47 protein-coding genes, 4 pseudogenes and 1 CRISPR repeat array (2 of these 52 only partly in view) are annotated in these 57,345 nt (G+C 73.4%); of the genes and pseudogenes, 31 read left to right on the top strand and 20 right to left on the bottom strand.

Annotation, left to right across the window (positions count from 1 at the left end):
- The 3 genes in view from cas6e to cas2e are tightly spaced (each overlapping or abutting the next) and all read left to right on the top strand, a layout consistent with a single transcriptional unit that may run on beyond the window.
- On the top strand, positions 1 to 76 hold the 3' end of the coding sequence (gene cas6e, locus O7606_RS24525; RefSeq protein WP_281596355.1) for a type I-E CRISPR-associated protein Cas6/Cse3/CasE. 602 nt of this gene lie to the left of the window's left edge; the window shows 76 of its 678 coding nt (coding positions 603-678); its start codon lies beyond the left edge, outside the window; it ends in the stop codon at positions 74 to 76.
- The gene (gene cas1e, locus O7606_RS24530) at positions 73 to 1,044 is read left to right on the top strand and encodes a type I-E CRISPR-associated endonuclease Cas1e (RefSeq protein ID WP_281596356.1); all 972 of its coding nucleotides are present in this window, start codon (positions 73 to 75) and stop codon (positions 1,042 to 1,044) included. Before cas6e ends, cas1e begins: the two co-directional genes overlap by 4 nt.
- Positions 1,044 to 1,454 (top strand): type I-E CRISPR-associated endoribonuclease Cas2e, encoded by a 411-nt coding sequence (cas2e, locus tag O7606_RS24535; RefSeq protein ID WP_281596357.1) that lies wholly within the window; start codon positions 1,044 to 1,046, stop codon positions 1,452 to 1,454. The genes cas1e and cas2e overlap by 1 nt, the downstream gene beginning before the upstream one ends.
- Positions 1,455 to 1,479: 25 nt before the next feature.
- Positions 1,480 to 2,723: direct repeats of the CRISPR family, unit length 28 nt; unit sequence CTGCTCCCCGCGCACGCGGGGATGATCC.
- Positions 2,724 to 2,810: 87 nt separating this feature from the next.
- Here cas2e and O7606_RS24540 read toward each other — a convergent pair.
- The 4 genes from O7606_RS24540 to O7606_RS24555 form a co-directional block, all read right to left on the bottom strand.
- Positions 2,811 to 3,290: a hypothetical protein gene (locus O7606_RS24540; protein ID WP_281596358.1), complete on the bottom strand. Its 480-nt coding sequence runs from the start codon at positions 3,288 to 3,290 to the stop codon at positions 2,811 to 2,813.
- Positions 3,291 to 3,614: 324 nt separating this feature from the next.
- On the bottom strand, positions 3,615 to 4,061 hold the full coding sequence (locus O7606_RS24545) for a hypothetical protein (protein WP_281596359.1): 447 nt from the start codon (positions 4,059 to 4,061) through the stop codon (positions 3,615 to 3,617).
- 306 nt (positions 4,062 to 4,367) lie between these two features.
- Positions 4,368 to 4,631, bottom strand: coding sequence for a DUF6244 family protein (locus tag O7606_RS24550; protein ID WP_281596360.1), 264 nt, complete (start codon positions 4,629 to 4,631; stop codon positions 4,368 to 4,370).
- A 106-nt stretch (positions 4,632 to 4,737) separates the two neighbouring features.
- Entirely contained in the window at positions 4,738 to 5,154 is a 417-nt protein-coding gene (locus O7606_RS24555) for a GntR family transcriptional regulator (protein ID WP_281596361.1), read from the bottom strand.
- Between the two features lie 435 nt (positions 5,155 to 5,589).
- Between O7606_RS24555 and O7606_RS24560 the strand changes: the two genes are divergently transcribed.
- The 3 genes from O7606_RS24560 to O7606_RS24570 are packed head-to-tail and all read left to right on the top strand — an operon-like array spanning position 5,590 to position 7,237.
- Positions 5,590 to 5,913: a DivIVA domain-containing protein gene (locus O7606_RS24560; protein ID WP_281596362.1), complete on the top strand. Its 324-nt coding sequence runs from the start codon at positions 5,590 to 5,592 to the stop codon at positions 5,911 to 5,913.
- Positions 5,913 to 6,164: a hypothetical protein gene (locus O7606_RS24565; protein ID WP_281596363.1), complete on the top strand. Its 252-nt coding sequence runs from the start codon at positions 5,913 to 5,915 to the stop codon at positions 6,162 to 6,164. The genes O7606_RS24560 and O7606_RS24565 overlap by 1 nt, the downstream gene beginning before the upstream one ends.
- Complete coding sequence (locus tag O7606_RS24570; protein ID WP_281596364.1) at positions 6,161 to 7,237, top strand: hypothetical protein; 1,077 nt, start codon at positions 6,161 to 6,163, stop codon at positions 7,235 to 7,237. Before O7606_RS24565 ends, O7606_RS24570 begins: the two co-directional genes overlap by 4 nt.
- A gap of 37 nt (positions 7,238 to 7,274) precedes the next feature.
- Here the strand turns inward: O7606_RS24570 and O7606_RS24575 are convergent, their stop codons facing one another.
- From O7606_RS24575 to O7606_RS24585, 3 genes are all read right to left on the bottom strand, one after another.
- Positions 7,275 to 7,979, bottom strand: a complete 705-nt coding sequence (locus O7606_RS24575) for an ElyC/SanA/YdcF family protein (RefSeq protein WP_281596365.1) — start codon at positions 7,977 to 7,979, stop codon at positions 7,275 to 7,277.
- 210 nt (positions 7,980 to 8,189) lie between these two features.
- Positions 8,190 to 8,978 carry a class I SAM-dependent methyltransferase gene (locus O7606_RS24580; protein WP_281596366.1) on the bottom strand — a complete coding sequence of 263 codons (789 nt, stop codon included), beginning with the start codon at positions 8,976 to 8,978 and terminating at the stop codon, positions 8,190 to 8,192.
- Positions 8,979 to 9,181: 203 nt separating this feature from the next.
- Positions 9,182 to 9,544 (bottom strand): PH domain-containing protein, encoded by a 363-nt coding sequence (locus O7606_RS24585; protein ID WP_281596367.1) that lies wholly within the window; start codon positions 9,542 to 9,544, stop codon positions 9,182 to 9,184.
- A gap of 478 nt (positions 9,545 to 10,022) precedes the next feature.
- Between O7606_RS24585 and O7606_RS24590 the strand changes: the two genes are divergently transcribed.
- Positions 10,023 to 10,313 carry a hypothetical protein gene (locus O7606_RS24590; RefSeq protein WP_281596368.1) on the top strand — a complete coding sequence of 97 codons (291 nt, stop codon included), beginning with the start codon at positions 10,023 to 10,025 and terminating at the stop codon, positions 10,311 to 10,313.
- Between the two features lie 131 nt (positions 10,314 to 10,444).
- Here O7606_RS24590 and O7606_RS24595 read toward each other — a convergent pair whose 3' ends face one another.
- Complete coding sequence (locus O7606_RS24595; protein WP_281596369.1) at positions 10,445 to 10,759, bottom strand: 4a-hydroxytetrahydrobiopterin dehydratase; 315 nt, start codon at positions 10,757 to 10,759, stop codon at positions 10,445 to 10,447.
- 185 nt (positions 10,760 to 10,944) lie between these two features.
- Between O7606_RS24595 and O7606_RS24600 the strand changes: the two genes are divergently transcribed.
- Positions 10,945 to 11,385 (top strand): (deoxy)nucleoside triphosphate pyrophosphohydrolase, encoded by a 441-nt coding sequence (locus O7606_RS24600; protein WP_281596370.1) that lies wholly within the window; start codon positions 10,945 to 10,947, stop codon positions 11,383 to 11,385.
- A 180-nt stretch (positions 11,386 to 11,565) separates the two neighbouring features.
- Here O7606_RS24600 and O7606_RS24605 read toward each other — a convergent pair whose 3' ends face one another.
- From O7606_RS24605 to O7606_RS24630, 6 genes and pseudogenes are all read right to left on the bottom strand, one after another.
- Positions 11,566 to 12,618, bottom strand: a complete 1,053-nt coding sequence (locus tag O7606_RS24605) for a succinate dehydrogenase/fumarate reductase iron-sulfur subunit (RefSeq protein WP_281596371.1) — start codon at positions 12,616 to 12,618, stop codon at positions 11,566 to 11,568.
- Entirely contained in the window at positions 12,618 to 14,543 is a 1,926-nt protein-coding gene (locus tag O7606_RS24610) for a fumarate reductase/succinate dehydrogenase flavoprotein subunit (protein WP_281596372.1), read from the bottom strand. The genes O7606_RS24605 and O7606_RS24610 overlap by 1 nt, the downstream gene beginning before the upstream one ends.
- Positions 14,544 to 14,556: 13 nt before the next feature.
- Positions 14,557 to 15,363 carry a hypothetical protein gene (locus tag O7606_RS24615; protein ID WP_281596373.1) on the bottom strand — a complete coding sequence of 269 codons (807 nt, stop codon included), beginning with the start codon at positions 15,361 to 15,363 and terminating at the stop codon, positions 14,557 to 14,559.
- Between the two features lie 258 nt (positions 15,364 to 15,621).
- Entirely contained in the window at positions 15,622 to 17,022 is a 1,401-nt protein-coding gene (locus O7606_RS24620; protein ID WP_281596374.1) for a metallopeptidase TldD-related protein, read from the bottom strand.
- Positions 17,023 to 17,260: 238 nt separating this feature from the next.
- A complete protein-coding gene (locus O7606_RS24625; RefSeq protein ID WP_281596375.1) occupies positions 17,261 to 18,697 on the bottom strand; it encodes a TldD/PmbA family protein in 1,437 nt (478 codons plus the stop codon).
- Positions 18,698 to 18,730: 33 nt separating this feature from the next.
- Positions 18,731 to 19,276 (bottom strand): annotated as a pseudogene (locus O7606_RS24630) (Uma2 family endonuclease).
- A 217-nt stretch (positions 19,277 to 19,493) separates the two neighbouring features.
- Between O7606_RS24630 and O7606_RS24635 the strand changes: the two are divergent.
- The 5 genes from O7606_RS24635 (at position 19,494) to O7606_RS24655 (ending at position 25,621) form a co-directional block, all read left to right on the top strand.
- Positions 19,494 to 20,591, top strand: a complete 1,098-nt coding sequence (locus O7606_RS24635) for an ABC transporter ATP-binding protein (RefSeq protein WP_281596376.1) — start codon at positions 19,494 to 19,496, stop codon at positions 20,589 to 20,591.
- A gap of 50 nt (positions 20,592 to 20,641) precedes the next feature.
- Positions 20,642 to 21,670: a dipeptide ABC transporter ATP-binding protein gene (locus O7606_RS24640; RefSeq protein WP_281599861.1), complete on the top strand. Its 1,029-nt coding sequence runs from the start codon at positions 20,642 to 20,644 to the stop codon at positions 21,668 to 21,670.
- Positions 21,670 to 22,677 carry an ABC transporter permease gene (locus O7606_RS24645; RefSeq protein ID WP_281596377.1) on the top strand — a complete coding sequence of 336 codons (1,008 nt, stop codon included), beginning with the start codon at positions 21,670 to 21,672 and terminating at the stop codon, positions 22,675 to 22,677. The genes O7606_RS24640 and O7606_RS24645 overlap by 1 nt, the downstream gene beginning before the upstream one ends.
- A 129-nt stretch (positions 22,678 to 22,806) precedes the next feature.
- The gene (locus tag O7606_RS24650) at positions 22,807 to 23,793 is read left to right on the top strand and encodes an ABC transporter permease (RefSeq protein ID WP_281596378.1); all 987 of its coding nucleotides are present in this window, start codon (positions 22,807 to 22,809) and stop codon (positions 23,791 to 23,793) included.
- A 64-nt stretch (positions 23,794 to 23,857) separates the two neighbouring features.
- Positions 23,858 to 25,621: an ABC transporter substrate-binding protein gene (locus tag O7606_RS24655; RefSeq protein WP_281596379.1), complete on the top strand. Its 1,764-nt coding sequence runs from the start codon at positions 23,858 to 23,860 to the stop codon at positions 25,619 to 25,621.
- Positions 25,622 to 25,679: 58 nt separating this feature from the next.
- Here O7606_RS24655 and O7606_RS24660 read toward each other — a convergent pair whose 3' ends face one another.
- Positions 25,680 to 27,824, bottom strand: a complete 2,145-nt coding sequence (locus O7606_RS24660) for a prolyl oligopeptidase family serine peptidase (RefSeq protein WP_281596380.1) — start codon at positions 27,822 to 27,824, stop codon at positions 25,680 to 25,682.
- 87 nt (positions 27,825 to 27,911) lie between these two features.
- On the opposite strand from O7606_RS24660, the gene mshB reads away from it, so the two are divergent.
- The 3 genes and pseudogenes from mshB to O7606_RS24675 all read left to right on the top strand — a co-directional run bounded on the left by mshB (position 27,912) and on the right by O7606_RS24675 (position 29,977).
- A complete protein-coding gene (gene mshB, locus O7606_RS24665) occupies positions 27,912 to 28,880 on the top strand; it encodes an N-acetyl-1-D-myo-inositol-2-amino-2-deoxy-alpha-D-glucopyranoside deacetylase (protein ID WP_281596381.1) in 969 nt (322 codons plus the stop codon).
- Between the two features lie 17 nt (positions 28,881 to 28,897).
- Positions 28,898 to 29,329: pseudogene (locus tag O7606_RS24670) on the top strand (hypothetical protein); the annotation flags it as partial.
- A gap of 183 nt (positions 29,330 to 29,512) precedes the next feature.
- Positions 29,513 to 29,977, top strand: coding sequence for a hypothetical protein (locus tag O7606_RS24675; RefSeq protein ID WP_281596382.1), 465 nt, complete (start codon positions 29,513 to 29,515; stop codon positions 29,975 to 29,977).
- A gap of 257 nt (positions 29,978 to 30,234) precedes the next feature.
- Here O7606_RS24675 and O7606_RS24680 read toward each other — a convergent pair whose 3' ends face one another.
- Positions 30,235 to 31,488 (bottom strand): GNAT family N-acetyltransferase, encoded by a 1,254-nt coding sequence (locus O7606_RS24680; protein ID WP_281596383.1) that lies wholly within the window; start codon positions 31,486 to 31,488, stop codon positions 30,235 to 30,237.
- Positions 31,489 to 31,567: 79 nt separating this feature from the next.
- Between O7606_RS24680 and fdxA the strand changes: the two genes are divergently transcribed.
- The 5 genes from fdxA (at position 31,568) to O7606_RS24705 (ending at position 35,531) form a co-directional block, all read left to right on the top strand.
- On the top strand, positions 31,568 to 31,894 hold the full coding sequence (gene fdxA / locus O7606_RS24685; protein WP_030490464.1) for a ferredoxin: 327 nt from the start codon (positions 31,568 to 31,570) through the stop codon (positions 31,892 to 31,894).
- Positions 31,891 to 33,027, top strand: coding sequence for a succinyldiaminopimelate transaminase (dapC, locus tag O7606_RS24690; protein WP_281599862.1), 1,137 nt, complete (start codon positions 31,891 to 31,893; stop codon positions 33,025 to 33,027). The genes fdxA and dapC overlap by 4 nt, the downstream gene beginning before the upstream one ends.
- 78 nt (positions 33,028 to 33,105) lie before the next feature.
- Positions 33,106 to 34,134, top strand: a complete 1,029-nt coding sequence (locus tag O7606_RS24695; RefSeq protein WP_281596384.1) for a prephenate dehydrogenase/arogenate dehydrogenase family protein — start codon at positions 33,106 to 33,108, stop codon at positions 34,132 to 34,134.
- Positions 34,135 to 34,143: 9 nt separating this feature from the next.
- Entirely contained in the window at positions 34,144 to 34,782 is a 639-nt protein-coding gene (locus O7606_RS24700) for an SIMPL domain-containing protein (protein ID WP_281596385.1), read from the top strand.
- 116 nt (positions 34,783 to 34,898) lie between these two features.
- Entirely contained in the window at positions 34,899 to 35,531 is a 633-nt protein-coding gene (locus O7606_RS24705) for a nucleoside/nucleotide kinase family protein (protein WP_281596386.1), read from the top strand.
- Positions 35,532 to 35,586: 55 nt separating this feature from the next.
- Here the strand turns inward: O7606_RS24705 and O7606_RS24710 are convergent, their stop codons facing one another.
- Together O7606_RS24710 and O7606_RS24715 are read right to left on the bottom strand one after the other, a co-directional pair.
- Positions 35,587 to 38,250 carry a hypothetical protein gene (locus O7606_RS24710; RefSeq protein ID WP_281596387.1) on the bottom strand — a complete coding sequence of 888 codons (2,664 nt, stop codon included), beginning with the start codon at positions 38,248 to 38,250 and terminating at the stop codon, positions 35,587 to 35,589.
- 105 nt (positions 38,251 to 38,355) lie between these two features.
- Positions 38,356 to 38,913, bottom strand: a complete 558-nt coding sequence (locus tag O7606_RS24715) for a sugar O-acetyltransferase (RefSeq protein ID WP_281596388.1) — start codon at positions 38,911 to 38,913, stop codon at positions 38,356 to 38,358.
- A 165-nt stretch (positions 38,914 to 39,078) separates the two neighbouring features.
- Between O7606_RS24715 and O7606_RS24720 the strand changes: the two genes are divergently transcribed.
- Positions 39,079 to 42,420 (top strand): S8 family serine peptidase, encoded by a 3,342-nt coding sequence (locus tag O7606_RS24720; RefSeq protein WP_281596389.1) that lies wholly within the window; start codon positions 39,079 to 39,081, stop codon positions 42,418 to 42,420.
- A gap of 58 nt (positions 42,421 to 42,478) precedes the next feature.
- Here the strand turns inward: O7606_RS24720 and dapD are convergent, their stop codons facing one another.
- A complete protein-coding gene (gene dapD / locus O7606_RS24725) occupies positions 42,479 to 43,438 on the bottom strand; it encodes a 2,3,4,5-tetrahydropyridine-2,6-dicarboxylate N-succinyltransferase (RefSeq protein WP_281596390.1) in 960 nt (319 codons plus the stop codon).
- Positions 43,439 to 43,517: 79 nt separating this feature from the next.
- Between dapD and dapE the strand changes: the two genes are divergently transcribed.
- Complete coding sequence (dapE, locus tag O7606_RS24730) at positions 43,518 to 44,591, top strand: succinyl-diaminopimelate desuccinylase (protein WP_281596391.1); 1,074 nt, start codon at positions 43,518 to 43,520, stop codon at positions 44,589 to 44,591.
- 54 nt (positions 44,592 to 44,645) lie between these two features.
- Here dapE and O7606_RS24735 read toward each other — a convergent pair whose 3' ends face one another.
- A complete protein-coding gene (locus O7606_RS24735; RefSeq protein WP_281596392.1) occupies positions 44,646 to 44,810 on the bottom strand; it encodes a hypothetical protein in 165 nt (54 codons plus the stop codon).
- 223 nt (positions 44,811 to 45,033) lie between these two features.
- On the opposite strand from O7606_RS24735, the pseudogene O7606_RS24740 reads away from it, so the two are divergent.
- The 8 genes and pseudogenes from O7606_RS24740 to O7606_RS24775 all read left to right on the top strand — a co-directional run.
- Positions 45,034 to 45,864 (top strand): annotated as a pseudogene (locus tag O7606_RS24740) (TIGR00730 family Rossman fold protein); the annotation flags it as partial.
- Between the two features lie 103 nt (positions 45,865 to 45,967).
- Positions 45,968 to 46,528, top strand: coding sequence for a TIGR00730 family Rossman fold protein (locus tag O7606_RS24745; protein ID WP_281596393.1), 561 nt, complete (start codon positions 45,968 to 45,970; stop codon positions 46,526 to 46,528).
- 136 nt (positions 46,529 to 46,664) lie between these two features.
- Positions 46,665 to 50,222, top strand: coding sequence for an ATP-dependent DNA helicase (locus O7606_RS24750; RefSeq protein WP_281596394.1), 3,558 nt, complete (start codon positions 46,665 to 46,667; stop codon positions 50,220 to 50,222).
- Positions 50,219 to 53,689, top strand: coding sequence for a UvrD-helicase domain-containing protein (locus O7606_RS24755; RefSeq protein WP_281596395.1), 3,471 nt, complete (start codon positions 50,219 to 50,221; stop codon positions 53,687 to 53,689). Before O7606_RS24750 ends, O7606_RS24755 begins: the two co-directional genes overlap by 4 nt.
- A 229-nt stretch (positions 53,690 to 53,918) precedes the next feature.
- Positions 53,919 to 54,122: a cold-shock protein gene (locus tag O7606_RS24760; protein ID WP_067374184.1), complete on the top strand. Its 204-nt coding sequence runs from the start codon at positions 53,919 to 53,921 to the stop codon at positions 54,120 to 54,122.
- A gap of 208 nt (positions 54,123 to 54,330) precedes the next feature.
- Positions 54,331 to 55,737: a DEAD/DEAH box helicase gene (locus O7606_RS24765; RefSeq protein ID WP_281596396.1), complete on the top strand. Its 1,407-nt coding sequence runs from the start codon at positions 54,331 to 54,333 to the stop codon at positions 55,735 to 55,737.
- Positions 55,738 to 56,521: 784 nt separating this feature from the next.
- Positions 56,522 to 56,704, top strand: a pseudogene (locus O7606_RS24770) (DUF664 domain-containing protein); the annotation flags it as partial.
- A 474-nt stretch (positions 56,705 to 57,178) separates the two neighbouring features.
- Positions 57,179 to 57,345 carry the 5' portion of a hypothetical protein gene (locus tag O7606_RS24775; protein WP_281596397.1) on the top strand. 28 nt of this gene lie beyond the right edge of the window, so the window shows 167 of its 195 coding nt (coding positions 1-167); the start codon lies at positions 57,179 to 57,181; its stop codon lies beyond the right edge, outside the window.

Genomic DNA, 57,345 nt, shown 5'->3' on the forward strand with positions numbered 1-57,345 from the left:
GACCGGCGGCATCGGCCACGCCAAGGCGTACGGCTGCGGTCTGCTCACGCTGGCTCCCGCGCAGACGGCGACGTGAGGATCCCCGGTGTTCCGCCGGCCGAGCTGGCGGAGCTCAACCGCGCGCAGGACCGGCTCAGCTTCGTCTACCTGGAACGCTGCGTCATCCACCGGGACGCCAACGCGATCACCGCCACCGACGAGAAGGGCGTCGTCCACATCCCGGCGGCGACCCTCGGGGTGCTCATGCTCGGGCCGGGCACCAGCGTCACCCAGCAGGCGATGATGCTGCTCGCCGACAACGGGGCCACCGCCGTCTGGGTCGGTGAGCAGGGCGTCCGGTACTACGCGCACGGCCGTACGCTCGCCCGGTCGAGCCGGCTGATCGTCGCCCAGGCCGCCGCCGTGTCGCACCGGGACCGCCGGCTCGACGTGGCACGGGCGATGTACCGGATGCGCTTCCCCGACGAGGCGGACACCCGCGCCCTGACCATGCAACAGTTGCGTGGCCGGGAGGGGGCGCGGGTGCGCCGCTGCTACCGCGAGCACGCCGAACGCACCGGCATCGGCTGGCAGAACCGGACGTACGACCCGGAGGACTTCGACAGCGGCGACCCGGTGAACCAGGCGTTGTCCGCCGCGCACGCCTGTTTGTACGGCATCGTGCACGCGGTCATCGTCGCCCTCGGCGCGTCACCCGCGCTGGGCTTCGTGCACACCGGGAACGAGAGATCCTTCGTGTACGACATAGCCGACCTCTACAAGGCCGAGGTCACCATTCCGGTCGCGTTCGACGTGGCCGCCAGCGGGTCGACCGACATCGGTTCCGACACCCGCCGGGCGGTACGCGACCGGGCGCACGACGGCGCGATCCTGCACCGCTGCGTACGCGACATCCGGGCCCTGCTGCTCCAGCCCGGCGCGGCCGGGCCGATCGACGAGGCGTGGCTCGACGAGGACGCCGGCGACGACACCCTACGGCTCTGGGACGACGACGGCGCCGAGCTGGCCAGCGGCCGGAACTACGCCGGCGAGGTCGACTTCTGATGACGGTCATCATCCTCACCGCCTGCCCCGAAGGGCTGCGCGGGCACCTGACCCAGTGGCTGCTGGAGATCTCCGCCGGGGTGTACGTCGGACACGTCAACAGCCGGATCCGGAAACGGCTCTGGCTCAAGGTCGTGGAGATGGCCGGACCGGGCCGGGCGCTGCTGGTCCACCAGCAGCCGGGGGAGCAGCGACTCTCCTTCGAGGTGCACGACCACCACTGGAAACCGGTCGACCTCGACGGCGTCACCCTGATCCGCCGCCCCACGGACCGGCGGGTCTTCAACCCCGCGCTGCCCAAGGGATGGAGCAAGGCCGCCAAGCGTCGCCGCTTCGGGCGGCGGCCCTCAACACCGCCCGGCCAGCCGCCCGAACTTCCGAATCAAAGTGAAGGAAAAACCATGAGTTGATCTTCAACCCCGCAGGTCAAGAAGTCTGCTCCCCGCGCACGCGGGGATGATCCTTCGGCGTACCGGGTACCGGAATGCCGAACCCGCTGCTCCCCGCGCACGCGGGGATGATCCTGGGCGTCTCTGGTGACAGCTACCGTCGCTTCACTGCTCCCCGCGCACGCGGGGATTATCCCAGTCGGGTGCGTCTCAAGAAACCCTCCGGAGGCTGCTCCCCGCGCACGCGGGGATGATCCCGCGCACCGGGTCGCCATCATCGAGCAGGGCAACTGCTCCCCGCGCACGCGGGGATGATCCCTGATCAACACGGTCAGGGCGACCCGGGTCGGCCTGCTCCCCGCGCACGCGGGGATGATCCGCTAATCCCGTGGGAGCGCTATTTCGCGCCGCACTGCTCCCCGCGCACGCGGGGATGATCCTTGGTGGAATTCGAGTCGAAGGGGCAGAAGCGCCTGCTCCCCGCGCACGCGGGGATGATCCTGACCGCGTGCGTCGGTGACAGCTTCGCCGGCGCTGCTCCCCGCGCACGCGGGGATGATCCCGCCACCCCACCGGCGGGGAGCCCGACGCCGCCCTGCTCCCCGCGCACGCGGGGATGATCCCGGCTTCGGGAGCATCCCGAGGACGGACGTCACCTGCTCCCCGCGCACGCGGGGATGATCCGGCCGCGCGCGCTATGACCGGCATCCCCGCGGCCTGCTCCCCGCGCACGCGGGGATGATCCGTGTCAGCACCCGCCACAACCCACCATTCGACTGCTCCCCGCGCACGCGGGGATGATCCGGTGCAGGGCGACCTGTACCACGGCCGAATCCCCTGCTCCCCGCGCACGCGGGGATGATCCGCCTCACGACCGCCACCGCGCCGCCCACGCCCGCTGCTCCCCGCGCACGCGGGGATGATCCGTGTCAGCACCCGCCACAACCCACCATTCGACTGCTCCCCGCGCACGCGGGGATGATCCGGTGCAGGGCGACCTGTACCACGGCCGAATCCCCTGCTCCCCGCGCACGCGGGGATGATCCGCCTCACGACCGCCACCGCGCCGCCCACGCCCGCTGCTCCCCGCGCACGCGGGGATGATCCCGTGGCGTTCGTCGAGGACTTGTCCGCGCCCTCCTGCTCCCCGCGCACGCGGGGATTATCCGTGGCTCCGCCCGGCCGAGCCGGCACCGAAGCCCTGCTCCCCGCGCGGGCGGGGATGATCCCGCCAGCCGGGGCATGCCGGGCGGCACGGTGATCTGCTCCCCGCGCACGCGGGGATGATCCCTCACCGGGCCGGTAAGGCCGGAGCGCTCCCGCTGCTCCTCGCGTACGTCTGCTCTCTGGGTTGATCTGTATTGGATTCGAGGTGGACTATCTGGGGCCTTCGGCGGATTGCCGCTCGACGTCGGGTGCCTGTTCGATGGCTTCCTCGATTTTGTCGAGATAGTCGAACCACCACTCTCCCTCGGGTTTCTGTCGTGAGGAGAGCAAGCTGCCCGCGACCACGAACGCGAGGATGACCGACACGTTCGGCGGAAGCGCCGACTCCAGTGGTACGCCGTCGAGGATCGCCAGGAGGAAAGCGCGGTACTCATCCTCGGTGAAGGGTAGCGAGTCTTCCATGTGGGCGAGTTCTTCAGCCAGATCGTCAAGATCGCTGTTGGCTGGTCTGCCCTCGAAGGCTTCGAGAAGGACGAACAGGGAGACGGCTACGAGGAGCTCCAGGGAAGCGGTTCTTGTCTGCTCGTCAGGGAAGTCGCGTAATGCCTTCTCGAATTCGCCCTTCCGGCGTTTCACCACGAGGTGTAGCGTCTCTCGCACTCGTTGTTCGACTCTGTCGTCAATCCTCACTGTCGCCCCCTTGGCTTCTTCTTTTCTCCCGTATCGCCTCGGTGGCGCCCCAAGTCGCGATTGCGCCCAGTGCTACGCCGCCGATTGTCTTCGGTATGATCGGTAAGAATTCGGTGAACGAGGCCCAAATGGTTGCGAGTGCCGAGCGGCCCGCCCTCGCCGTCCGAACAAGCGTTGGGTGCGGTTCTGGACTGGCTGCCCGGGTGGCCGACGAGATGTGCTGCCGCCGCCCGTGCTCAGTTTCCCAGGTTCTGGACCTGGGTGATCGTCTCCTTGATGCCCTGTTGGGCGGGGGCGAGCGCGTCGCTCCGCTGGGCCGCGTTGTCATCTTTTGGCCTCGATTGCGGCCTCGATGCTGTCCAGGTAGTCGAACCACCATTTGCCTTCTAATTGCGGCTTGGAGGACAGGAGATTCCCGGCAACGAGGAATGCCAGGATGAGGGCGTTGCTGAGGTGAGCCTGCTCCGCTGGCTGCCCGCGAGAGAGTGCAAGTCGCAGTAGAGATGCGATCTCTGTCTGCTCTGCCCGGGACCACTGCTCAGTTCTGGCAATCTTGTCGGCAAGTACTGCCACTTCGTTGGCGTCCGGCTTGTGTCCGAAAACGTCGACTGCGGCAATGGCGCAGACCTGAAGCAGTAGTTCGAGTGCGGCCAGGCGTGATTGCTGGTCTTGGAAGGATTGCAGAGCGGTGCCGAATTCGCCGGGATCCTGCTTCACGACCCAGTGCAAGGTGTCGCGGACTTGGTTCTCGATGTTGTCGTCAATTCTCATCGTTGCTTGCCCTCTTCTTGCTGTCTCTCCAGGTCATGAAGGAGCTGGAACTCGCTACCAAGCCCAGCAGCGTGGCGACGATTGCCTTCGGCAGTGGGGGTAGGTACTCGGCGATCGCTGCCCACGCCGTGCCGGCGGCAGATCCGCCGAACGCAAGCACCTCCGGGCTGGCGGGCCGGATTCTCCGTCTCGGCGGCGGTGCCTGCCTTCTGCCCTGCGAGCGCGTGTCGTCGCGGTTCGCCTCGTTTGGTATGGCCGGTCGAAGAACAGCGGGTGGCCGGCTTGGTGTGCTGCCGCCACCCGTGCTCAATTTCCCAGAGCACGGACCTTGGCAATCGTTTCCTGGATGCCCTGCTGGGCTGGCCCGACGGAGCCGATCGCTTGGCCTATTTGCTCGCGGGCGGCGTCGATGGTGGCGATGAGCTTGTCGCTGGCTGCGCCGTCGAGGGCTCCCGCGACCAGGATCCGCGCATTCTCGGCGTTCTGCACGGCTGCGGTGACCTGGGCTTGGGCTTGCTGGAGAGACTGGCCTGCCTCGGACAGTCGAGCGATGATCTCGGCCGCGCTCACGTCACCTCCTGATCCGGAAGATCTACGCCCCGAAGCGGCGGACCGCGTTCGACAGAGCGTTGACGCTACCGGATAAGGCACGCAGTGTCACCGAGCGATTACGTCGTCAATCGGATTCCGGATAGTGGAGCACCACTCGATCGGCTGCGTGCATCTGCACCTTGCCGTCCGGGCCTTCAACGATCAGGACTGGAACGCCCTCATCAAGATCCATCTGGTGTCGCTCGCGACTGGATGGCATCCGGGCGGACACCTTGCTTCCCGGCAGCAGCTTGATCTGCTCGCGCGGCAGGTCTTCCCGCACCCAAGAGCCGAGGCCCCTGCTCGTGCTGACGACCCCCTCGGCCCGAAGTAGTGAGATCGCCATGCGGACGGCGTCGCGGCCGATCCCGTACTCCTGGCTCAGTCGTGACTCGCTGGGTACGGCGGAGCCGGCCGGCAGGTCACCTGACTCGATCCGGTCGCGGAGCAGTTGGGCGAGCTGCACGTACACCGGCGTGTGCGACCGAGGGTTGATGGCCATAGGGCAAGCCTCATCCCCCCGTGCCCAAAGCCAGATGTGGCCTTGTTGGAAACTGCCCCCTTGCAGGCTTGTGGCAACAAGTCTAGAGTCGGTCGTGATAGGCGACGGGGTGAACGCGAGAAGTCGTTCGTGTGCCTCTCACCTGCGCTGATGAGCCAGCCCTGGTGTCGTACCGCTGATGAGCTGCGACGGCAGGGCGGGGTGGTCCGCCCGTGCGCGGCGGGCGGGTGGACCACCCCTTCCAGATCCCCCCAGGAAGGCGGAAGCGGCATGCGGCTCCTCTCCCGGCTGACCAGGCTCGCCCGGTCGACCCGGCCCATCCAACAGCGGGTGCCCGGTCACCGGCCGTCGGGCCAGCCGACCACCGGCCATCGGCCGCCGGGCCAGCCGACACCCGGTCACCGGCCGTCAGGCCACCCGGCTGCCAGCCGGCCGGTGACCGGCGGCGGCGTGTACCGGTCGGCGGCGTACCCGCCGTTGCGGCCCTGGCAGGTGCGGCGGCGACGGTTCCGCAGCGTCGGCCTGCTGCGGCGCGGCCTGGACCCGAACGACGTGCAGGACTTCCTGCGCCAGGTCGCCGACGACCTGAACAGCCTCTACGCGGAGCTGCACCAGAGCCGGGAGGAGACCGGCCGGGTCAAGGACGCGCTGCGCCGCTGGCAGTCCGAGTTCGCGCCGCGCGTCGACGACCACGCGTACCGGCCGTGCGCCGACGGGGAAGCGCGCCGCCCGCGCGCCAACCAGCGGGCGTACCGCTGATGGCCGGGCGGTTCGTGATCCACCTGCCGGTGGCGGCCCGCGACCTGGCCGGCGCGGTCCGGTTGGCCCGGGTGGTGGCCCGCTGGGCGAGCGTGCTGTCGCAGCTCGACCCGGGCGAGACCACCGTGTCGTACGAGGACGAGCAGGACGTACGGCATCGGGTGTTCTGTGACGCCCGACTGGCCGGCGGCCGGCGTTGCGTGCTGCGGGCCGGTCACGACGGGCCGTGCGCGCGGCGGCTGCCGCGATGAGCGGGCTGTCCGGCGGCTGGTCCACCGTCGTCGACTGCCCGACCTGCGCCGGGTTGACCTGCCTGGACGGTGTCCGCTGTCGAGACGTCGCCGGCAGTTCCGCCCAGGCGTGCGCCGGCTGCGGCGGGTACGGGAAGCGGCGGGCGCAGCTCGTGCTGACCGTGGCGAACCTCGACACCGGGGCGGTCGCCTCGCTGAACGTGGTGCCGGGCAGTGTGCCGCCCACCCCCACCCCGGACGGCGTCGGCTGGGAGCTGGCGCTCGCCCCGCTGGTCGCCGAGCTGGCCGACGCGGTCGGGGTGCCACCGCCACCGGCGCCGCCGACCGGCTCGACGGTGCCGCTGCCGTCCGACTTCACCCCGTACGTGACGCCCGAGCTGTCGCGGGCCCGGGTGGCGACGGCGATCGTCGGCCGGGCGTACCCGGGTTGGTGGGTCCATCTGGGACGCGGCGTCCCCAGCCGCCCGGCGTCCGAGCCGGCGAACCGGTCCGTGCGCCGGACGGCGGCCGGGCGGCCCGGCGCACGGCTGGTGGGCGCGGCGGTGGCCCCGGAGACGCCGGCACTGGCCACGGTGATCCGCCTCGCGGTCGGTCTCGGCCTGGAGCTGGCGGTCGGCGTGCTCGACCAGCGGTACGACCCGGAGCACCCGTCGACCGCGCCGGGGCGGTGGTGGACAACGCGGATCGTGCCGCCGGGCACACCCGACGATCGGATCGGCCCGCCCGGCTGGCCGTCGGCCGAGGCGGCGCTCGCGTTCCAGTTGCGGTACCTGGACGACGCGGTAACCGCCGCCGTGCCGGCCGACCCGACGACGCCGGTCGGGGTGCCGCAGACCGCGCCACCGCTGCCGGACCTGACCGGGGGCGTCGACCCGGTCGCGGCGTGCGTGCGGCTCGCCGGGCGCTACCCGCAGCGGCCGGTGCTGGTCCGCTTCGATGCCGACGGCTGCCGCGTCCACCTGCGGAAACGGGACGGTTACCAGCCGCTCGCCCGGGGTGGCACGCTCGCCGCCGCGCTGGCCGCCCTCGGCCTACGCCCGCCCGGCACGGCCAACCGCGACCGGGAGGCGTGACGCTCGGAAGCTCTTGATCAACAAGGTGGGGAGGAGGTCAGCGGCGGAGGGCGTCCTCGATGCCGGGTTCGCGGGGGCCGAGGTGGGCGGGGTCGCGGCCGGAGAGGACGTCCAGGGCGGCCTTCACGGCGGCCAGGTGCTCGCGGGTGGCGCTGATCCGCCAGGTACGGTCGTACGCCCTCGCCGTCTCGTCGCCGACGCCGTACGTCTCGACGCCGAGCTGCCGGCACACGGTCACCGCGCGGGGCACGTGGAACGCCTGGGTGACCACTGTCGCCCGGTCCACGCCGAAGATCCGCTTCGCGCGGGCGCACGAGTCGTACGTGTCGAAGCCGGCGTGGTCGAGGACGACCTTGTCGGCCGGCACACCCCGGTCGACAAGCCAGCGGCGCATCGCCTCCGGCTCGTTGTAGTCGTGGTTCATGTTGTCGCCGGAGACCAGGATCGCGCCGACCTTGCCGGTTGTGAGCAGGGTACGGGCGATCTCCAGCCGGCCGGCGAGGAACGGCGACGGGGTGCCGTCCGGGTACACCTTCGTGCCGAGCACCAGGGCCACCGGCGCCTCGGGCACCGTCGCCGCGGTGAAGACGCGGCCCTGCGCGCCGTCCCGGATCCACGCCACGCTGGCGACGGTGCCGGTCGTCAGCAGCGCCACCCCGACGAGGCCCGCCGCGACGGTCCACCGTAGCCAGCGCGGCACCGCCAGCACGGCCCGCCGCAGCCAGCCTGCCACCACCACCACCGCCCGAAGCCCTGCCGCCGCCCGAAGTCCTGCCCTCGCCCGAAGTCCTGCCGCCGCCCCACCGAGCCGTCCCCGCATGTCACCCAGTATTCCAGCGCCGGCGACGGCCCTGATCATGGCCGGACGAGGGCCCGGCCGGCGGACGGGAACGCGATGAACGCTCCCACCCGCCGGCCGGACCGACCACGCCTGCGGCCTGCGGCTACCCGTCTACGGCTTGCGGTAGACGGAGATGTGCGAGCGGCTGTCGGCGTCGAACGGCGACCGGTCCCAGTCGGCGTACCGCTCGGTGAGCCGGAGACCGGCCCGCTCGGCGAGCGCGTCGATCTGCTCCGGCCACAGGTAACGCATCGCGAACGGATGCAGGTGTACCCCGTCGGCGTCGAACCGGATCGTCTGCCGGACGAACGTCTGCGCCGCCCGGTCGTACCGGTGCAGCCGGATGGTGGCCGAATCCTCGGTCACCTCCCGCATCTGCACCTGCTCGTCCCGGTCGAAGTCGGCCGGGTCCGGCACGAACGTCTCGATGACGAACGCCCCGCCCGGCGCGAGCACCCGGGCGACGTTGCGGAAGCAGTCCGCCTGCCGTTCCTCGCGTACCAGGTTGAACAGGGTGTTGAACACCAGGTACGCCAGCCGGTACGGGCCGGTCACCGGCACGTCCGCCATGTCGCCGATGGCGACCGGGATGCCATCGCCGCCCGGCTTGGCGTGCAGCTTCGCCACCATCTCCGGGGACGCCTCGACGCCCTCGACCGGGATGCCCCGCTCGGCGAGCGGCAGGGCCACCCGCCCGGTGCCGATGGCGAGCTCAAGAACTCCGCCGCCACCGGCCGGACCGTTGTCGCCGGCCGGGCTGGTTCCGCCCACCGGGTCGGGGCCGTCGACCAGGTCGGCGAGGAAGGCGACGGCCGGGGCCGGGTCAGGGTTACCGCCGGGGCCGTCGTAGGTGTCGGCCCAGAGCCGGCCGAACAGCCCGGGATCGTCGAAGATCGACATCAGCGACCTCCCGGGGTGGTGCGGTCAGTGGCGCGTGGCCGCGCCGGAACTACGGGAGCGTACGTACTCACGAAGCCTCGATTCCGTGGGTTGGCTGGTTCCTGCCGCTACGGACCTCGGCGTACGCCTCATGATCGGCTCCCTTCGCTCGACGACGCCCACCAGCCAACCGGCAGCCGCCCCGCCCGCGCAACCCATTTGTGTCAACTGATGTAGTGCAGGATCACGTTGTGCACGTGGTGGGTCTTGTCCGAGCCCCGGAACTCCACCTCGTACGTGTGGGTGCCGACGTGGATCGCGATCGACCCGGTGGAGAAGAACTGCCCGCCCCACGACTTGTTGCTGACCACACTCACGCTCGTGATCTTCGAGTACGGGATGCTGGTGATCGCGTACCGCTTGCCGACGAAGGAGCGGTCCTGGATGATCACACGCCGGTCGGTGAGGCCGATGAATCCGGTGCCGGCGCCGATGGCGTCGTAGACGGCGATGATCTCCTCACCCTGGAGCAGGCCGCTCTGGATCTGGTTGTACTGCTCTTTCCGGTCGTACGTCGCGTTCGCCATGAATCCCACGATAGGTATGCCCTGCCACCCGTCGATGCCCCGAGGGCGCAGGGTGGGGGCGCGGCGTCCGGAGCGCCAACGGAAGCGCGTCGCTTCCGAGGCGCGCTGCTCAGGGGCGGTTCTCGGGGGCGGTTCTCGGGCGCGCCGTTTCCGGGACGCGTTGCTCAGGGGCGGTTCACGGGCGCGCCGCTTCCGGGACGCCTGCCCCGCCTGTTCCGGGACGCCTGCCCGCCCGCTGCCCCATATCTGGGGCAGCTCCAAAGGGAACGGAGCGGAGTGCCCTGCCGGCTGGCCGCGCATCAGGACCGGGGATGGCGGGGCGGCGTTACGGCAGGCTGGGCCAGGCGCCCCCAGGGGCCGGGACGGTGGCGCGGCCCGAAATCCCTTTTCGCTGTTGCCGAGGTCGGGACGACTCAAGGGGCCGCGCGCGGCCTAGGCTGTGGGACGGTCGGGCTACGGCGGCAGGAGGCACCGGCGGATGGACATGCTCTGGACCGTCGCGGTGTGGGTGATCGCCGCGTTCGCCGCGCTGTGGACGTTGGCCGGTGGCGCCCTGCTGGTGGCGGGGGTGCTCCGGCGGGATCGGGCCGACCGGCGTCGGGGGTGGCTCTACCTGGGGGCCGGGCTGGGGCTGCTGCCGTTCGCCCTGATCATGTTGGCGGACGAGGTGGCCCTGCTCGTCCTGCCCGGGTTGGCGGTCTCGGCCGGCTGCAACTGGCTGCTCGGCCGGGACGCCAAGCGGCGGCGGGCGGCCGGGGCGGGCAGTTGATCGACTCCATGTCCCTGATAAGGGGCTGACCTGGTGAGGCGATGCCCCCGTATCGGCGAAACGGAGTCGATCAAGGAGTGGCGTCGATCAGAGAGCGGAGTCGATCAAGGAGTGGCGTCGATCGGGACGGGTCAGGAGTCGGTGACGGCGCGGTAGGCGTCCTCGATGCGGGCGGCCAGCAGGACCTCGCCCTCACCGAGCGGCTCGTCGTCGCCCCGGTGCCCCAGCCGGATCTGGGTCCGGTCGGCGGAGCGGCTGATCTCGGGGCGCAGGCGCAGGGCATCCGCCACGACCTTGACCCGCTCGGTCAGGGCGGCGTGCTGCGAGTCGTCGATGACGAGCGTCCGCCGGATCTGCTCCCCCTCCCGCGTCCACTCGGAGAGCAGCGCGAGCGCGTCGCTCAGGTAGTCACGCTTGGTGGCTCGGCTGCGGAACAGCGCGCGCATCACCGCACCTCCCAGGCGTCGTTGCCGGCTTGTGGCCAAATCGTCGCCATCCCGTGTCCCTGTTGGTGTTCCCTAGTTTGTCCCCGGGCGGAGGGGAGTGTCCACGCCCACATTTACCTCTCTTCCTGGCCTAGCGGTCGACCGAGGTACCCAAACCGCCGACTGATCTGGCAGGCTGGTCAGCCGTGCGGACCGAACGTATTAGTGGCAGCGGGCAGACCGAGCGCCCAGCGCTGAAGGTCGTCGTGGGCGCGGCGATCATCGCCGGGGGCCGGGTGCTGGCCTGCGCCCGGTCCGCCCCGCCCGAAGTCGCCGGCCGGTGGGAGTTCCCCGGCGGCAAGGTCGAGCCGGGGGAGACCGAGACCGCAGCCCTGGTCCGCGAGTGCGCCGAGGAGCTCGCCGTACGTGTGGAGATCGGCGCGCGGGTCGGCCGGGACGTCCGGATGGCCCACGGCCGGTCGGTGCTGAAGGTGTACGCGGCCCGGCTGCTCGGCGGCGACCAGCCGCAGGCGCTGGAGCACGCCGACCTGCGCTGGTTGACCGCGGACGAGCTCGACAGCGTCCCCTGGCTCCCCGCCGACGTCCCCATCGTCGCTGCCCTCCGCCCCCTCCTCGGCCAGCCCTGAGCCTCGGGCCGGCAAGCCCTCTCCTCGACCGGACCTGACCCGCCGCAGGCCCGGTGCGCCCGTCCCCGGATCAGGATCGCGTGCCGACGGGCGGCTGCGCTGCCCGATCAGCGACAGAACGGGGGCCGCGCGGCTGGCGCCGCACGACCCCCGTCGTCACTCCGTCCGCCCTGCCCGTCGCTAGTGCTTCGGCTCGTCCTGCTCCGGGTGCGCGTAGTTCAGGTGCTCGGCCGGCAGCGGGAACGTCACGTCGTCACCGAACGGCGACGGCGCGGCGGCCCGGTCGAAGGTCAGCTCGCTCAGCGGCAGCCGGCCCCGCTCGTCGACCGCCGGGGCGGTCGGGTGCGGCACCTCACGGTTCCAGTTGAGGCCGCGCTGGGCCTGCGCCTCGGCGCCCTGGTCGTGCGAGCCACCGGCGTGCGAGTGCAGGCCGTGGTGCACGCCGACCTGCGGCTGCGCCACGTTCCGGGTGGACTCGTCCTGCCCCCGGCGGAAGATCTTGCTGCCAAGCCACACCAGGGGATCATACTTCCGGTCGACGACCCGTTCCTTCATCGGGATGATCCCGTTGTCGGTGATCTTGATGTGTTCGGGGCAGACCTCGGTGCAGCACTTGGTGATGTTGCAGAACCCGAGACCCTGCTCGGCCTGCGCGTACTCCTTGCGGTCGCTCTTGGTGTCGAGCGGGTGCATGTCCAGCTCGGCGGCCCGGATGAAGTAGCGCGGGCCGGCGAAGGCCTGCTTGTTCTCGTCGTGGTCCCGGATCACGTGGCAGACCGTCTGGCACAGGAAGCACTCGATGCACTTGCGGAACTCCTGCGAGCGTTCCACGTCGACCTGCTTCATCCGGTACTCGCCCGGGGCCAGGTCCTCCGGCGGCGCGAACGCCGGGGTCTCCCGCGCCTTCTCGTAGTTGAACGAGACGTCGGTGACCAGGTCCCGGATCACCGGGAAGGTCCGCAGCGGGGTGACCGTGACGGTCTCCGCCTCCTCGAAGGTCGACATCCGGGTCATGCAGCCCAGCCGCGGCTTGCCGTTGATCTCCATCGAGCAGGACCCGCACTTGCCGGCCTTGCAGTTCCACCGGCAGGCCAGGTCCGGGGCCTCGGTGGCCTGGAGCCGGTGGATGACGTCGAGGACGACCTCGCCCTCGTTCACCTCGACGGTGTAGTCCTGCAGGTCGCCGCCGTTCTCGTCGCCCCGCCAGATCCGGAATTGGCGCTTGCTGCCCATTACTTGCCCGCCTCCTCGGCTTCGGCGTCGGCGACGAGGGCGTCGAAGTCGGCCAGCTCCTCGTCGGTCAGGTACTTCGCCAGCTCCGCCCGGTCGAACAGGCCGATCAGCTCGGCGCGCATCTTCGGCAGCGGCTTGTGCTCCAGCCGTACCGTGTCGCCGTCGAGCGAGCAGACCAGGTTCACCCGACGCCACTTCGGGTCCATCGTCGGGAAGTCCTCCCGGGTGTGGCCGCCGCGCGACTCCTGCCGCTCCAGCGCCGCCATCGCGGTGCACTCCGACACGACGAGCATGTTGCGTAGGTCCAGCGCCAGGTGCCAGCCCGGGTTGTAGCGCCGGCCGCCGGACGCGCTGACCTTCGCCACCCGCTCCCGCAGCTCGGCCAGCCGGACCAGCGCGTCGGCCAGCTCACCCTCGCGCCGGATGATGCCGACCAGGTCGCCCATCACCGCCTGGAGGTCCTGCTGGAGCGCGTACGGGTTCTCGCCGGTGTCCCGCTGCAACGGGGCCAGGGCGGCGTCCACGGCGGCCTCGACCGCGCCCACCGGCACCTTCGGGCGCGCGGTGAGCTGATCGGCGTACGTGGCCGCGTGGCCGCCCGCCCGCTTGCCGAAGACCAGCAGGTCGGACAGCGAGTTGCCGCCGAGCCGGTTCGAGCCGTGCATGCCGCCGGACACCTCACCGGCGGCGAACAGCCCACGCACGTTGCCGTACGCGGCCCCGGAGTCCGGGTCCACCTCGACGCCGCCCATCACGTAGTGGCAGGTCGGGCCGACCTCCATCGGCTCCTTGGTGATGTCGACGTCGGCCAGCTCCTTGAACTGGTGGTACATCGACGGCAGGCGACGCCTGATCTCCTCCGCCGACTTCCGGGAGGCGATGTCCAGGTAGACGCCGCCGGCCGGGGTGCCCCGGCCCGCCTTCACCTCGCTGTTGATCGCGCGGGCCACCTCGTCGCGGGGCAGCAGCTCCGGGGGACGCCGGTTGTTGTCCGGGTCGGAGTACCAGCGGTCCGCCTCCTCCTCGGTCTCCGCGTACTGCTTGCGGAACACGTCCGGCACGTAGTCGAACATGAACCGCTTGCCCTCGGAGTTCTTGAGGACGCCGCCGTCGCCCCGGACCGACTCGGTGACCAGGATGCCCTTCACCGAGGGCGGCCAGACCATGCCGGTCGGGTGGAACTGGAGGAACTCCATGTTGATCAGCGTCGCCCCGGCGCGCAGCGCCAACGCGTGCCCGTCGCCGGTGTACTCCCACGAGTTCGAGGTGACCTTGTACGAGCGACCGACGCCGCCGGTGGCCAGCACCACGGCCGGCGCCTCGAACATGACGAACTCGCCGGACTCCCGGTAGTAGCCGAACGCCCCGGCGACCCGGTCCCCGTCCAGGACCAGCTCGGTGATCGTGGTCTCGGAGAACACCCGGATCCGGGCGTCGTAGCTGCCGAACTCCCGCTTGTCCTCCTGCTGGAGGGAGACGATCTTCTGCTGGAGGGTGCGGATCAGCTCCAGGCCGGTCCGGTCACCGACGTGCGCCAGCCGCGGGTACTCGTGGCCGCCGAAGTTCCGCTGCGAGATCTTGCCGTCCTTCGTCCGGTCGAAGAGCGCGCCGTACGTCTCCAGCTCCCAGATCCGCTGCGGCGACTCCTTCGCGTGCAGCTCGGCCATCCGGAAGTTGTTCAGGAACTTGCCGCCGCGCATCGTGTCGCGGAAGTGCACCTGCCAGTTGTCCCGGCTGTTCACGTTCCCCATCGCGGCGGCGGCCCCGCCCTCGGCCATGACCGTGTGCGCCTTGCCGAACAGCGACTTGGAGATGATGGCGGTCTTCTTGCCGGCCAGCCGGGCCTCGATCGCCGCCCGCAGACCGGCGCCACCGGCCCCGATCACGACGACGTCGTAGTGGTGTCGTTCGATTCGCGTAGTCATCTGTGTGGGCCCTTTAGTTGATGAACCGCAGGTCGCTGAACCAGCCGGCGGCCAGCGCCATCACGTAGAAGTCGGTGAACGCCAGCGTGCCGAGGGTGATCCAGGCGAGCTGCATGTGCCGCACGTTCAGCCACGAGACGCCCGTCCAGGCGCGGTAGCGGACCGGGTGCTTCGAGAAGTGCTTCAACCGGCCGCCGATGATGTGCCGGCAGGAGTGGCAGGAGATCGTGTACGCCCACAGCATGACCACGTTCACCAGCAGGATGATGTTGCCCAGCCCGAAGCCGAAGCCCTCCGGGGAGTGGAAGGCGAGGATCGCGTCCCAGGTGTTGATCAGCGAGATGATCGCGGCGGCGTAGAAGAAGTAACGGTGCAGGTTCTGCCCGAGCAGCGGGAAGCGGGTCTCACCCGAGTACGTCTGGTGCCCGTCCGGGACGGCGCAGGCCGGCGGCGACAGCCAGAACGACCGGTAGTACGCCTTGCGGTAGTAGTAGCAGGTCAACCGGAACAGCAGCAGGAACGGCAGGGTCAGGGCCGCGTCCGGGATGATCCACCAGCCGGGCAGGAACTGCCCGAAGTGGGAAGCCTCCGGCAGACAGCGGTCCGTCACGCACGGCGAGTAGAACGGGGTCAGGTAGTGGTACTCGTCGACCCAGTACCACTTGTGCATGAAGACCCGCACCGTCGCGTAGGCGACCCACGCGCCGAGACCGACGACCGTGATCAGCGGTGCCAACCACCAGCGGTCCGTACGCAACGTCTTCGCCGCGATGGCGGCGCGCGCTCGCGCGCCCCGCGGCCTCGTTGCCGTTGAAGTCATTCCAGTTGTCTCCCTGACGGGGCCCTCGCGGGCACGGATCCTGTTCCGGCCGGGCACGCGGGTCGGCGCACCGCCCCCGCAGCCACGTCCCCTGCGCACTCCCACGGCCACGCCGGGGCGTACCGACGCAGCTAAGTGACACACGTTACGCCGCTCGCTGTGAGCCGTTCGCGCAGGGAGTGTCGCGTGTGAGCTGCCCGATGGAAAGCCGGACCGCACCAATCGACAACGGATGTTAAGAACCTCACCCCGCCCGGGTCAGCCGGAGGCGTTACCCGTGAAGTTCCACTCCGCCAGGCGCAGCGGGGGCGCGCTCCACCAGACGCCGTCGGCCCGGCCCGGCTGACGGACGGCCGCCCGCCCCACGCCGAGCACCCCGCCCGGCGCGAGCGCCCGCGGGTACGCCTGGGTGAAACGGAGGTTCCGAACCGCGCCGACCGGCGCCCCGTCCTCGATCAACCACACGCCGTTACGGGTCAGGCCGGTCACCGTCAGCGCCCTCGGATCGAGCACCCGGGTGTACCAGAGATCACTGACCAGCAGCCCACGGCGTACCCCGGCCACCAGCGCGGCGGTGTCCGCGTCGACCACCGGCCCGACCGGCGTCCCCACCGGGGACGTCGCGTCGACCGGGGACGCCGGCGGCCCGCCCGGCAGCAGCCGGACCGTGGTCGGCAGCGGACCCACGGTGGCCGACGCCGGGCCGGCGTGCCCGGTCGACGTGCCGCCCACCGCGGCGGCCGTCCGCCGGTCGTGCGTCACCGAGCTGGTCACCCCGGCCGACACCAGCGGCAACGCGCCGCGCGGGGTGCCCTCCACGTCGAACGGCAGCCCGGTGGCGGCCAACGGGTCGTCCACCAGGGTCACCGACGGGTCGAACTGCGGCACGCCCGGCCGCGCGAAGGACTTCCGTTCCGCGTACGCCTTTCCGTTGAAGCCGTAGTAGGAGAAATTCGTGAGCAGGTCGGACACGGCGGCCGGCTCGAAGACCACCTCGTAACGCCCCGGCGGCAGCTCGACCGGGGCCGCGCCGGCCCGCGCCCTGGCCGCCGCCCGCGCCCCCAGGGCCGCGCCGTCCAGGTCGGCGAGCCGGTCCGCGGCGATCCGGGCCACCCCGTCCGCCCCACCGGTACGAGCGATGCCGTCCATGGCCGCGTCGACCGACCGCCCCCGGGCGGTGTGCCCGGCCGTGTTGACGAACGCCGCGACGTGGTGCGACGTGCGGCAGTAGCCGGCCGTCTCCAGCCCACCGGCGGCGTCCACGAACGCGCGCACCCGGGCGGCCCGGTCGGCCGGCTCGGCGTACGCGGTCGACTCGTCGACGTCACCGACGGCGGGCGTCGCGGTCGGCAGGGTCAGCCCCGGCCAGCCCGGGTCGGGCGGGCCGAGCCGGGCCGCCAGCAACGTCCGCTCGACCAGCTCACGCAGGCCGTCCGGGCTGGTCAGGCTGCCGCTGCCGGTGGCCGTCCGGCCGTCGACGTGCACCCGCAGCCGGACCGTGACCTGCGACCCGGCGACGTTCTGGTGGATGAACGAGTTGGCGAACCGGGTCAACGACAGCTCCGCCCGGGTCACCGTCACCTCGGCCTGCGCCCCCGGCCCGGTCGACCTGCGGACCAGCTCCACCACCCGCCCGGCCAACTCCAACTCGTCGCTCACTCTCACGGTGTCGGCCTTTCGTTCGCGGCTGCGGGACTCCGCTGCGCTGCGTTCCTCGCTCTCACGCCGTCGGCCTTTCGTTCGCGGCTGCGGGACTCCGCTGCGCTGCGTTCCTCGCTCTCACGCCGTCGGCCTTTCGTTCGCGGCTGCGGGACTCCGCTGCGCTGCGTTCCTCGCTCTCACGCCGTCGGCCTTTCGTTCGCGGCTGCGGGACTCCGCTGCGCTGCGTTCCTCGCTCTCACGCCGTCACCCCCACCCGGACGTTGCGGAAGCGGGCCGGGGCGGCCGGGTGACCGGTGTGCCCGATCTGGCCCGGCTGGCCCTTGCCGCAGTTCGGGGTGCCCCATGGCACGACCTCGGAGGAGAGCATGTCCATCGAGCGCCAGAACAGCGGCCCGATCCCGGTGTAGGTGGGGTTGCGCAGCATCCGGCCCCGCCGGCCGTTCCTGATCTCCCAGCCGATCTCGCAGCCGAACTGGAAGTTGAGCCGTCTGTCGTCGATCGACCAGGACCGGTTGATGTCCATCAGCACCCCGTCGTCGGTGGCGGCGATGATCTCGTCCAGGGTGTGCGGGCCCGGCTCCAGGCCGACGTTCGTCATCCGCACCATCGGCAGCCGGGCCCAGCCGTCGGCCCGTACGCTGCCGCCGTGGTCGAGGCCGGCGACGGCGGCGGAGTCCCGCCCGGCGAGCACCCCCACCCAGCGCCCCTCGCGGACCGCGTCCCGGGCGACCGCGGGGGAGCCCTCGTCGTCGAAGCCGAAACTGCCGAGCGCGCCCGGGATGGTCGGGTCGATGGTGACGTTCATCAGCTCGGAGCCGTACCGCAGCGACCCGAGCTGGGCCAGGTCGAGCCAGGAGGTGCCGGCGAAGGCGGCCTCCCAGCCGAGGATGCGGTCCAGCTCGATGGCGTGCCCGACGGACTCGTGGATCTGCAACGCGAGCTGCTCGCCGCCGAGGATCAGGTCGGTCTCGCCGGCCGGGCAGAGCGGCGCGGTGAGCAGGGCCCGGGACTCCTCGGCCAGCCGGGCGGCGTGCGCGGTCAGGTCGAGCGAGTCGACCAGCTCCCACCCGGTGGTGCCGTACTGCCCCCGGTAGCTGGGCCAGGACCGGCGCTGCGTCTCGCCGTCACCGATCGAGGTGGCCGAGATGCCCGCGCCGCACTCGCGGATGTGCTGGTCGATCCGGTGGCCCTCGCTGGAGACGAACCACTTCGTGGTGTCCCACACCTGGTAGAGCCCCTCGGCCTGGTCGGCCCCGTGCGCCCGCATCGTCTCGGTGGCCGCCACCAGCAGGTCACCCTTGGCGCTCAACGGCACGCCGAGCGGGTCCACCGCGCACGGGGAGGACCAGGAGGCGGTGACCGGCGGGGCGGCGACCAGATCCAACGGGGGGCCGGGCACCCGCGCGCTCGCGGCGGCGATCCGCGCGGCGCGGCGGCCGGCGTCGCGGACCACGGCGTCCGACAGATCGGGTACGGCGTAGAAGCCCCAGCTCGACCCGACCAGCGCCCGCACCCCCAGCCCGAGGTCGGAATCCTGGGCCAGCTCCTCGATCTGCCCGTTGCGGGCCGACATCGACTCGTAGCGGCGGTGCATCACCCGTACGTCGGCGTACCGGGCTCCGGCGTCCAGGGCGGCCTGCACGGCGGCCGTCGCCGCGTCGAACTCGGTCATGGCCCCGACCCTAGGCGACCCCCCTGACAGTTGTCAGGGCAGGAGATCCCGGGGACGGATCGTGGCGCGCACCGGCTCGGTGAGTTCCAACAGGTCGTCGAGGCCGGCCACGGTCTCCGCGAGGTGGCGGCCGTCCTTTTCCCGGTAGAGGCGCAGCGTGCCGTTCTCCTCGACCAGGAGGTACCAGGGGATACCCGCCTCGGCGTAGTAGTGCATCTTCAGCACCCGGTCGGTGGCGGCGTTGCTCGGAGAGACGATCTAGCAGCTCAGCCGGACGGCACCGGCCTCGATGATCGGATCGTCGAAGTCGATCAGGTCGGTGAGGACCAGATCGGGGATCGGGATCCGTCCGGGTCGGAGTCGGACGTTCACCGCGTCGAGAAGCTCCAGCCCGGCTGTCAGGGCGGCCGGTTCGAGGGCGTTGCCGAGCCTGCGGGCGATGCGCTGGTGGCGCGGGGTCGGTGCTGGGGTCACGTGGAGGCTCCCGTCGAAGAGTTCGACGCGTTGGCGCGTCTCGCCGAGGGCGAGGTACTCCTCCTCCGTCCACGGTCCGTCGTGGCCGAACACGGCTGCGGTCACCTCCACCTCCACCTCGACACCGGCCGGAATCCTCTCGTGGTCGCCAGGGCCATCGTCGCACCTCGGGTGCGGTGGGCGGGGCTTCCCGGCCGGGTCGTCGCGGCCTGATGCCGACTCGTTACGAGATCGACGGCTGACAGGACGGTGGCTTGTAGCTTATTTTCACCATCTGAGACGTACTGCAACTTCTCTTCGCCAGCCGGGAGGTGGTCGGGCCATGAGCGGGCCAGTGTCGACGTCGGCCCACGGGCCCGACACGTTCGGTGATGCTACCGCAGACGGGCCGTATCTGCGGGTGTCGGAGCTGCGGGTGCGGTTCGGTACGGAGGATGGGGTGGTGCGGGCGGTGGACGGGGTGTCGTTCGCTGTCGGGCGGGGTCGGACGTTGGGGATCGTGGGGGAGTCGGGGTCGGGTAAGAGCGTGACCTCGTTGGCGGTGTTGGGGTTGCATGACCCGCGGCGGGCGGTGGTGTCGGGGGAGATCTGGGTGGGTGGTCGGCAGGTGGTGGGGTTGCCGGAGGAGCGGGTGCGGCGGTTGCGGGGTCGGGAGGTGGCGATGATCTTCCAGGATCCGTTGTCGGCGTTGCATCCGTACTTTTCGGTGGGGCGGCAGGTCGCGGAGGCGTATCGGGTGCATCATCCGGGGGTGTCGCGGCGTCAGGCGCGGGCTCGTGCGGTGGAGATGCTGGGTCGGGTGGGGATCCCGCAGCCGGGGCGGCGGTTTGCGCAGTTTCCGCATGAGTTCTCCGGTGGGATGCGGCAGCGGGTGATGATCGCGATGGCGTTGGTGAACGACCCGCGGTTGTTGATCGCGGATGAGCCGACGACGGCGTTGGACGTGACGGTGCAGGCGCAGATTCTGGACCTGCTGGCGGATCTGCAGGGGGAGTTCGGGTCGGCGATCGTGCTGATCACCCATGATCTGGGGGTGGTGGCGCAGGTGGCCGACGAGGTGCTGGTGATGTACGCCGGTCGGGTGGTGGAGCACGGCCCGGTGGGTGAGGTGCTGCGGTCGCCGGAGCACCCGTACACCTGGGGGTTGTTGGGGAGTGTGCCGTCGTTGCGGGGTGACGCGGAGGCGGATCTGACGCCGATCGCGGGCAACCCGCCGAGCCTGATCGATTTGCCGTCGGGGTGCGCGTTCCACCCGCGCTGCCGGTGGGCCGACCGCACCGACGGCCGGTCCCGCAGTGTGGTGCCGGAGTTGTTGCCGGTGGCCGGGGAGCCGGGGCATCGGGTGGCGTGTCACCTGCCGGCCGGGGACCGGGCCCGGATCCGGTCCGAGGAGGCCATCGGCGTCGGGGCGGCCCGGTGACCGCCGGGGCCGGGTCGGGCGCGGGAGCTGCCGGGGCCGGGTCGGGCGCGGTGGCTGCCGGGGTCGAGCCGTTGTTGTCCGTCGCCGGGTTGACGAAGCATTTTCCGGTGCGGGAGGGGTGGCGGCGGTCGGGTGTGGTGCGGGCGGTCGACGGGGTGGACTTCACCGTGTCGGCGGGGCAGACGTTGGGTCTGGTGGGGGAGTCCGGCTGCGGTAAGAGCACCACCGGGCGGATGCTGGTGCGGTTGATGGATCCGACGGCGGGGACGGTGACGTTCGCGGGGCGGGACATCGGTCGGGCCCGGGGGCGGGAGTTGCGTCGGTTGCGGCAGGACGTGCAGATCGTTTTTCAGGATCCGTACGCGTCGTTGAATCCCCGGCACACGGTGGGGCGGATCGTGGGGATGCCGTTGGAGGTCAACGGGATCGTTCCGCCGGGTGGGGTGCGTAACCGGGTGCGGGAGTTGTTGGAGCTGGTGGGGTTGAGCCCGGAGCACTACAACCGGTATCCGCACGAGTTTTCGGGTGGTCAGCGGCAGCGGGTGGGGATCGCCCGTGCTCTGGCGTTGTCGCCGAGGTTGATCGTGGCGGATGAGCCGGTGTCGGCGTTGGATGTGTCGATCCAGGCGCAGGTGATCAATCTGTTGCGGGGGTTGCAGCGGGATCTGGGGTTGGCGTTCGTGTTCATCGCGCATGATCTGGCGGTGGTGCGGCATGTGTCGCAGCGGGTGGCGGTGATGTATCTGGGGCGGATCGTGGAGATCGGTGATCGGGCGGATATCTACCGGCGTCCGCAGCATCCGTACACGCGGGCGTTGTTGTCGGCGGTGCCGGACGTGTCCGGGGTGGGGGCGGCGGGGCGGATCCGGTTGGTCGGGGACGTGCCGACGCCGTTGGATCCGCCGTCGGGGTGCCGGTTCCGGACCCGTTGTGGGAAGGCCACCGACCTGTGTGCCGTCGAGGTTCCCGCGCTGGTGCCGAGGGCGGGCGGCAGTCAGGCCACCGCCTGCCACCACCCCGAGACCGAGCCGCTGGCGTCGGCCGGGGACGCGGTGGTCGTACCGAACGGGGTGTCGTGATGAGCCTGTCCCCGGTGGATGGTGAGGTCCGGGCGGAGCTGGACCCGGCGGCGGAGGCCGGCGGCGCGGCGGCGCGCGAGGTCGCCGGCCGGTCGCCCGGCCAACTGGCCTGGGCCCGGCTGCGCCGCGACCGGACGGCGCTGGTCAGCGGCGCGGTGCTGCTGGTCCTGCTGGCCGTCGCGCTCGCCGCCCCGCTGATCGCCAAGCTGTACGGGGTCGGCCCCAACGAGCAGTTCCAGGAGCTGCTGGACGGCAACGGCATGCCGCTCGGCTACGTCGGCGGGGTCAGCGGCGAGCACTGGTTCGGGCTGGAGCCCCGGCTCGGCCGGGACATCTTCATCCGGATGGTGTACGGGCTGCGCACCTCGCTGTTCATCGCGTTCGCCGCCGCCGTGGTGACCACCACGATCGGGGTGGTCACCGGCATCCTCGCCGGCTACCTGGGCGGCGCCGTCGACACGGTGCTCAGTTGGATCACCGACGTGGCGCTGGCCCTGCCGTTCCTGATCTTCGCGTTGGCGGTGGTGCCGACCGTGGCGCTGCGCTTCTACGGCCCGCGCGAGGAGGTGCCGGCCTGGTTCCAGGTGGCCGTGCTGATCGGCGTCTTCGCCGCGTTCGGTTGGACCAGCACCGCCCGGCTGGTCCGGGGGCAGGTGGTCTCGCTGCGCGAACGGGAGTTCGTGGAGGCGGCCCGGGCCAGCGGGGCCGGACTGGGGCACATGGTGTTCCGGCAGCTCCTGCCGAACCTGTGGGCGCCGATCCTGGTGGCGTTCTCCCTCGCCGTGCCGCAGTACGTCACCGGCGAGGCGGCGCTGTCGTTCCTCGGCATCGGCATCCTCGAACCCACCGCCGACTTCGGCCGGATGATCTTCCAGAGCATCCCGTACCTGCAGACCGACCCGGCGTACGTGTTCTTCCCGGGCGTCACGATCTTCGCGCTGGTGCTGGCGTTCAACCTGTTCGGCGACGCGCTGCGCGACGCGCTCGACCCGAAGTCGTCCCGGTGAGGAGGGCTCCGGTGAGCGCGAGGAGCGCAGCGGAGCGGAGCCCCGCAGTCGCGAACGAAGGAAGGCTCCGGTGAGCGCGAGGAGCGCAGCGGAGCGGAGCCCCGCAGTCGCGAACGAAGGAAGGCTCTGATGACACGGTTTCTGGTCCGGCGGCTGCTCAGCGCGGCGCTGACGCTGTTCGCGGTGAGCGTGCTCAGCTTCCTGATGTTCTTCGCCCTGCCCAAGGACCCGGTCAGCGGCATGTGCCCGAAGAACTGCAACGCCGAACGCCTGGAGCGGGTCCGCGAGGAGCTGGGCCTGCGGGACCCGCTGGTCGAGCAGTACGCCAACTACATGCGGGGCATCGTCACCGGCCGGGACCTGGGCAGCGCCCAGGGCGGCCACTGCGACGCGCCCTGCCTCGGCTGGTCGTACGTGAACAACGAGGCGGTCACCGACACCCTGGCCCGGGTGCTGCCGGTGACGCTGAGCATCGTCCTGCCGGCGGCGGTCCTCTGGCTGCTGCTCGGGGTCGGGCTGGGCATGGTCTCCGCGCTACGCCGGGGCGCCTGGCTGGACAAGGCGGCGATCGGCTTCTCGCTGACCGGGGCGTCGTTGCAGCTCTACTTCGTCGGCGCGGTGCTGCTGCTGGTCTTCACGTACCAGCTCCGGATCACGCCGGTGCCCGGCTACACGTCGCTTTTCGACGACCCGGTGAAGTGGGCCAGCGGGTTGGTGCTGGCCTGGGTGTCGCTGGCGTTCCTGTTCTCCGCGATCTACGCCCGGCTGTCCCGGGCGCAGATGCTGGAGACCCTGTCGGAGGACTTCGTCCGCACCGCGCGGGCCAAGGGCCTGCCGAAACGTGCCGTGTACGGGCGGCACGCGCTGCGCGCGGCGATCACCCCGGTGGTGACCATCGCCGGCCTGGACGTGGGCAGCGCGCTCGGCGGGACGGTGATCACCGAGACCACCTTCGGCATCCAGGGGCTCGGCCGGACGGCCGTGGACGCCGTCCGCGCCGGCGACCTGCCCACGATCATGGCGACGGTGCTGATCTCGGCGGTCTTCATCGTGGTCGCGAACATCGTCGTCGACCTGCTCTACGCCGCCATCGACCCCCGGGTCCGGCTGCGGTAGCGAGTTTTCCAGCGGTTTCACAGCAGGGTTTCCAGCGGTTTCACACCAGGGGAGGAGACGCAGGATGCGTCTGAAGAAGACCGCCGACGCGGGCGGGGCGAGGCGGGCCGTCGCGGCCGGTGGGGCGCTCGCGCTGCTCGCGGCGCTCGGCGCGTGCAGCGAGAACAAGGGCACCGAGGGCGCCGTCGACTCCGACCGGGTGCAGAGCGGCTCGATCGCCACCGACCCGAAGGAGTCGATGGGACCGGCCCCCGAGGTGCCGGGCGCGGCGAAGGGCGGCACCTTCCGGGTGCTCCGGGAGACCAAGATCTCGCACCTGGACCCGCAGCGGGTCTACTCGTTCGTCGGGCTGATGGCCGCGCCGCTCTACAGCCGCGCGCTGACCACCTTCAAGGACGACGGCTCCGGCGCGGTCACCCTGGTCGGTGACCTGGCCGAGAACCCCGGCAAGGACGTCAACTCCGACTGCAGGGTCTGGGAGTTCACCGTCAAGGACGGGGTGAAGTTCGAGGACGGCAGCCCGATCACCGCCCGGGAGATCGCGTACGGGATCGCCCGTTCCTTCGACCCCGACCTGACCGGCGGCCCCACCTACCTCCAGGAGTGGCTCGCCGACAGCCCGCAGTACGACACCAAGTGGGACTTCAAGGCTAACAAGACGTCCCTCCCGCCCGGCCTGACCACCCCGGACGACAAGACGCTGCGCTTCGAGTTCGCCAAGCCGCACTGCGACCTGCCGTTCGCCGCGTCGCTGCCGTACACCGCGCCGCTGAAGCCGGAGAAGGACACCGGGGTCAACCTGGACAACCAGCCGTTCTCCTCCGGGCCGTACAAGATCACCAGGAACAACGCCGGGGTCGAGCTGGTGCTGGAACGCAACGAGCACTGGGACCCGAACACCGACCCGGTGCGGCACGCGTACCCGGACCGGATCGTCTGGAACTTCGGCCCGGACCCGGAGGCGGGCGCCAACCGGGTGATCGCCGACAACGGCGACGACCAGACCGCGCTGGCCTGGAACGGGGTGCCCTCCGCGCTGGTCGCCCGGGTCACCGGCGACGCCGCCCTCAAACCGCGGTCGGTGCAGGGCCCCACCCCGAGCCTGTGGCGGCTGAGCATCAACACCAGCCGGGTCACCGACCTGGCGGTCCGGCAGGCGCTGCACTACGCCATCGACCGGGACGGCTTCATCAAGGCGTACGGCGGTGAGGCGTCCGCCCGGGCGGTCACCAGCCTGCTGCCGCCGTCGACCATCGGCTTCCAGAAGCACGACGTCTACCCGGCCGGCCCGAACGGCAACATCGAGAAGGCGAAGGAGCTGCTCGCCGGCAGGACCCCCGAGCTGGTGCTGGGCATCAGCGACGACTCCACCGAGCTGGCCACCCAGCTCAAGGGCAACCTGGAGAAAGCCGGCTTCAAGATCACGGTGAAGACCATTCCGACCGACGCGAAACTCGACGAGGTCGGCAAGAAGGACAACCCGTGGGACCTCTACACCGACCAGTGGGCCGCCGACTGGCCCAGCGGCGCGGCGATCCTGCCGGTGCTCTTCGACGGTCGCGCCATCAAGGCCGAGAACAACAGCAACACCTCGTACGTCAACAGCGACGCGATCAACGCCGAGTTCGACCGGGTGCTCGCGCTGCCGGTGGCCGAGCAGGGCGCCGAGTGGGCCAAACTCGACGAGCGGATCATGAAGGAGCTGGCCCCGGCCGTGCCGCTGTTCGTGGAGAACGGCTACTACCTGCACGGCTCCAAGGTCGGCGGGATCTTCATCTCCAGCATCTTCGGCTACCCGTCGTTCGTGAACGTGCACGTGAAGCAGTGACCGTCCGGGGCCCCGCCACGCGCCCGGCGCGTGGCGGGGTCGCCCGGCATGCGGCGGGTCACAGCCAGATCTGGAGGAAGTCCAGCTCCAGGCGGAGCAGCCGCTCGGCGACGCCGCCCGCCGCCAGATGGGTGGCCCCGGTCAGCGGCAGCACCGAGTGCGGGCGGCCGGTCGACAACAGCGCCGCCGACAGGCGCAACGTGTGCGCGGCCACCACGTTGTCGTCGGCCAACCCGTGCACCAGCAGCAGCGGACGCCTGTCGTCCTCGCCGGCCGGCGGCTCGGCGGCCAACTCGACCAGACTGTGGTGGCTGTAGACGTCCGTGCCCTCCTCGGGCAGGCCCAGGTACCGCTCGGTGTACGCGGTGTCGTACAACGCCCAGTCGGTCACCGGGGCGCCCACGATGCCGCACCGGAACCGGTCCGGGTACCGCAGCACCGCCAGCCCGGCCAACCAGCCCCCGAACGACCAGCCCCGCACCCCCACCCGGCCCAGATCCAGGTCCGGGTGCTTCTCGGCGAGCGCGTCCAACGCGTCGAGCTGGTCGGTCAGCACCACGTCGGCGACCCGCCGGTGGATCGCCTTCTCGAACGACGGCGCGACCCCCGGCGTACCCCGGTTGTCCACCGTCACCACCGCGAAACCGGCGTCGGCCCACCACTGCCGCTCCAGCCAGGCCGCCCGCGCGGCCACCACCTCCTGGTGGCCCGGCCCGCCGTAGACGTCCAACAGCACCGGCAGTCGTCGGCCGGCGACGTGGTTGGCCGGGTACAGCACGGCGGCCGGCAACCGCCGGTCGGTCACCCGCTCCAGCACCGGCCGCGGCGCGTACGGCGGGGTCGCGGCGAGCGACCGCAGGGTGGCCACCTCGACGTCGCCCCGGCGCACCGTCCACCGCACCCCCGGATGGTCCAGCGAGGCGTGCCCGACCACCAGCACGTCCCCGCCGACCGCGGCGGTGTGCCAACCCGCGTCCTGGGTGATCCGGCGGGCGTCGACGCCGCCGCCGATCACCGTCCGCACCCGGAACAGGTGCCGCTGGCTCGGCTCGCCGTCGCTGCCCTCCACCACCAGGTCGACCGGGCCGGCGCCGGCCGGGGCGAGCCGCCCCACCACCCGCCGTACGTACAGCGAGGGCGGTGTGAGCAGGGTGCCGTCGGCGAACAGGCAGCGCGAGTCGTACCCGTCGTGGGCCAGCTCGCCGCCGACCAGCACCCGACCGTCCGGCAGGTGCGCCGGAGTGCCCGGCACCGGGTCCACCCAGCGGGGGTCGGCCAGCTCGGCGTGCACCTGGGTCTCCCCGGTGCGCGGGTCCACCGCCAGCACCAGGCCGTGCTGCTGGGCCCGGCGCAGCACGGTGATCAACGGCCCGGCCTCGGCCCAGTCGACCGAGACCAGGTACGGGTAGGTCTCCCGGTCCCAGTGCACGTCGACCCAGCCGCCGTCGAGGTCCAGCAGGTGCAGGCTCACCTCCGCGTTCGGGCCACCGGCCACCGGGTACGCCGTGCTGCTCGGCGCGCTCGCCGGGTCGGCCGGGTCGTGCAGGTGCCAGCGGGGCAGCCGGGACTCGTCCACCCGGGCGGCCAGCACCGACAGACCGTCCGGCGCCCACCAGTAGCCCCGGAACCGGGCGAACTCCTCCGCCGCGATGTGCTCGGCCAGCCCCCAGGTGACCCCGGAGTCCTCCCCGGCGAGCAGGGTGTCCTCCCCGTCCGGCCCGATCACCCGCAGCTCACCCCGGCGGGTGCGCGGGCCGGCGTCCGTGACGTACGCCAGCCGCTGCCCGGTCGGGTCGGGGCGCGGATCGACGACCGGGCCGACGGTGCTCACCTCGACCACGTCCCCGTTCACCAGGTCGGCCCGGAACAGCCGCCCGGCCAGCGGGAACACCGCGACCCGGGCGGCCGGGTCGGTGGCGTACGAGCCGATGCCGCCGGCGCTGAGCCGCAGCCGCTCGCGCAGCGCCCGCTCCGCCGGTGGCAGCCCGGCGCCGTCGCCGTCCGCGCCGAGCAGCGTCGCCGCGTCGGCGACCAGCCGCTCCTCGCCGGAGGTCAGGTCGAGCAGCCAGAGCGCGTCGGCCGGGTCCTGCGGACCGCCCGAGCGCAGGAAGACCACCCGGGATCCGTCGTCGGCCACGGTGACGGCGCGCGGCGTCCCGTGGCTGAACCGACGGGTACGGGCGGCCAGCTCCGGATAGTCCACACGCCAGATCGTAGAGGCGTACCGGAGGTGATGTGGCCGACCTGGGCGGACGCGTCGTGGCCGACGGCCCGGGTCGGGGCGGATAGAGTGACCGACGTGACGACGCTGCCCGCCCGCCGGCTCCTGCTGGTCCACGCCCACCCCGACGACGAGTCGATCGGCACCGGGTCGACGATGGCGCGCTACGCGGCCACCGGCGCCCACGTCACGCTGGTCACCTGCACTCTCGGCGAGGAGGGCGAGATCCACGTGCCCGAGCTGGCCCAGCTCGCCGCCGCCGAGGCCGACCAGCTCGGCGGGTACCGGCTCACCGAGCTGGCCGCCGCGTGCGCCGCGCTCGGCGTCACCGACCACCGGTTCCTCGGGGGCGTGGGCCGCTACCGCGACTCCGGCATGATGGGCCTGACCACCAACGAGCACCCCCGGGCCTTCTGGCAGGCCGACCTCGACGAGGCCGCCGGGCACCTGGTGGAGATCATGCGCGAGGTACGCCCCCAGGTCATGATCACGTACGACGAGAACGGCTTCTACGGGCACCCGGACCACATCCAGGCGCACCGGGTGGCGATGCGGGCCGCCGAGCTGGCCCGGGCCGAGGGCTGCGCCCCCACCAAGATCTACTGGACGGCGATGCCGATCAGCGTGCTGGAGGCCGGGATCACCCACTTCGCGGACGCCTCGGACAACCCCTTCGGCGGCATCACCGACGTCACCGAGCTGCCCTTCGGCACGCCCGACGCGCGGATCGCCGCCCGGATCGACGCCACCGAGCAGCACGCGGCCAAGGAGGCGGCGATGCGGGCGCACGCCACCCAGATCCCGCCGGACTCCTGGCTGTACTCGATCGCCGGCAACTTCGGCAGCGAGTTCATGGGCGTGGAGTACTTCACCCTCGCGGTCGGCGAGAAGGGCCCGGGCCGTGGCCCGTACGGCTGGGAGGACGACCTGTTCGCCGGCCTCGACACCGCCACCGGGGCCGGGTCCGTCCCGCCCGCCGGGCGGTCCGCTCCGGACGGGTCGGCGCCTGTTCCGGCCGCCTCGGCCGGTCCGCGGTGACCCTGCCCGCCGCGCCGATGTCGGTCAGCCCGCAGGAGATCGACCCGCTGCCGCCCCCGGGGCGGCTGGTCCGGGTGGTCGACCGGGCGCTGCGGGTGGCCGGCGGAGCGCTCGCCGTCTTCGGTGGCCTGCTGACCGCCCTGCTGGAGCTGGTCCTCGCCGGGGCACGCGTGGGTGGGCAGCTCATCGGCGTGTCGGTGCTGGTGGCGATCGTGGCGAACGTCGCGTTGAGCTGGTTCGCCCACACCACCGTCGGGCGACGCTGGGCGGTGGTGCTGCCCGCCGTGCCGTGGTTCGCCATGATGGTCGTCGCCGCGGGCCGCACCGACGAGGGCGACCTGCTCCTCTCCGGGGACAACTGGGTCGGGCTGGCGATGATCGTGGCCGGCGCGATGACCTTCGCGGTGATGGCGTTCCGGCTGATCCTGGCGCCCCCGTCCCCGCGTCCGGCACGCCCCTCGCCGGCTGCTCCCGGCTCCGCCCCGTTCCCGGGCCCGTCCCCGACGCCGGGCCCGTCTTCGCGCGGGGCGTCCGCGCCCGACCGGGACGGGTGACGTCGCCCCCGTTCTGGTGGTAGATATTCCTGCCAGGAGGCCCGCCGTCGGGGCGGGCGGTACGGCGGGAGGCGTGCGATGAGGGACCAGTGGCGGTCGATCGGTGTGCTGACGGGCGTCCTGTTCGCGGTGAACGTGGTCGCCCGGCTGGTGACCCGGTTCGCCTTCGACGAGGACGTGGCCGCCGCCGACCGGGTGTCGCTGGCGATGTTCCTGGTGGTCGGGCTGATCCTCGCGGCGGTGGCCTTCACGTGGGCCCGGCGCAGCCCGGTGGCCCGGTGGGGCGCCGATCTCGCCGCCGCCGTGGGCGTCGCGATGCTGGCGACCATCCTGCTCGGCCCGCTGGTGGTCGGCGCGAACCCGTTCGCCGGCGGGGTGGGCACGTTCTTCGCCCAGATCTGGCTCTACCTGCTGTCCACCGCCGCCGGTGTCCTGGTCGGCTACCTGCTCGCCACGGCCCTCGGGCTCGACCACCGTTCGCGGCAGCTCAAGCGGTACGCCGAGATCAAGAGCACCAAGCCCCGCCGCCCCGTCCGCCGCTGATCCCCCTCCGCCCCCGACCCTGCCCCGTTCCCGTCTCCCGCCCGGCCCGTGGGTCCCGGCCCGTGGGTCCCGGCCCGTGGGTCCCGCCTGGATGATCGACTTCGTTTCCTGGAGGATGCGTGATCCATCGGCGGGGACACCCCCAGATCAGCGAAGTGGCGTCGGGCCGGGCCGGGCGTCGGGTCGGGTTGGGGCGGGTCGGGCGTTGGGGCGGGTCGGGCGTGGGGTGGTCGGGCGTCGGGTGGCGTGGGCCGGGGTCAGGTCGGGGCGACCCGGGTGAGGTAGGTGTGGTGGGTGGTGAAGCCGAGACTCCGGTAGAGGCTGACGGCAGGGAGGTTCTGCTGTTCCACCTGGAGAAAGGCGTCCGTGGCGCCCGTCTCGGCGGCCCACTCGGCGAGCGCCCGGATCACCGCGCGGGCGAGCCCGCGCCGCTGGGCCGAGGGGGCCACCTCGACCAGGCTTAGCCCCAGCCAGCGGCCCTGCCCGGTGACCGTGCCCCGGCCGACGGCGACCAGCGTGCCGTCGACGTACCCGTGGGCGAAACGGACCTGGTCCACGGCGGTGAGCACGTGGCGGGCGGCCTCGGGCAGGCCGCCCTTGCGTCCGGCGGCCACGGTCAGCCACTCCGGTGACGGCGCGTCGACCAACTCGACACGCGACCCCGCCCATCCGGGCGCTCCCGTCGCGGGCTCTGCCCGCCCGGGCTGGGTCGGCCCGGACTCTGCCCGCCCGAACTGAGTCGGCCCGGGCTCCGCCGGCCCGCGCTCCGCCCGCCCGGGCGGCGGCACCGGACCGGGCTGCGCCGGCTGACCTGCCACCGGCCCCGGCCCTGCCGGCAGACCCGGCGTCGGCGTGGGCTGGGCCGGGGCGGGCGGCGTGGAGGCGGGCGGGGTGGATCCGGGGGCGGCTGGCCCGGCGGGCGGCGTGGAGGCGGGCGGCGTGGATCCGGGGGCGGCTGGCCCGGCGGGCGGCGGGTCGGCCAGCAGCCGGGCCAGGGGGACGGTCTGCACCAGCACCGGCGGGCGGGCGGCCCAGCCGCGCGCGTCCAGCTCGGCCCCGACCGGCGCGGCCAGCGGCAACGGGGTGTTGACCAGGGCCGGCTGACCCTGCCCGGCGTACCAGCGTTCGACGGCGTCGACGGCGGCCGGCAGGGGGCGGTCCGGGTCGCCGACCGGCAGCGCCGAGTTGGCGCGTCCGGTCCAGCCCGCGGCGCTGCGTAGCAGCCAGTCACCGAGGCGACCGCGGACCGGCGCGGGCCAGGCCTCGTCGGCGGCCAGTTCCAGGGCGGTCACGGCGGCGGCGGTGGGCCGGCGGGCCGGTGGCACCCGTTTGGCCCGGTGCACCTCGTCCCGGGGGACCCGGAGTCGGCCCTGGTCGGTGGCCAGCGTGATATGGGTCTCGCTCAACTCGACAAGTTCGCCGAGGGCGTCGGAGAACAGCGGGCGGCCCTCACGAATCCCCACAATCCGGCGGACCACGATCCGGTGTCCCACATCCTGCTGTCGGAGCACGATCGACCCCCTCCCCGGCGAGATACTAGGCTCTTACCGTCGCGGGGGATCGCGACGCGTCTTGCGGAGGAGATGACCGGTGACCTACATCATCGCCGAGCCGTGCGTGGACGTGCTCGACAAGGCATGCATCGAAGAGTGCCCGGTCGACTGCATCTACGAGGGCAATCGGATGCTCTACATCCACCCCGACGAGTGCGTCGACTGCGGTGCCTGTGAGCCGGTGTGCCCGGTCGAGGCGATCTTCTACGAGGACGACGTGCCGGAGCAGTGGAAGGACTACACCGGGGCGAACTACGAGTTCTTCGAGGATCTCGGCTCGCCCGGCGGCGCGTCCAAGGTCGGCAAGGTGGAGAAGGACGCCACCTTCGTGGCCGCCCAGCCGCCGCGCGGAGAGGGCCACTGAACCGGCCCACCCCGGTCTCGTCGCGGCTGCCCGACTTCACCTGGGACACCCTGGACGCCGCGGCGACCCTCGCCGCGGCGCATCCGGACGGGTTGATCAACCTCTCCATGGGCACGCCGGTCGATCCGGTGCCGGCGGCGATCCGCCGGGCGTTGGCCGAGGCGTCCGACGCGCCCGGGTACCCGCTCACCGCCGGCGCCCCGGCGCTGCGGGACGCGATCGCGGACTGGGTCGAGCGCGCCTGCGGCGCGACCGCCGGCGGGTTCGGCGTGCTGCCCACGATCGGGTCCAAGGAGCTGGTCGCCTGGCTGCCCACCCTGCTCGGCGTCGGCCCCGGTGACGTGGTCGTGGTGCCCTCGATCTGTTACCCCACCTATTCCGACGGGGTACGCCTGGTCGGGGCCACCGAGGTCCGTGCCGACTCGCTCACCGCGGTCGGCCCGACGTCCCGGGTGCGGCTGGTGTGGGTCAACTCACCGGCGAACCCGACCGGCCGGGTGCTGCCCGCCGCGCACCTGCGCAAGGTCGTCGACTGGGCCCGTGAGCGGGGCGCGGTGGTGGCCAGCGACGAGTGCTACCTGCCGCTGGGCTGGTCCTCCGACGCCGAGCCGGTCTCGGTGCTGTCGCCCGAGGTGTGCGGCGGCTCGTACGAGGGCGTGCTCGCCGTGCACTCGCTGTCCAAGCGGTCCAACCTGGCCGGTTACCGGGCGGGCCTGGTGGCCGGGGATCCGGCGCTGGTGGCCGAGCTGCTGAAGTTGCGCAAACACGCCGGCATGATCGTGCCGGCGCCGGTGCAGGCGGCGATGGTCGCCGCGTTGACCGACGAGCGGCACGCCGACGAGCAGCGGGAACGCTACCGGCTCCGGCGGGAGCGGCTGCTCGCCGCGTTCACCGACGCCGGGTTCACCGTCGAGCATTCCGAGGCGGGGCTCTACCTCTGGCTGAGCCGGGGCGGCGAGGAGTGCTGGCAGACCGTGGACTGGCTGGCCCGGCGGGGCATCCTGGCCGCTGCCGGCGCTCTCTACGGTCCCGGCGGTGGCCGGCACGTACGGGTGGCGCTCACCGTCTCCGACGAGCAGGTCGCCGCGGTGCCCGCCCGCCTCGCGCAGCGTCCGCTCTCCGCCCCCCGGTAGCGTGGGGCAGGGCACTTCCCGACGCCTGGCGCGGCGGGAGGTACCCGTGGTGGGTCGAGTGGAAGCCGAGGTGCGTAGGTGGCTGGCTCCGGCACGCGGATCCGGGCGGCGGTGGTCGGCACCGGCCTGATCGGTGGGTCGGTCCTGCTCGGGTTGCGCCGGGCCGGTCTCGACGTGACCGGCTGGGACCCGGATCCGGCCACCCGCCTGGCGGCCCGTCGTTCCGGGGTGACCTGCCCGGACGCGTTGGCCGAGGCGGTCGCCGACCGGGACGTGGTCTTCCTCTGCGGCCCGTTGCCGACGCTGCCGGAGACCCTGCTGACCGTCGCCGCGGCGACCGGCGCGGGGTGCGTCCTCACCGACGTGGGCAGCACGAAGGCGGAGCTGGCGGCGTTCGCCGCCGCGTACGGGCTGACCGGTCGGTTCGTGCCCGGGCATCCGATGGCCGGCGCGGACCGGGCCGGGATCGGCGCGGCCGAGCCGGAGCTGTTCGACGGCGCGGCCTGGGTGCTCTGCCCTGCGGCGGGGCCCGGCCTGGCCGCGTTCCGGTGGCTGACGACCTTGCTCGCGGCGACCTTCCGGGCCCGGGTGGTGCCGATGTCGGCCGACGACCACGACGGCGTGGTGGCGCTCTGCTCGCACGTGCCGCACCTGCTGGCCGGGGCGCTGGCCGGGGCGGCCGGGCGGGGCGCGACGCGCGACGCGGTGCTGGCGTTGGCCGCCGGAAGCTTCCGGGACGGCACCCGGGTGGCGGGGACCCCGGCGGAGCGGACGGCGAACATGCTGCTCGGCAACCGGGAGCACGTGCTGCGGGAGCTCGCCGTGGTGCGGTCGTTCCTGGACGAGTTGACCGGCGCGCTCGCGGCGGCCGACGCCGGGGCGCTCACCGCCGCCTACCGGGACGCCCGCGCGACCCGGACCGCCCTGTCGGACCGCCCCTTCGTGGCGTCGCGGCGGGCTTTCCCGACCGCCGACGACCCGGGGGCGGAGCTGGATTTCCTGCTCGGCCTCGGGGCGGCCGGCGGGCACCTGAGCGGGTGCCGCGTCACCGGGTCGTCGGTCGAGTACACCGCGCACCGGCCGGCGGGGCCGGCGGACCGCGGTTAGGGTGGGCGCATGGTGGACGGACCGGTGGTGACGGTACGCGGCGAGGCCTACCGGGAGGTGGCGCCCGAGCTGGCCCGCTTCGCGGTGACGGCGATGGCCCGGGACCGGGACCGGGAGGCGACCCTGACCCGGCTGGCCGAGCGGTCCGCCGCGATCCGGGTGCTGCTCGACGGCTACGGCCCGGCCGTGGACCGACGGGAGACCGGCGACCTGCGGGTCCGTCCCGAGTCGAAGCGTTCGGGTGAGCGGGTGGTGGCCTACCACGGCAGCGTCACCACCACGGTCACCGTCACCGACTTCACCGTCCTCGGTGAGCTGATGCTCCGCCTGGCCGACCAGGACCAGGTCGCGGTGGCCGGGCCGTGGTGGTCGCTGCGGCCCGACAGCCCCGTCCACCGGGAGGCACGTCAGGCGGCCATCGCCGAGGCCGTCCAGCGGGCCCGGGAGTACGCCGAGGTGCTCGGCGCCCGGGTGACCGCTCTGCTGGAGCTCTCCGACACCGGGCTGGCCGCCCAGCCGATGACGTTCCGCGCCGCCGGTTTCGGCGGTGCGGAGGCGACCGCCGAGATCGACCTCGACCCGCAGCAGCAGACCGTGCAGGCCGCGGTCGAGGCCCGGTTCGCGATCAGCGAGCCGGTCCTGGGCTGATGTCCGGCACGCCGGCCCCCGAGCCGGGTCCGGGGCGTCCCACCACGTCGGCGGGGCGTTCCACGACGTCGGCGGGGCGTTCCACGACGTCGGCGGGTCCGGTCCGGGAATGCGGCGTGGCGGAGCTGGTGGCGCGGGCCCGGGAGCTGGCCGCCGCCGGCCCCCGCCAACTGCTCGGCATCGCCGGGCCGCCCGGGGCCGGCAAGTCGACCCTCGCCGAGCGAGTCGTGGCCGAGGTCGGCCCGACCGCCCGGCTGGTGCCGATGGACGGCTTCCACCTGGCCCAGGCCGAGCTGGCCCGCCAGGGCCTGGCCGACCGCAAGGGCGCGGTCGACACCTTCGACGCGTACGGCTACGTGGCGCTGCTGCGCCGGCTGCACCGGGTCGAGCCGACCGCGGTCTACGCGCCGGCCTTCCACCGGGACGTCGAGGAGCCGGTGGCCGGGTCGATCGCGGTGCCGCCGTGGGTGACCCTGGTGGTGACCGAGGGCAACTACCTCCTCCTGCCCGACGACCCGTGGGACGAGGTCCGCACCCTGCTGCACGACGCCTGGTTCCTCGACCTCGACGCCGGGACGCGGCTGCGCCGGCTCACCGCCCGGCACGAGGCGTACGGGCGGTCGTCGGCGGAGGCCCGGCGTTGGGCGTACGGCTCGGACGAGGTCAACGCGGCGGTGGTGGCCGGCACCGCCGCCCGCGCCGACCTGGTGGTCCGGCTGACCGAGGAGCCGCTGCCCGGGTCGGGCTGACCGTTCCCCGCCCGGGCCGGGCCCCATCCGATCCGCCCGGGTCGGCTGACCGTTCTCAGCCGACCCCCTGGCGGGGGAGGCGGACGCCCTGCCGCAGCAGACCGGCCACCCGGTCCCGTTCGGCCCGGAACTCGGGGGACTCCGGGTACCCGCCGTGGTTGCGGATCGGCGGGTCGGTGATCTCTCCGCCGGTGGGGTGCAGGCCCTCCGGGTCCTGGACGGCCAGTTCCCGTCGGGCGGCGCTGACCGGCCAGCCCAGCGGGTCGGTGTCGCGCCAGAAGTTCGTCCAGCAGGCGCGGCCGGAGCGGTCGGTGAGCGCGTCGGCCAGCGCCGGCAACCGCTCGGGCCCGAAGTACGCGGGGAACACCCGCCCGTACAGTCTGGCGAGCTGACAGCCGTACGAGAAGAACCAGACCCGTCGCCGCCAGCGGGCCGGAAGCTGGAAGATCATCGCCGCGCAGATGACCGTGCCCTGGCTGTGCCCGGAGAGGATGATCCCGGTGACCCGGCGCGGGTCGTCCTCGGGCAGGGCGAGCAGCCCGGCGGTGCGGGTCTGCAACTGGGGCACGGCCCGTTCGGCGTAGCTGGGCGGGGCGAGCGGATGGGCGGCCCGGGGCCAGAACGTGCCGATGTCCCACAGCACGCCGACCGAGCGGCGTACCGCGTCGTTGCGGTAGACCAGCAGGCCGAGCGCGGCGATCAGCACGGGCAGCCAGCCGAGCAGGGCGTCCCCGCTGTCGGCGGCCCCGGTGACCAGCACGCCCCAGCCGCTGCCCGGCGCGGGCTGCGGCACGGCCTGGGAGAGCGCGGCGGCGCAGCCCAGCGCGGCGAGCACGGCGACGACCGCGCCGCACCGGCCGGCGAGTCGGACGGCGTGTTCGCCGACGAGCCGGTGCAGCGCCCGGAAGGCGCTGACGTCGCGGCAGCGGCGCACGTCGTGGGCGGAGAGCCGACGGCCGGGGGTGACCAGGCGCGCGTACTCCCGGTGGCGCAGGCCGGCGAAGATCACCCCGGCGCGGGCGGCGGTGGCCAGGACCACCAGCAGCACGACGGCGAAGACGAGCCCCGCCCAGCGCACCGGCCCCGGCGGGACCACGGTGACCCGGTCGCCGGAGTTGAGCCGGTTGCTGATCCAGTAGAGCACCCCGGCGGAGTAGGCCATGCCGAGCAGCCAGCCGACGCCCGCGATCAGGGCCGGCCCCCGGCCGCCCCAGGCCAGCGCGGCGTGCCGGTCCCGGGGCGGCACGTCGGGCGCCGGACGGGGCAGCACCAGCCCGACGGCGGCCAGCCCGAGCGCCGGGGCCACCAGCATCCACCGGTCCAGCCGGTCCGGGGGGTCGGGCAGGACGGGCGGCAGCCAGCCGGTGACCCAGGCCACCCCGGTGGCCAGGGCGAGCCCCGCCGCGACCGGGGCGGCCAACGCCCGCCGCCCGGAGCGGGACACCCCGCCGATCGCGGTCAGCAGCAGGAGCTGCCCCACCGCCCACCAGGCGATGATCCAGTCGTACCCGGGCAGGGAGCGGTCGACGCCGCAGCCCGGCGTCGCCGGGCGGACCGCGCACCCGACGGGCGGGCGCAGGTCGGCCAGGGGCACCCCGGCCGGCCCGTCGGGCAGCAGCAGGAGCACGACGGCGCCGGCCAGTCCGGCCAGGGTGCTGACCACGACCAGGAAGCTGTACGGGCCGAGCGGGGTGTGCCCGGCGCGCCGGGTCAGGTACGGTCGCCCGAGCGCCACCACGGCCACCGCCACCGGCAGCGCCAGCAGCGCCACGGTGGACCAGGCGAGCGCGGCGCGGGCGCCCCGCGGCGGGTCCATGGCGAGCACCGCGCCGAGCGGGACCGCCGCCGCGACCACCGTCCCGCAGCACAGGTGCAGGACGGCGGCCCGCCGCAACTGGCCCTCGCCGCACCAGAAGGTGGGGTCCTGCAACGGGTTGGCCAACGGCACCCCGACGGGTGGCCCGCTCGGTCCGGCCGGCATCTCCGCCTCGTACTGGTAGGTGCGCCAGCTCAGCAGGCCGACCAGCGCGATCAGCCCGAGCGGCAGCAGCAGCCCGACGGCGAGGGCGTGCGCGTCCTCGCCCCACCAGCCGTGTCCGAGGAACTCCCACGGGCCGGGCACCCGGCGCAGGCAGTCGGGGTCCACGCACTGCCAGCCGACCAGGTCGACGCCGATGCCGGTGGCGGCGAGGACCAGCGTGCCGGTCAGGCTCAGGCAGAACAGCCGGATCAGCCAGGCGGCGATGCCGGAGCGGCTGGCCCAGCGTTCCCGGTCCGGGTCGGCCGGGATGTCCGGCCGGGCGTGCAGGGCGACGTTGGCGAGGGTGAACGGCAGCAGCAGCGTCCACAGGGCCCGTTCGACGTCCCGCGCGGTCCGCGCGCCGGAGGTGAGCTGTCCCCAGCTGTACGCCTCGACGACGACCGGCTCGCCGCCGGTCGGCGCACCGGCGGTCGGTCCGCTGTCGGTCGGTCCGCTGTCGGTCGGTCCGCTGCCGGTGGGTTCGCTGTCGGTCGGCCCGTTGTCGGTGGGTCCGTTGTCGGCCGGCGGTCGATCGGGGTGGGGCGGCGTCGGTTCCCGGTAGAAGCCGGTGACCTCGTCACCGGCGACGAGCCACGGCTGGGCGGCCGGTTCGCCTGGTTCCGGCTGCATGCCCAGCAGTTGGCCCGGCGGCGTGTTCGACACGCCGTGTACCCGCAGTTCGAGCACCCGACCAGCCATCGCTGCCTCCCGGTGACCGTATCACTACCCAGAGTGCTCTCCTGGTGTGGGTGTCGGCCAGTCTTTTTCGACGGGTTTTCGCAGCTCAGCGAAGAAATTTTGGGATCAGGCGAGGGAGCGGATCGGTCGCGCGGGGTTACCGACCGCCACCACGTTGGCCGGTAGGTCGCGGGTGACCACCGCGCCCGCGCCCACCACCGTGTTGTCGCCGACGGTGACCCCGGCGAGCACGATCGCGCCACCGCCGAACCAGACGTTGTCGCCGATGGTGATCGGGGCGGCGGCCTCCCACTTGGCGCGGCGCGGCTCCGGCTCGACCGGGTGGGTGGGGGTGAGCAGTTGGACGTTCGGCCCGAACTGCGTGTCCGCGCCGACGGTGATCGGCGCGACGTCCAGGAAGACCGCGTTGAAGTTGACGAAGGCCCGCGGGCCGAGGGTGATCCGGCTGCCGTAGTCGCAGTGGAACGGTGGCCGGACCCAGGCGCCCTCGCCGACCTCGCCGAGCAGGTCGCGCAGGGCGGCCAGCCGCCCTTCGGGGTCGTCCGCGCGGCTGCCGTTGAACCGTTCCATCAGCACGGCGGCCCGGTCCAGCTCGGCCAGGATCTCCGGGTCCTCGGCCAGGTACAGCTCTCCGGCGAGCATGCGCTCTCTCATCGACGTCACCGGTCGAGCATGCCGGAGCGACGATCGGCAGACCAGAAAGGTTGCGGGCGTTTCCGATTTTTCCGGTCGTGTTCCTGACTTTTTCCGCAAGTCCGATGTGGAAGCGTGGAGGCGATCCATCGATGTGATCACATCGGTGCGACTGTTCTCCTGCGAGGAGGTCCTGTGTCAGGAACACGGAGATCCATCGGCGTCGGGCTCGCGTTGGGCCTGCTGCTGGGCGGGCCCGCAGCGCTACCGGGCACGTCACCCGCGACCGCCATCGGCCCCGGCCCGACCACGACGCCCGCCATCGGTCCGGGGCCGACGTCCACCCCGGGCGGTGGCCGGCCGGTGACCGTCACGCTGCTCACCGGCGACCGGGTCACGGTGGCCGGCAAGGGCGTCACCGTCCGCCCCGGCCCCGGCCGGGACGGCATGACCTTCCTGACCCGGCGGTCGGCCGGTCAGCTCACCGTCATCCCCCGGGACGCGGCGCCGCTGATCCGCAGCGGCCAGGTCGACCAGCGGCTGTTCGACGTCGCCGGGCTGGTCGCCGCCGGGTACGACGACGCGCGGCGGGACACCCTGCCGTTGCTGCTGCGCTACCGGGGCGGAGCGAAACGGTCCGGCCCCGCCGCCGCGGGCACCCGGGTCACCCGGGAGCTGCCCGCGATCGGCGGCGCGGCCGTCACCGCTGCCAAGGACCGGGCCGGGGCGGTCTGGACGACGCTCACCACCGGTACGTCCACCACGCGCGTCGGCACTGCGGAGGGTGTCGAGCGGATCTGGTTGGACGGCCGGCGTCGGGTGACGTTGGACCGCAGCGTGGCGCAGATCGGCGCGCCGGAGGCGCACCGGGCCGGCTGGACCGGCCGGGGCGTCCGGGTGGCGGTGCTCGACACCGGCGTGGACACCACCCACCCGGACCTGGCCGGACGGGTCGCGCAGAGCCGCAACTTCAGCGACGCCACCGACCCGGACGACACGGTCGGTCACGGCACCCACGTGGCGTCCACCATCGGCGGCAGCGGGGCCGGCGCCGACGGCCGCTACGCCGGGGTCGCGCCGGACGTGACCCTGTTCTCCGGCAAGGTCTGCGAGAGCGACTGGTGCACCGACTCGGCGATCCTGGCCGGCATGCAGTGGGCCGCCGTCGACCTGGACGCGACGGTGGTGAACGTCAGCCTCGGCGGGCCCGACGGGCCGGCGGTCGACCCGCTGGAGGAGGCGATCGAGAACCTGACCGCGCAGACCGGCGCGCTGTTCGTGGTGGCCGCCGGCAACGACGGGTCCGACGCCTCGGTCGGCTCCCCGGGCAGCGCGGACGCCGCGTTGACCGTCGGCGCGGTCGACCGGGACGACACCCTGGCCGACTTCTCCAGCCGGGGCCCCCGCCCGTACGACGGCGGGATCAAGCCCGACATCACCGCGCCCGGCGTCGGCATCGTGGCGGCCCGGGCCGCCGAGGGGCGGATCGGCCAACCGGTCGGGGAGCGGTACGTGAGCCTCTCCGGCACCTCGATGGCCACCCCGCACGTGGCCGGCGCGGTGGCCCTGCTGGCCCAGCAGCACCCGGACGCCAACGCCGGGCAGCTCAAGGCGCTGCTGATGGCCTCGGCCCGGCCGCACCCCGAGCAGACCGCCTACCAGCAGGGCGCCGGCCGGGTCGACTCGGCCGCGGCGGTCGGCCAGCAGGTCACCAGCGACCCGCCCAGCGTCTCGTTCGGCACGGCGCGGTGGCCGCACGACGACGACACCCCGGTGGACCGGCGGGTCGCGTACCGGAACGCGGACGACGCCCCGGTGACGCTGACGCTGACCCTGGAGGTCACCGGCCCCGACGGCCGACCCGCGCCGGCCGGCGTGTTCCGGCTCGCCGCCGGCCAGGTCACCGTGCCGGCCGGTGGCCGGGCGGAGGTGACGGTGACCGCCGACACCCGGGTGGCCGGGCCGGACGGCCACTACACCGGACGGCTGGTGGCCCGCGCCGGCACGTCGACGACGGTGACCCCGTTGGCGATCGACCGGGAGGTGGAGAGCTACGACCTGACCGTCGAGACCCTCGACCTGGCCGGGGCCCGCACCGACGACCACTTCACCGACCTGTACGGCCTGGACGGTTTTCTGGCGCGCGGCGTCTACGGCGCCGACGGGCTGGCCACCGTGCGGCTGCCCAAGGGACGTTACGGGCTGGTCAGCGCGAGCCTGCCCCCGGACGGGGACGGGTTCACCCTGCTCGCCCAGCCGGAGCTGGTGGTCGACCGGGACCAGCGGGTCACCGCCGACGCCCGGCGGAGCGGGCCGGTCCGGATGACCGTGCCCGAGCCGTCCGCCGTGCCCGCGATGGCCGACGTGTCCGTCCAGTTCAACGGAACGGACGTGGGCTACGGATTCGGCTTCGGGGGTGCTGACTTCACCGGCGTCCGCACCGGCCCGATCGGTCGGAAGACCTCGGCGGACAGGTTCGCCGCCACGCTCTCCGGGCAGTGGGCGCACGGCGAGGCGGAAATCAGTCCGTACCTGTACGCGACGGCCGAGACCTTCGGTGGCGCGCTGCCGAACGGGTTCGTCAAGGACTACCGTCGACGCGACCTGGCCGCCGTCCACCAGCGGTTCCACGCCGGGACCGGCACGGAGGCCGACCGGGCGGTCTTCCCCGCGCCGGAGAACATCTGGTCGGCCTCGGCGATCGGCGTGCCCACCAGTCTGCCCGGCGGTCGGGTCGAGTACGTCAACACCGCGCCCGGCCTCAAGTGGTGGTCGATCCTGGAGACCGGGGAACGCGACGCCGACGGCTGGCTGGAGATCCAGACGAGCCTGTTGTCCCCGGACACCGCCTACCAGGCCGGTCGGGTCTACCGGGACGAGTGGAACGCGCCGCCCTTCGGGCCGACGATGGGCCGGCCGGCCCTGGGCGTGGTCCGCTTCCAGGACTTCATCGTGGTGGACATCCCGACGCACAGCGACGCCCGGGGCCACTACGGGTACTCCGCCGCCAGCGCCGAACGCACCCGGCTCTACCGGGGCGACGACCTGGTCGGGGAGAGCCCCTACGCCGGGTACGGGGAGTTCGCCGTCGGCCCGGAGCCCGCCGACTACCGGGTGGAGCTGACCACCGAGCGGGACTTCACCGACCTGAGCACCGTGGTGACCGGTAGCTGGACGTTCCGCTCGGCGTACGCCGACGGGGACGAGCTGGTCGGGCATCCGTTGTCGGCGGTCCGGTTCACGCCCCGGCTGGACTCCTCCGGCGCGGCGCCGGCCGGGCGGGCCTTCACGATTCCGGTGACCGTGCAGCGGCAGGCCGACACCCCGGCCGCCCCGGTCACCGCGCTCACCGTCGACGTGTCGTACGACGGCGGGAAGAGCTGGCAGCCGGCGAACCTGCGGCAGCAGGGCGACGGCTGGGTGGCGACGGTACGGCACCCGGCGAAGCCGGGCTGGGTGTCGCTGCGGGCCGCCGTCACCACCGGCGACGGTGGCGCCGCAGGCCACCAGGTCACCCAGGCGTACCGCCTGAAGTGAGCGTGCGGGAGGGTCCGCTCCGGTCCCCGGAGCGGACCCTCCCCAGCCCCGGCCGAGGTCAGTCGTTGGCGTGCAGGGCGGCGTTCAGGGTGATGCCCTGACCGGCGCGCGGGCGGGCCTCCAGCGCGCCGGTGACCGAGTTGCGCCAGAACAGCAGCCCGGCGACCCCGGACAGCTCGCGGGCCTTGACCGTCCGCCCGTCCGGCAGGGTGATCTTCGACGCGGCGGTGACGTAGCAGCCGGCCTCGACCAGGCAGTCGTCACCGAGCGAGATGCCCACGCCGGCGTTCGCCCCGATCAGGCTGCGCTCGCCGATGCTGATCCTCTCGGTGCCGCCGCCGGAGAGGGTGCCCATGATCGACGCGCCGCCGCCGACGTCCGCGCCGTCCCCGACCACCACGCCCTGCGAGATCCGCCCCTCGACCATCGAGGCGCCGAGCGTGCCGGCGTTGTAGTTCACGAACCCCTCGTGCATGACGGTGGTGCCGGCGGCGAGGTGCGCGCCCAGCCGCACCCGGTCGGCGTCGGCGATCCGCACCCCGGACGGCATGACGTAGTCGGTCATCCGGGGGAACTTGTCCACCCCGTACACGGCGAGGTGGCGGCCGGCGGCCCGCTCGATCACCCGCAGCTCGTCCACCCGCTCCGGCGGGCACGGTCCGGCGGACGTCCAGGCCACGTTCGGCAGCTTGCCGAAGACGCCGTCGAGGTTCAGCTCGTTGGGCCGCGCCAGGCGGTGGGAGAGCAGATGCAGTCGCAGGTACGCGTCGGCGGTGTCCTTGATCGGGTCGTCCAGCGAGCCGATCACGGTGACCACCTCGACCGTACGCAGACCGGGCAGGGCGCGATCACCGATCGCGCCGGGCGGCAGGTCCAGCACGTCCGCGTGTTCCTCGCCGGGGACCAGGGGCAGCTCGCCGAGGCCGAGTTTCCCGGTCGGGTACCAGGTGTCGAGCACCTGGTCACCAGCGGTCACGGTGGCCAACCCGATGCCCCAGGCAGACTGTGCGGACGTCACGGTTTCACCCTTCGTTCACGATCACGGGACCGAACCGCTCACTCCCGGCCCCCCACGGCCTGACGGTACCGTGCGAATCATGGAGAACCCGCTGACCCCCGAGGTCCTCGCCGATCCGGTGGCGTTGACCCGCGCCCTGGTAGACATAGAATCCGTCTCCCTGAACGAGAAGGCGATCGCCGACTGCGTCGAGCAGGTGCTCCGGACGGTGCCCCACCTGAGCACCCACCGGTACGGCAACACGGTGATGGCCCGGACGGACCTCGGGCGCGCGCAGCGGGTGGTGCTCGCCGGGCACCTGGACACCGTCCCGCTCAACGACAACTTCCCGTCCAGCATGCGCGGCGACCTGATGTACGGCTGCGGCACCTCCGACATGAAGTCCGGCGTGGCGTACGCGCTGCACCTGGCGGTCACCCTGCCCGACCCCCGGTACGACGTCACGTACTTCTTCTACGAGGGCGAGGAGATCGAGCAGAAGCACAACGGCCTGAACCTGGTGGCCGCGGCGTACCCGCAGTGGCTCCAGGCGGACTTCGCGGTGCTGCTGGAACCGACGTACGGCATCGTGGAGGCCGGCTGCCAGGGCACCATGCGGGCGGTCGTCACCACGGTCGGCGAGCGGGCCCACTCGGCCCGGTCCTGGCACGGGGTGAACGCCATCCACGGCGCGGGCGAGGTGCTGCGCCGGCTGGCCGGCTACGAGGCCCGGCGGGTCACCATCGACGGCTGTGCCTACCGGGAGGGGATGAACGCGGTCCGGATCCACGGTGGGGTGGCCGGGAACGTCGTCCCGGACCGCTGTGAGATCGAGGTCAACTACCGGTTCGCCCCGGACCGTGACCCGGCGGCGGCCGAGGCGCACCTGCGGGAGGTCTTCGACGGCTTCGCGGTGCAGGTGATCGACGTGGCGGCCGGGGCGGCGCCCGGCCTGGGCTCGCCGGCCGCGCAGGAGTTCCTGGCGGCGGTCGGCGCCGCGCCGATCGGCAAGCTGGGCTGGACGGACGTGGCCCGCTTCGCGGCGTTGGGGATCCCGGCGCTGAACTTCGGCCCCGGTGACCCGAACCTGGCGCACCACAAGGACGAGCACGTCGAGATCGGCAAGATCCGCGACGGGGCGGCGACCCTGCACCGCTGGCTGGCCGCCACCTGACCGACCGGGCCCGGGGTGACCAGGACGGCTCCTGGTCACCCCGGGACGGCCCGGTCAGCCGTTGCTCAGCACGGCCGCCTCGACCTCGGGCCGCGTCTCGGCCTCCGCGGCCGGCTCGGTCGGCTTCATCAGGCGGGCACGGCGGCGCTCGGCCACCACGTCCTGGATCCGCCGCTGCATCTGCCGCCGGATCCGGATCCTCTCGTTGTTACTGATCACGCTGCTCCTCCCCCGAAGGCGCGCCGGGGTGTCCCCGTGTGTGAATAGTAGGACGTGCGTGCGACCGTTTCAGTTGCCTTTCGCGATCAGCAGATCCCGACTCCGGTCGGCCGGGCGTGCCCAGCCGTCCCGGCGCCGGGACGTCAGCCGCGCCGGCACCGGGACGGCGGACCTCGCACGACCCTCCCGACCTGCGGTGCGACCCTCCACTACGGTGGCTGACATGAGTCAGAGCGACGGACGCGGCAACGGCCCGGGACAGGAACGGCACCGGGGCGCGGTCACGCTGCGCCGCAAGGCGCTGCCGAGCAGCACCGCCGACGAGCGGCTGCTCGACTCCCGTGGCCGGGCGGACTGGAAGACCAAGGACGCGTGGCGGGCGCTGCGGATCCTCTCCGAGTTCGTGGAGGGCTTCGACACCCTCGCCGACCTGCCGCCCGCGGTGAGCGTCTTCGGCTCGGCCCGCAGCCGACCGGACAGCCCCGAGTGCGCGCTGGCCGAACGGCTCGGGGCGGCCCTGGCCCGGGCCGGGTACGCGGTGATCACCGGGGGCGGGCCGGGGGTGATGGAGGCGGCGAACCGTGGGGCCAGCGAGGCCGGTGGGCTCTCCGTCGGCCTGGGCATCGAGCTTCCGTTCGAGCAGGGGCTCAACGACTTCGTCGATCTGGCCATCGACTTCCGCTACTTCTTCGCCCGTAAGACGATGTTCGTCAAGTACGCCCAGGCGTTCGTGGTGCTGCCCGGCGGGTTCGGCACGATGGACGAGCTGTTCGAGGCGTTGACCCTGGTGCAGACCGGCAAGGTGACCCGGTTCCCGGTCGTGCTGATGGGCGTCGACTACTGGCGCGGGCTGCTCGACTGGCTGCGCGACACGATGGCCGCCGAGGGCAAGATCGGCCCGGTGGACCTGGAGCTGATCTGCCTCACCGACGACGTGGACGCCGCCGTCCGGCACATCGTCGAGGCCGAGGCGCAGCTCTCCGGCGGGCAGGAGGAGGTACGCGAGGAGGCGGTCGCCCGGACCGCCGCCGACCAGCAGGCCGCCGCGCGGCAGGCCGAACAGCACGCCAGCGGGCAACAGGCCGGCGGGTCGCCGGGTGGCGGGCAACAGGCCGGCGGGTCGCCGGGTGGCGTCGAGCAGGGGGAGGGCTGACCGGATGGCGGCGATCGGAGTGTTCTGCGCGTCCTCCCGTACCCTCGACCGGCGCTGGCTCGACCTCGCTTTCGACACCGGTCTGGAGCTGGCCCGACGTGGGCACACGCTGGTCAGCGGGGGCGGCTGCGTCGGCATGATGGGCGCGTTGGCGGACGGCGCGCGGGCCGGCGGTGGGCGTACCGTCGGGGTCATCCCGCAGGCCCTGGTCGACCTGGAGGTCGCCGACCTGTCCTCGGACGAGTTGCTGGTCACCGACTCCATGGCGGCCCGCAAGACGATCATGATCGACCGTTCGGACGCGTTCCTCACCCTGCCCGGTGGTCTCGGCACCCTGGACGAGCTGTTCGAGGTCTGGACCACCGCCACCCTGGCGATGCACGCCAAGCCCATGGTGCTGCTGGACGTGGACGGTTTCTACCGTCCCCTGGTGGACTGGCTCACCGCCCTGACCGCCCAGCGGTTCATCAAACCCGCCGGCGAGGCCCTCCTCCAGATCGCCCCCACCCTCCCCGAGGCCCTGGACCTCCTCCAACCCACCCGCACCCCCGCGACGGAGAGTTGATCAAGAGCTGCTGGCCGGCGTTCCGACCCTGGAGCGCCAGAACCTTCTGATCGACTCGGCGGGGCGGGGAGCGGGCGGGTGGGGTGGATGTGGGTGGTGGGGGTGGGGTGTCCGGGGGGCGTGGTGTGATGGGGGGATGCGGGCGTACCGGTTGGTGCGTCGGGTCGGTGGGTTGACCTCGGAGGACGGGGCGGACGCCGGGTCGGCGGTGGGGGGAGAGCGCGCGGCCGTGGGCGGCCCGGCGGCCGGTGGGCCGGCGGTGGGCGGCGCGGGGGCCGGTGGGCCGGCGGTGGGCGGCGCGGGGGCCGGTGGGCCGGCGGTGGGCGGCGCGGTGGCGGGTGGCGCGGACGCGCGGCAGGCGGAGGTGATCGCGCACACCGACGGGCCCATGCTGGTCCTGGGCGGGCCCGGCACCGGCAAGACCAGCACCCTCGTCGAGGCGGTCGCCGCCCGGGTCGCCGAAGGCGTCGATCCGGAGCACGTCCTGGTGCTCACGTTCGGTCGGCGGGCCGCCACCGCGCTCCGGCACCGGATCGAGGCGCGGATCGCCGTCGGTCGGCGCGTGGTCCGCGAGCCGCTGGTGCGGACCTTCCCCGCGTACGCCTTCGGTCTGCTCCGCCGCGCCGCCGCCGAACGGGGCGAGCCCAGCCCCCGCCTGCTCACCGGCCCGGAGCAGGATCTGATCATCCGTGAGCTGCTGGACGTGGTGGCCGACGGCCCCGAGACCGACCCGGTCGGCTGGCCGGAGGAGCTGTGGCCGGCGCTGCGCACCCGCGCCTTCGCCGGGCAGCTCCGCGACCTGCTGATGCGGGCCGCCGAGCGCGGGGTGGGGCCGGTGGAGCTGACCCGGCTCGGCGAGCGGCTGGGCCGCGCCGACTGGTCGGCCGCCGCGCGTTTCCTCCGCGAGTACGTCCAGGTGCTCGCGCTGCGGGACGTCAGCAACCGGGGCTCGGTCGCGTACGACCCCGCCGAGCTGGTCCGGGCCGCCACCGGGCTGCTGCTGGACGACCCGGAGCTGCTCGCCGCGGAACGCCGTCGACTCGCCCACGTCTACGTCGACGAGCTGGCCGACACCGACCCGGCCCAGCTCGAACTGCTGACCGTGCTGGCCGGTGGCGGCAGGTCCCTGGTCGCGTTCGCCGACCCCGACTCCTCCACGTACGCCTTCCGGGGCACGGACCCGGCCGGCGTGACGACCTTCCCGCACCGGTTCCGGACCGCCTCCGGGGCGCCGGCGGCGCAGGTGGTGCTGACCACGTCGTACCGGGCCGGGGCGGAGTTGCTGGCCGCGGCCGGCCGGCTCGGTCGACGGCTGCGCGGGCCGGTGACCCACCGCCGGCTGGAGCCGCTGCCGGACGCCCCGCCCGGCGCCGTCGAGGTGCGCGTGTTCCGTTCGGCGACCAGCGAGTCCGCGTACCTGGCGCACACGCTGCGCCAGGCGCACCTGCTCGACGGGGTGCCCTGGTCGCGGATGGCGGTGCTGGTCCGGTCCACCACCCGGCAACTGCCCACCCTGCGCCGGGCGCTGCACACGGCCGGGGTGCCGACCGTGGTGCACGGCGAGGACCTGCCGCTGCACCTGCAACCGGCGGTCGCCCCGCTGCTGCTCCTGCTGCGTTGCGCGCTCGAACCGGCCCGGCTGGACGAGGAGGCCGCGGTCGCGTTGCTGCACTCCCCGTTGGGCGGGGCCGATCCGCTGGCCGAGCGGCGGCTGCGCCAGGGGCTGCGGGCGCTCGCCCTGACCGCCGGGGACCGACGCCCCTCCGGCGAGCTGCTGGTGGACGCGTTACGGGACCCGGCCGTCCTGGCCGGGATCGACCGGCGCTGGGCCGAGCCGGCCCGGACGGTGGCCGGTCTGCTCGCCACCGCCCGGGAGTCGGCCGCCCGGCCGGCGGCCACGGCCGAGGACGTGCTGTGGGCGGTGTGGCAGGCCAGCGGGCTGGCCGAGCGCTGGTCGGAGGCGGTGCGGGGGCGGGCCGACGTCGGCGAGGGGGAGCGTGCGCGCCGGTGGCGGGTGGACGCCGCCGACCGTGACCTGGACGCGGTGCTGGTGCTCTTCGACGCCGCGGCCCGGTTCGTGGACCGCCTGCCGGGCGCGCGTACCGAGGTCTTCCTCGACCACGTCCTCGGGCAGGACCTGCCGGCCGACACGATCGCGCCCAGCGCCGACCGGGGTGAGGCGGTCCGGCTGCTCACCGCGCACGCCGCCAAGGGGCTCGAATGGGACGTGGTGGCGGTCGTCGGGGTGCAGGAGGGCGTCTGGCCGGACCTGCGGCTGCGGGGCAGCCTGCTCGGCTCCGAACGGCTGGTGGACGTGCTGGCCGGCCGGGGCGACGGCGCCGGGGTCACCGCCGCCCTGGTCGGGCAGACGTCGGCGCTGCTCGACGAGGAGCGCCGGCTCTGCTACGTGGCGGTCACCCGGGCCCGACGCCGACTGCTGGTCAGCGCGGTCGCCTCGGCGTCGGTGGGCGGCGACGACCACGAGGAGCAGCCCAGCCGCTTCCTGCACGAGCTCGCCCCCACCGAGCCGCCGAGGGGGGACGGCGGCGCCCCGGACGGCGGCGCCCCGGACGGCGGCCCCACGTCGGGTGACGGCGGTCCGGGCGGTGGTGGTCGTACCCAGCCCGCGGGCGGGCCGTCGGGCGGAGAGGGGACGTCGGGCGGGGGGCGGATGGCGGAGCTGCCGGTGGGGCGTCCGCCCCGGGCGTTGACGTTGCCGGCCCTGGTGGCGGAGCTGCGTACCGCGGTGGCCGACCCGGCGGTCCCGACCGCCCGGCGGCGCGCGGCGGCGGCCGAGCTGGCCCGGCTGGCCGCCGCCGGGGTGCCCGGCGCGCACCCCGACGACTGGTGGGGGCTGCGCGGCCTCTCCGACGACCGGCCGCTCGTCGACGACGGCGAACCGGTCCGGGTGACCCCGTCGGCGATGGACAGCGCCCTGCGGTGCAGCCTGCGCTGGCTGCTGGAACGGCACGGCGGCAGCGCGCCGGCCAGCGCCGCCCAGGGCGTCGGCAACCTGGTGCACGCCGCCGCGATGCTCGCCGAGGACGCCAGCGCCGACCGGTCGAAGCTGCTGGAGTACGTCAACGCGCGGTTCGACGCGATCGAGTTGGCCGCCCGGTGGATGGCCGGGCCGGAGCAGGCCCGCGCCGAGGCGATGGTGGACAAGCTGCTGCGCTGGTTGGCCGGCAACCCGCGTCGACTGCTCGCCATCGAGCACGAGTTCGCCGTCCGGCTGGACGACCCGGACCGTCCCGTCGACCTGGTCGGCCGGGTGGACCGGCTGGAGGTCGACGCGGACGGCCGGCTGGTGGTGGTCGACCTGAAGACCGGCCGGTCCACCGCGGTCGGCCGGGAGCTGGCCGAGCATCCGCAGTTGGGCGCGTACCAGGCGGCCGTCGAGGCGGGGGCGTTCGGCGAGCACGGCGACGCCTCCGGCGGGGCCGCCCTGGTGCAGCTCGGCACCACCGCGAAGGAGGCCCGGGAGCAGACCCAGCCGCCGGTGGGCGAGGGGCCGGCGGCCGGGTGGGCGACCGCGCTGGTCCGACGTACCGCCGATACGATGGCCGCCGCCACCTTCGCCGCCGTGGCCAACTCGCGGTGCCGGGTCTGCCCGGTCCAGACGAGTTGTCCGGTGTCCGGCAAGGGGCGGCAGGTCGTCGAACCGCCGACCCCCCGGCCGCCGGAGGAACAGTGACCCAGCCCGCGTTGTTCGGCGGCCCCGCCGCGCCGGCCCCCCGGCTGGCCGACGCCGGCCCCCGCTACACCCCGGTGGAGCTGGCGAAGCTGCTCGGGCGGCCCGCGCCCACCCGGGAACAGGCGGCGATCATCGCCGCGCCGGTCGAGCCGCTGCTGGTGGTGGCGGGAGCGGGCTCCGGCAAGACCGAGACGATGGCCGCCCGGGTGGTCTGGCTGGTCGCCAACGACCACGTCCGACCCGAGCAGATCCTCGGGCTGACCTTCACCCGCAAGGCCGCCGGCGAGCTGGCCCACCGGGTACGGGCCCGGCTCGACGTGCTGGTCCGCCGGCTCGGTCGACCCGGCCGTGATCCGGCCGACGATCCGCTGTCCGGTGAGCCGACCGTAGCCACCTACCACTCGTACGCGGCCCGGGTGGTCGCCGAGCACGGGCTGCGCGCCGGCTACGAGCCCGCCACCCGGCTGCTCACCGAGGCGTCCCGCTGGCAGGTGGTGGACCTGCTGGTCCGCAACCACGACGGCGACCTGTCCGAGTTGCAGCGCACGCCGGGCACGGTCACCGACGCGGTGCTGGCGCTCGCCGCCGAGCTGGACGAGCACCTGGTCGGCCCGGACGACCTGGCCGCCTGGACCGGCCGGTTCTTCGCCGCGGCGCAGGCCCTCCCCGGCAAGGTGTACGCGGACGTGCGGAAGGCGCTGACCGTGCAGCAGACCCGGCTGGCCCTGCTGCCGCTCGTCCGGGCGTACGCCCAACGCAAGGCGGACTTCGAGGCGATGGACTTCGCCGACCAGTTGGCCCGGGCCGCCCGGGTGGCCCGCGACCACCCCGAGGTCGGCCGGATCGAACGGGACCGGTTCCGGGTGGTGCTGCTCGACGAGTACCAGGACACCAGCCACGCGCAGGTGGTGCTGCTGCGGTCGCTGTTCGGCGACGGCCACCCGGTGACCGCCGTCGGCGACCCCTGCCAGTCGGTCTACGGCTGGCGCGGGGCCAGCGCCGGCACGTTGACCCGCTTCCCGGGCGAGTTCCGCCGGGCCGACGGCACGCCGGCCCGGACGCTCGGGCTCACCACGAGCTGGCGCAACCGCCCCGAGATCCTCGGCGTGGCGAACGCGCTGGCCGCCCCGCTGCGGGCCGCCGGGGCACGGGTGCCGGAGCTGCGCGCCGCGCTGAGCGTCGCCGAGCCGATCCCGCACCGCACGCCCGGCGGCACGGCCGCCGGCACCGTGCACTGCGCGCTGCTGCCGACGTACGTCGACGAGGCGGAGTGGATCGCCGACAGCGTGCTGGCCGCCTGGCGCGGGGCGGCCCGGACGCCCGGCGCGTTGCCCGAGCACATTCCGGCGGCGCGGCGACCGACCACCGCCGTGCTGGTCCGGGTACGCAGCCAGATCCCGGCGATCGAGTCGGCGTTGCGGGCCCGCGGGCTGCCGGTCGACGTGGTGGGCCTGGGCGGTCTGCTGGACACCCCCGAGGTCCGGGACGTGGTGTGCACGCTGCGGGTGCTCGCCGACCCGACCGACGGGGCGGCGCTGCTGCGGCTGCTCACCGGGGCCCGCTGGCGGATCGGCCCGCGTGACCTGGTCGCGCTGCACCGGCGGTCCCGCCAACTCGCCGCCGCCCGTCGGAAGCTGACCGGCGCCGAACCCGACACCCCGGACGCGGTCGACGGGCTGGACGAGGCCACCCTGGTCGAGGCGTTGGCCGACCTGGGCCCGGCCCAGGCGTACTCGGCGGAGGGGTACGCGCGGCTGCGGGCGTACGCGAACGAGCTGGCCCTGCTCCGGTACCGGCTGGAGCAGTCCCTGCCGGAGCTGATCGCGGACGTCGAGCGCACCACCGGCCTGGACGTGGAGGTGGCCGTCCGGGCCGGCCGGGACGGCGCCGGCGACGCCGGCCTGGCCCGGGGGCACCTGGACGCGCTGGGTGACGTGGCGGCCCGGTTCAGCGGGGAGACCCCGGGGGCCACCCTGGCCGGTTTCCTGGCCTATCTGGCCGCCGCCGAGGACGAGGAACGCGGCCTGGCCCCGGGTGAGGTCGAGGTGGTGGAGGGCGCGGTGCAGATCCTCACCGCGCACGCCGCCAAGGGGCTGGAGTGGGACGTGGTGGCGGTCGCCGGGCTGACCCGGGGCGGCTGGCCGGGACAGGTCCGTAGCTCCGACCACTACCTGGGCGGCCTGGGCGTGCTGCCGTTCCCGCTGCGCGGCGACGCCGACGGATTGCCCGCCCTGGCCCTGGCCGACGCGGAGGACCAGCGCGGGGTGGCCCGGGCGCTGGCCGACTTCGCCACCGACTGGCGGGCCCACGACGAACGGGAGGAACGCCGGCTGGCGTACGTGGCGGTGACCCGGCCACGGCGGCTGCTGCTCTGCTCCGGCCACTGGTGGGGGGAGGGGACGAGACGTCCCCGGGGCCCGTCGGTGTTCCTGCGGGAGATGCACGACGTCTGCCTGGCCGGCGGGGACGGGCACGTGGTGGACGTGTGGGCGCCGGAGCCGGCCGGGGACGCGGTCAACCCGACCACGGAGGTGGTGCTGCGGGCCGAGTGGCCGGCCGACCCGCTGGGCGCCCGCCGGCCGGTGCTGGCCGAGGCGGCGGCCCTGGTCCGGCAGCTCCTGCTCGCCGACCCGCCGCCCGGCGACGCCGTTCCGCCGCCCGGCGGAGCCGAGCCGTCCGCCGCCGGCGCCGAGCCGTCCGCCGGCGGCGCCGCCCTCCCGGCCGACGCCGCCGACGACCCGGCGGAGACCGACCCGGAGATCGTCAGGTGGCGGCGGGAGACCGACCTGCTCCTCGCCGAGCGGGCCGAGGCCCTGCGCAACGCCGGCACGGTGCAGGTGACCCTCCCCGAACACCTGTCGGTCTCCCAGCTCGTGGCGTTGCGCCGCGACCCGGAGCAGCTCGCCCGTACGCTGCGCCGTCCGCTGCCGGCCCCGCCCAGCCCGTACGCCCGCCGGGGCACCGCCTTCCACACCTGGCTGGAGCAGCGGTTCGGGGCCGACCGGCTGCTCGACGTGGACGAGCTGCCCGGGGCGGCCGACGCCGACGCCGCCCCGGACACCGAGCTGACCGCCCTCCAGGAGCGGTTCCTGGCCGGCGAGTGGGCCGACCGGGTGCCGGTGGAGGTCGAGGTGCCGTTCGCCACAGTGGTCGCCGGGGTGGTGGTGCGGGGCCGGATGGACGCGGTCTTCGCCCGCCCCGGCGGCCGGTACGACGTGGTCGACTGGAAGACCGGGCGCCAGCCGACCGGGCCGGAGGCCGACGCGGCGGCGGTGCAGTTGGCCGTCTACCGGCTGGCCTGGGCGGAGCTGGCGGGCGTGCCGGTCGAGCACGTCGGGGCGGCGTTCCACTACGTCCGGGACGACGTGACCGTCCGGCCGGCGGACCTGCTGGACGCCGAGGGGCTGGCCGCCCTGGTGACCGCCGCCACCGAGCCGGTGGACCCGGAGCCGACGAATCCGGTGTAGCGGATGTGGGCGGCCGGGATCCGTGATAGCTTGACACCGTTGTTGCAGTTTATGGTTACCAGAGACTCTGTGTGCGCCTGGTGGATTGTGACCCCAGGCGCGCTTTGTTGTGTCCGGAGTTCTCCGGGCGGGGCGACCAGCAGCGACAGGTGTGCCGCGTACGTGGCGCGCTCCTCATCGCCGTCCGCAACGGGTGCGGGCGCGAAGTTCCGTCAAGGAGACGAAACAGATGGCAATTGGCACCGTCAAGTGGTTCAACGCTGACAAGGGCTTCGGCTTCATCACCCCGGACGGCGGCGGCGCTGACGTCTTCGCCCACTTCTCGGCGATCCAGACCTCCGGCTACCGGAGCCTGGACGAGAACCAGCGGGTCGAGTTCGAGGTGACCCAGGGTCAGAAGGGCCCGCAGGCGGAGAACATCCGTCCGCTCTGATCCCGCCCGGGATCCCGTACCACCCGCCACGCCCTTCGGGCGCGGTGACGCGGCCGGTCCGCAGCGCATCCGCGCGGGCCGGCCGCGTACCCCCTTCGGTTCGTGCTTGTGACCACCGCCACGTTCCTGTCTCGACAGGCGTGGGCCGGTGAAGCGCCGCGCGTCGGCGCTCCTCCTCGACACGTGCCGCGTCGAGGAAGGCCGCACCATGACCACAGTCGTTCCGTCGTTCACCGAGTTCGGGCTGCGGCCCGAACTCGTCGCCGAGTTGACCACGCAGGGCATCGCCCAACCGTTCCCGATCCAGGCGGCGACCCTGCCCGACTCGCTCGCCGGTCGGGACGTGCTCGGCCGGGGCCGCACCGGCTCCGGCAAGACGCTCGCCTTCGGCCTGCCCCTGCTGCACCGCACCGCCGGCCGTCGGGCCCGCGCGGGGCGTCCGCTGGCCCTGGTGCTGGTGCCCACCCGGGAACTGGCCCAGCAGGTCACCGCCGCGCTCACCCCGTACGCCCGGGCGCTCGGCCTGCGCTGCGCGACAGTGGTCGGCGGCCTGTCCCTGCAACGCCAGGCGGAGGCCCTGCGCGCCGGGGCCGAGGTGCTGGTGGCCACCCCGGGCCGGCTGCACGACCTGATCGACCGGGGCGACGCCCGGCTGGACCAGGTCACGGCCACCGTGCTGGACGAGGCCGACCAGATGGCCGACATGGGTTTCCTGCCGCAGGTCACCAAGTTGCTGGAGCAGGTCGCCCCGAACGGGCAGCGGATGCTCTTCTCGGCCACCCTGGACGGCGGCGTGGACCGGCTGGTCCGCCGCTTCCTGACCGACCCGGTCTCCCACTCGGTCGACCCGGGCACCGCCACGGTCACCGCGATGACCCACCACGTGCTGCACGTCGACGCGGCCGACAAGCCCGCCGCGCTCGCCCAGATCGCGGCCCGCGAGGGCCGCACCATCCTGTTCACCGGTACGAAGCACCGCGCCGACCGGCTCGCCCGGCAACTGCTCGCCAAGGGGGTACGCGCGGCGGCCCTGCACGGCGGCAAGTCGCAGCCCCAGCGGACCCGGATCCTGGAGCAGTTCCGCACCGGACTGGTGACCACCCTGGTCGCCACGGACGTGGCGGCGCGGGGCATCCACGTCGACGGCCTGGACCTGGTGGTGAACGCGGACCCGCCGACCGAGGCGAAGGACTACCTGCACCGGGGTGGCCGGACGGCCCGCGCGGGGGAGTCCGGCACCGTGGTCACCCTGGTCCTGCCGGAGCAGCGGCGGGACGTGGCCAAACTGATGAGCGTGGCCGGCATCCGGCCGCACTCGGCGCAGGTGCGCCCCGGTGACGAGGCCCTGGTCCGGGCGACCGGCGCCCGCGAGCCGTCCGGCGTGCCGGTCACCATCGCCCCGCCCCCGGCGTCCGCCCCCGCCAAGTCGCCGGCCCGACGCGCGGGTGGCCGAGGCAGGGCCACTGCCGCCACTGCCGCCGCGACTGCCGCCGCCGCGACTGCCGCCACCGGCGGTGCCACCGGCGGCGTGTTCGGGACGGCGGCCGGCGCCGACCGGGCCCCGCACCGCTCCTCGGCCCGCTCCCGCCGCCCGCGCCGCCCCCGCACCCCCTGACCGCTCCTCCGGCCTCCCGCCGGGTGGTCGCGACGCACGAGACAGGCCGGCTCCGGGTCGACGTCACGCTGTCCTCCCGCTTCCGGCCTTGCGTCACGACGCGTTCCCGGGTCGGTGGTCGGGTCGCGGCGCGTGTGCGGCTCCGGCACACCCTGCTCGTTCGGGCGTGGACCCGTGTGCAACGCCCGGGACCAGGCTCCGTCCACCCGGGCCGGGTTCCGTCCACCCGGGCCGGGTTTCGTCCACCCGGGCCGGGTTTCGTCCACCCGGGCCGGGTTTCGTCCACCCGGGCCGGGTTTCGTCCACCCGGGCCGGGTTTCGTCCACCCGGGCCGGGTTTCGTCGTCCCGGGCGTGTTCGTCCACCCCGGGGTAAGGGTTCTGCACGCTGTCGAGCTGCCCCGAATATGGGGCAGCCGGTCAATCAGCCAGCCGGTCAGTCAGTCGGCTCGGTCGGTCGGCTCGGCCGTCAGTCGGTCGGCTCGGTCAGTCGGTCGGCCTGGCCGGCAGCCCCCGCTCCGGGCGCCCAACCCGGTGACTCCCCAGCACCTCCGCGATCTCCGCGTCCGGTCAGGCGGTCGGCCCGCTCCGGAGGATCCGACCGACCGCCTCCGGCGTACGTCGCTCCGGCCGGTGTCCCGGCCGGTGGGCCCGGCAGGCGGCCGTCAGCCGACCGGTCGGCAGTTCGGGCAGCCGGGGCGGCATGCGGGGCGGTGGCCCTGCGGACAGTGGCGTCGGTGGATCATTCGGGGCGGCGTCGACATCGACCGGATGCCATCGTGCGGTATGAAGGCAGATCTGCACAGTTACCTGCAGGGCGGCCGCGACGCCCTGCTGTGGAAGCTCGACGGGCTCAGCGAGTACGACGTCCGACGGCCGTTGACCCGGACCGCGACCAACCTGCTCGGTCTGGTGAAGCACTCGGCGGCCATGGAGATCCTCTACTTCGGCGTCGTGAAAGGCCCACCTGACCGCCCCGTATCCGGGGCAGCTCGACAGTGTCGGCGACGGTACTGTCCCGCCGCCCGCCGCCCGCCGCCCGCCGCCCGCCGCCCGCCGCCCGCCGCCCGCCGCCCGCCGCCCGCCGCCCGCCGGGTTCCGGGCGGCGCGATTTCGGTGAACTGGTGGCGTCCTGTTGTCCGGACCGCGCTATTTCCGTGATCTGGTGCCGCTCCGTTCGACCGTTCGGTCAGCGGGGACCGGGCCGCACGGACCCGGCTCGGCGTCGGCCGTCGTGCCGGCGGGCCGATGTCGGCCGGGGGCGGTACCTTCCTCCCGTCGTCGTCGGACGTCGACGCTGAGTGGGGGATCAGCGCGGTTCGATGGTGGGCGTCGCGCGGCCGGGGGGCTGGCGGCGAGCGTAGGGGGGGCGCGGGTCGGTGGGGGCTGACCCGCCTGGTGATCCGGGGCGATGGGGATCGGCCCGTGTCAGGAGGGGTGACGATGGGGGTCCATGCTGGGGCGGTACGGGAGCTGCTGGTAGTGCTCGTGGTGGCCGGGGCCGGTCTGCTGTTGGCGCTGTTGGCGGCGTTCGGTCCCTGGCACCCGGGCGCGGGTGACCGCCGCCCGCCGGCCGTGGTGGTCGAGCTGCACAGCCCGGTCCGGCCGGC

This window comes from Micromonospora sp. WMMD882, assembly GCF_027497255.1.
Taxonomy (GTDB): Bacteria; Actinomycetota; Actinomycetes; order Mycobacteriales; family Micromonosporaceae; genus Micromonospora.

Excerpts from the sequence above, each read along its gene's own strand:
- cas2e (WP_281596357.1), top strand. The coding sequence starts at position 1,044 with ATGACGGTCATCATCCTCACCGCCTGCCCCGAAGGGCTGCGCGGGCAC.
- O7606_RS24545 (WP_281596359.1), bottom strand. The coding sequence starts at position 4,061 with ATGAGAATTGACGACAACATCGAGAACCAAGTCCGCGACACCTTGCAC.
- O7606_RS24555 (WP_281596361.1), bottom strand. The coding sequence starts at position 5,154 with ATGGCCATCAACCCTCGGTCGCACACGCCGGTGTACGTGCAGCTCGCC.
- O7606_RS24565 (WP_281596363.1), top strand. The coding sequence starts at position 5,913 with ATGGCCGGGCGGTTCGTGATCCACCTGCCGGTGGCGGCCCGCGACCTG.
- O7606_RS24570 (WP_281596364.1), top strand. The coding sequence starts at position 6,161 with ATGAGCGGGCTGTCCGGCGGCTGGTCCACCGTCGTCGACTGCCCGACC.
- O7606_RS24580 (WP_281596366.1), bottom strand. The coding sequence starts at position 8,978 with ATGTCGATCTTCGACGATCCCGGGCTGTTCGGCCGGCTCTGGGCCGAC.
- O7606_RS24585 (WP_281596367.1), bottom strand. The coding sequence starts at position 9,544 with ATGGCGAACGCGACGTACGACCGGAAAGAGCAGTACAACCAGATCCAG.
- O7606_RS24590 (WP_281596368.1), top strand. The coding sequence starts at position 10,023 with ATGGACATGCTCTGGACCGTCGCGGTGTGGGTGATCGCCGCGTTCGCC.
- O7606_RS24595 (WP_281596369.1), bottom strand. The coding sequence starts at position 10,759 with ATGCGCGCGCTGTTCCGCAGCCGAGCCACCAAGCGTGACTACCTGAGC.
- O7606_RS24605 (WP_281596371.1), bottom strand. The coding sequence starts at position 12,618 with ATGGGCAGCAAGCGCCAATTCCGGATCTGGCGGGGCGACGAGAACGGC.
- O7606_RS24610 (WP_281596372.1), bottom strand. The coding sequence starts at position 14,543 with ATGACTACGCGAATCGAACGACACCACTACGACGTCGTCGTGATCGGG.
- O7606_RS24615 (WP_281596373.1), bottom strand. The coding sequence starts at position 15,363 with ATGACTTCAACGGCAACGAGGCCGCGGGGCGCGCGAGCGCGCGCCGCC.
- O7606_RS24625 (WP_281596375.1), bottom strand. The coding sequence starts at position 18,697 with ATGACCGAGTTCGACGCGGCGACGGCCGCCGTGCAGGCCGCCCTGGAC.
- O7606_RS24635 (WP_281596376.1), top strand. The coding sequence starts at position 19,494 with ATGAGCGGGCCAGTGTCGACGTCGGCCCACGGGCCCGACACGTTCGGT.
- O7606_RS24645 (WP_281596377.1), top strand. The coding sequence starts at position 21,670 with ATGAGCCTGTCCCCGGTGGATGGTGAGGTCCGGGCGGAGCTGGACCCG.
- O7606_RS24650 (WP_281596378.1), top strand. The coding sequence starts at position 22,807 with ATGACACGGTTTCTGGTCCGGCGGCTGCTCAGCGCGGCGCTGACGCTG.
- O7606_RS24655 (WP_281596379.1), top strand. The coding sequence starts at position 23,858 with ATGCGTCTGAAGAAGACCGCCGACGCGGGCGGGGCGAGGCGGGCCGTC.
- O7606_RS24675 (WP_281596382.1), top strand. The coding sequence starts at position 29,513 with ATGAGGGACCAGTGGCGGTCGATCGGTGTGCTGACGGGCGTCCTGTTC.
- O7606_RS24700 (WP_281596385.1), top strand. The coding sequence starts at position 34,144 with ATGGTGGACGGACCGGTGGTGACGGTACGCGGCGAGGCCTACCGGGAG.
- O7606_RS24710 (WP_281596387.1), bottom strand. The coding sequence starts at position 38,250 with ATGGCTGGTCGGGTGCTCGAACTGCGGGTACACGGCGTGTCGAACACG.
- dapE (WP_281596391.1), top strand. The coding sequence starts at position 43,518 with ATGGAGAACCCGCTGACCCCCGAGGTCCTCGCCGATCCGGTGGCGTTG.
- O7606_RS24745 (WP_281596393.1), top strand. The coding sequence starts at position 45,968 with ATGGCGGCGATCGGAGTGTTCTGCGCGTCCTCCCGTACCCTCGACCGG.
- O7606_RS24750 (WP_281596394.1), top strand. The coding sequence starts at position 46,665 with ATGCGGGCGTACCGGTTGGTGCGTCGGGTCGGTGGGTTGACCTCGGAG.
- O7606_RS24760 (WP_067374184.1), top strand. The coding sequence starts at position 53,919 with ATGGCAATTGGCACCGTCAAGTGGTTCAACGCTGACAAGGGCTTCGGC.
- O7606_RS24765 (WP_281596396.1), top strand. The coding sequence starts at position 54,331 with ATGACCACAGTCGTTCCGTCGTTCACCGAGTTCGGGCTGCGGCCCGAA.